65 protein-coding genes (1 of these 65 running past the window's edge) are annotated in these 57,671 nt (G+C 40.1%); 1 reads left to right on the plus strand and 64 read right to left on the minus strand.

Annotated features, from left to right (window positions below; translation table 11 throughout):
* Positions 1-397 precede the first annotated feature (397 nt).
* The 52 genes from rseP to ylqF all read right to left on the minus strand — a co-directional run bounded on the left by rseP (position 398) and on the right by ylqF (position 47,892).
* Positions 398-1,672 (minus strand): RIP metalloprotease RseP, encoded by a 1,275-nt coding sequence (gene rseP, locus ACFQ19_RS16150; RefSeq protein WP_379593665.1) that lies wholly within the window; start codon positions 1,670-1,672, stop codon positions 398-400.
* Positions 1,673-1,936: 264 nt separating this feature from the next.
* Positions 1,937-2,725 (minus strand): phosphatidate cytidylyltransferase, encoded by a 789-nt coding sequence (locus tag ACFQ19_RS16155; RefSeq protein ID WP_379593666.1) that lies wholly within the window; start codon positions 2,723-2,725, stop codon positions 1,937-1,939.
* Between the two features lie 15 nt (positions 2,726-2,740).
* Complete coding sequence (locus ACFQ19_RS16160) at positions 2,741-3,499, minus strand: isoprenyl transferase (protein WP_379593667.1); 759 nt, start codon at positions 3,497-3,499, stop codon at positions 2,741-2,743.
* Between the two features lie 194 nt (positions 3,500-3,693).
* Complete coding sequence (locus ACFQ19_RS16165) at positions 3,694-3,888, minus strand: hypothetical protein (protein ID WP_379593668.1); 195 nt, start codon at positions 3,886-3,888, stop codon at positions 3,694-3,696.
* 123 nt (positions 3,889-4,011) lie between these two features.
* Positions 4,012-4,569, minus strand: a complete 558-nt coding sequence (gene frr / locus ACFQ19_RS16170; RefSeq protein ID WP_379593670.1) for a ribosome recycling factor — start codon at positions 4,567-4,569, stop codon at positions 4,012-4,014.
* Positions 4,570-4,571: 2 nt separating this feature from the next.
* A complete protein-coding gene (gene pyrH / locus ACFQ19_RS16175; RefSeq protein WP_379593671.1) occupies positions 4,572-5,294 on the minus strand; it encodes a UMP kinase in 723 nt (240 codons plus the stop codon).
* An 83-nt stretch (positions 5,295-5,377) separates the two neighbouring features.
* Complete coding sequence (gene tsf / locus ACFQ19_RS16180; RefSeq protein ID WP_379593672.1) at positions 5,378-6,262, minus strand: translation elongation factor Ts; 885 nt, start codon at positions 6,260-6,262, stop codon at positions 5,378-5,380.
* 120 nt (positions 6,263-6,382) lie between these two features.
* The gene (gene rpsB, locus ACFQ19_RS16185) at positions 6,383-7,141 is read right to left on the minus strand and encodes a 30S ribosomal protein S2 (RefSeq protein ID WP_379593673.1); all 759 of its coding nucleotides are present in this window, start codon (positions 7,139-7,141) and stop codon (positions 6,383-6,385) included.
* A 612-nt stretch (positions 7,142-7,753) separates the two neighbouring features.
* The gene (locus ACFQ19_RS16190; protein WP_379593674.1) at positions 7,754-8,218 is read right to left on the minus strand and encodes a DUF6115 domain-containing protein; all 465 of its coding nucleotides are present in this window, start codon (positions 8,216-8,218) and stop codon (positions 7,754-7,756) included.
* A 44-nt stretch (positions 8,219-8,262) separates the two neighbouring features.
* Positions 8,263-9,039: a FliA/WhiG family RNA polymerase sigma factor gene (locus tag ACFQ19_RS16195; RefSeq protein ID WP_379593675.1), complete on the minus strand. Its 777-nt coding sequence runs from the start codon at positions 9,037-9,039 to the stop codon at positions 8,263-8,265.
* A 26-nt stretch (positions 9,040-9,065) separates the two neighbouring features.
* Positions 9,066-9,557, minus strand: coding sequence for a chemotaxis protein CheD (locus ACFQ19_RS16200; protein WP_379593677.1), 492 nt, complete (start codon positions 9,555-9,557; stop codon positions 9,066-9,068).
* A gap of 1 nt (position 9,558) precedes the next feature.
* Entirely contained in the window at positions 9,559-10,194 is a 636-nt protein-coding gene (locus tag ACFQ19_RS16205; protein WP_379593678.1) for a chemotaxis protein CheC, read from the minus strand.
* Positions 10,194-10,673 carry a chemotaxis protein CheW gene (locus ACFQ19_RS16210; protein ID WP_379593679.1) on the minus strand — a complete coding sequence of 160 codons (480 nt, stop codon included), beginning with the start codon at positions 10,671-10,673 and terminating at the stop codon, positions 10,194-10,196. Before ACFQ19_RS16210 ends, ACFQ19_RS16205 begins: the two co-directional genes overlap by 1 nt.
* 19 nt (positions 10,674-10,692) lie before the next feature.
* Positions 10,693-11,763: a protein-glutamate methylesterase/protein-glutamine glutaminase gene (locus ACFQ19_RS16215; protein WP_379593680.1), complete on the minus strand. Its 1,071-nt coding sequence runs from the start codon at positions 11,761-11,763 to the stop codon at positions 10,693-10,695.
* Positions 11,764-11,767: 4 nt separating this feature from the next.
* A complete protein-coding gene (locus ACFQ19_RS16220) occupies positions 11,768-12,607 on the minus strand; it encodes a MinD/ParA family protein (RefSeq protein WP_379593681.1) in 840 nt (279 codons plus the stop codon).
* The gene (flhF, locus tag ACFQ19_RS16225; protein WP_379593682.1) at positions 12,604-13,722 is read right to left on the minus strand and encodes a flagellar biosynthesis protein FlhF; all 1,119 of its coding nucleotides are present in this window, start codon (positions 13,720-13,722) and stop codon (positions 12,604-12,606) included. Before flhF ends, ACFQ19_RS16220 begins: the two co-directional genes overlap by 4 nt.
* Positions 13,719-15,752, minus strand: a complete 2,034-nt coding sequence (flhA, locus tag ACFQ19_RS16230; RefSeq protein ID WP_379593683.1) for a flagellar biosynthesis protein FlhA — start codon at positions 15,750-15,752, stop codon at positions 13,719-13,721. Before flhA ends, flhF begins: the two co-directional genes overlap by 4 nt.
* Before the next feature lie 20 nt (positions 15,753-15,772).
* Positions 15,773-16,852 (minus strand): flagellar biosynthesis protein FlhB, encoded by a 1,080-nt coding sequence (gene flhB / locus ACFQ19_RS16235; protein ID WP_379593684.1) that lies wholly within the window; start codon positions 16,850-16,852, stop codon positions 15,773-15,775.
* A 1-nt stretch (position 16,853) separates the two neighbouring features.
* Positions 16,854-17,633: a flagellar biosynthetic protein FliR gene (fliR, locus tag ACFQ19_RS16240; RefSeq protein WP_379593686.1), complete on the minus strand. Its 780-nt coding sequence runs from the start codon at positions 17,631-17,633 to the stop codon at positions 16,854-16,856.
* 9 nt (positions 17,634-17,642) lie between these two features.
* Positions 17,643-17,912 carry a flagellar biosynthesis protein FliQ gene (gene fliQ / locus ACFQ19_RS16245; RefSeq protein WP_379593688.1) on the minus strand — a complete coding sequence of 90 codons (270 nt, stop codon included), beginning with the start codon at positions 17,910-17,912 and terminating at the stop codon, positions 17,643-17,645.
* Between the two features lie 51 nt (positions 17,913-17,963).
* Positions 17,964-18,629, minus strand: coding sequence for a flagellar type III secretion system pore protein FliP (fliP, locus tag ACFQ19_RS16250; protein ID WP_379593689.1), 666 nt, complete (start codon positions 18,627-18,629; stop codon positions 17,964-17,966).
* Entirely contained in the window at positions 18,622-19,296 is a 675-nt protein-coding gene (locus tag ACFQ19_RS16255; RefSeq protein ID WP_379593690.1) for a flagellar biosynthetic protein FliO, read from the minus strand. Before ACFQ19_RS16255 ends, fliP begins: the two co-directional genes overlap by 8 nt.
* Before the next feature lie 33 nt (positions 19,297-19,329).
* Entirely contained in the window at positions 19,330-19,692 is a 363-nt protein-coding gene (locus tag ACFQ19_RS16260; RefSeq protein WP_379593691.1) for a response regulator, read from the minus strand.
* Positions 19,693-19,719: 27 nt separating this feature from the next.
* Positions 19,720-20,997, minus strand: a complete 1,278-nt coding sequence (fliY, locus tag ACFQ19_RS16265; protein ID WP_379593692.1) for a flagellar motor switch phosphatase FliY — start codon at positions 20,995-20,997, stop codon at positions 19,720-19,722.
* Positions 20,987-21,979 carry a flagellar motor switch protein FliM gene (gene fliM, locus ACFQ19_RS16270; RefSeq protein ID WP_379593693.1) on the minus strand — a complete coding sequence of 331 codons (993 nt, stop codon included), beginning with the start codon at positions 21,977-21,979 and terminating at the stop codon, positions 20,987-20,989. The genes fliY and fliM overlap by 11 nt, the downstream gene beginning before the upstream one ends.
* Before the next feature lie 33 nt (positions 21,980-22,012).
* Positions 22,013-22,432, minus strand: a complete 420-nt coding sequence (locus ACFQ19_RS16275) for a flagellar basal body-associated FliL family protein (protein WP_379593694.1) — start codon at positions 22,430-22,432, stop codon at positions 22,013-22,015.
* The gene (locus ACFQ19_RS16280) at positions 22,425-22,646 is read right to left on the minus strand and encodes a flagellar FlbD family protein (RefSeq protein WP_379593695.1); all 222 of its coding nucleotides are present in this window, start codon (positions 22,644-22,646) and stop codon (positions 22,425-22,427) included. The genes ACFQ19_RS16275 and ACFQ19_RS16280 overlap by 8 nt, the downstream gene beginning before the upstream one ends.
* Before the next feature lie 58 nt (positions 22,647-22,704).
* Positions 22,705-23,562 carry a flagellar basal body rod protein FlgG gene (gene flgG, locus ACFQ19_RS16285; RefSeq protein ID WP_379593696.1) on the minus strand — a complete coding sequence of 286 codons (858 nt, stop codon included), beginning with the start codon at positions 23,560-23,562 and terminating at the stop codon, positions 22,705-22,707.
* Positions 23,563-23,647: 85 nt separating this feature from the next.
* Positions 23,648-24,013 (minus strand): TIGR02530 family flagellar biosynthesis protein, encoded by a 366-nt coding sequence (locus ACFQ19_RS16290; RefSeq protein WP_379593697.1) that lies wholly within the window; start codon positions 24,011-24,013, stop codon positions 23,648-23,650.
* On the minus strand, positions 24,013-24,513 hold the full coding sequence (flgD, locus tag ACFQ19_RS16295; protein ID WP_379593698.1) for a flagellar hook assembly protein FlgD: 501 nt from the start codon (positions 24,511-24,513) through the stop codon (positions 24,013-24,015). Before flgD ends, ACFQ19_RS16290 begins: the two co-directional genes overlap by 1 nt.
* Positions 24,514-24,561: 48 nt before the next feature.
* Positions 24,562-26,400 (minus strand): flagellar hook-length control protein FliK, encoded by a 1,839-nt coding sequence (locus ACFQ19_RS16300; protein ID WP_379593699.1) that lies wholly within the window; start codon positions 26,398-26,400, stop codon positions 24,562-24,564.
* 90 nt (positions 26,401-26,490) lie between these two features.
* A complete protein-coding gene (locus ACFQ19_RS16305; RefSeq protein ID WP_379593700.1) occupies positions 26,491-27,153 on the minus strand; it encodes a magnesium transporter MgtE N-terminal domain-containing protein in 663 nt (220 codons plus the stop codon).
* Positions 27,154-27,158: 5 nt separating this feature from the next.
* Positions 27,159-27,605: a flagellar export protein FliJ gene (gene fliJ / locus ACFQ19_RS16310; RefSeq protein WP_379593702.1), complete on the minus strand. Its 447-nt coding sequence runs from the start codon at positions 27,603-27,605 to the stop codon at positions 27,159-27,161.
* Positions 27,606-27,619: 14 nt separating this feature from the next.
* Positions 27,620-28,930, minus strand: coding sequence for a flagellar protein export ATPase FliI (gene fliI, locus ACFQ19_RS16315; protein ID WP_379593703.1), 1,311 nt, complete (start codon positions 28,928-28,930; stop codon positions 27,620-27,622).
* Positions 28,927-29,664 (minus strand): flagellar assembly protein FliH, encoded by a 738-nt coding sequence (fliH, locus tag ACFQ19_RS16320; RefSeq protein WP_379593704.1) that lies wholly within the window; start codon positions 29,662-29,664, stop codon positions 28,927-28,929. The genes fliI and fliH overlap by 4 nt, the downstream gene beginning before the upstream one ends.
* The gene (fliG, locus tag ACFQ19_RS16325) at positions 29,657-30,667 is read right to left on the minus strand and encodes a flagellar motor switch protein FliG (RefSeq protein ID WP_379593705.1); all 1,011 of its coding nucleotides are present in this window, start codon (positions 30,665-30,667) and stop codon (positions 29,657-29,659) included. Before fliG ends, fliH begins: the two co-directional genes overlap by 8 nt.
* A 12-nt stretch (positions 30,668-30,679) precedes the next feature.
* Positions 30,680-32,293 (minus strand): flagellar basal-body MS-ring/collar protein FliF, encoded by a 1,614-nt coding sequence (gene fliF / locus ACFQ19_RS16330; RefSeq protein WP_379593706.1) that lies wholly within the window; start codon positions 32,291-32,293, stop codon positions 30,680-30,682.
* Between the two features lie 174 nt (positions 32,294-32,467).
* Positions 32,468-32,770 carry a flagellar hook-basal body complex protein FliE gene (gene fliE / locus ACFQ19_RS16335; protein ID WP_379593707.1) on the minus strand — a complete coding sequence of 101 codons (303 nt, stop codon included), beginning with the start codon at positions 32,768-32,770 and terminating at the stop codon, positions 32,468-32,470.
* Positions 32,771-32,792: 22 nt separating this feature from the next.
* A complete protein-coding gene (flgC, locus tag ACFQ19_RS16340; protein WP_379593708.1) occupies positions 32,793-33,245 on the minus strand; it encodes a flagellar basal body rod protein FlgC in 453 nt (150 codons plus the stop codon).
* Positions 33,246-33,247: 2 nt separating this feature from the next.
* Positions 33,248-33,640, minus strand: coding sequence for a flagellar basal body rod protein FlgB (gene flgB / locus ACFQ19_RS16345; RefSeq protein ID WP_379593709.1), 393 nt, complete (start codon positions 33,638-33,640; stop codon positions 33,248-33,250).
* 994 nt (positions 33,641-34,634) lie between these two features.
* Positions 34,635-35,414 carry a GTP-sensing pleiotropic transcriptional regulator CodY gene (codY, locus tag ACFQ19_RS16350; RefSeq protein ID WP_379593710.1) on the minus strand — a complete coding sequence of 260 codons (780 nt, stop codon included), beginning with the start codon at positions 35,412-35,414 and terminating at the stop codon, positions 34,635-34,637.
* A 28-nt stretch (positions 35,415-35,442) separates the two neighbouring features.
* On the minus strand, positions 35,443-36,840 hold the full coding sequence (hslU, locus tag ACFQ19_RS16355) for an ATP-dependent protease ATPase subunit HslU (protein ID WP_379593711.1): 1,398 nt from the start codon (positions 36,838-36,840) through the stop codon (positions 35,443-35,445).
* Positions 36,841-36,891: 51 nt separating this feature from the next.
* The gene (hslV, locus tag ACFQ19_RS16360; RefSeq protein ID WP_379593713.1) at positions 36,892-37,440 is read right to left on the minus strand and encodes an ATP-dependent protease subunit HslV; all 549 of its coding nucleotides are present in this window, start codon (positions 37,438-37,440) and stop codon (positions 36,892-36,894) included.
* Between the two features lie 13 nt (positions 37,441-37,453).
* The gene (gene xerC / locus ACFQ19_RS16365; RefSeq protein ID WP_379593741.1) at positions 37,454-38,347 is read right to left on the minus strand and encodes a tyrosine recombinase XerC; all 894 of its coding nucleotides are present in this window, start codon (positions 38,345-38,347) and stop codon (positions 37,454-37,456) included.
* 376 nt (positions 38,348-38,723) lie between these two features.
* Positions 38,724-40,802, minus strand: a complete 2,079-nt coding sequence (gene topA, locus ACFQ19_RS16370; protein WP_379593714.1) for a type I DNA topoisomerase — start codon at positions 40,800-40,802, stop codon at positions 38,724-38,726.
* An 84-nt stretch (positions 40,803-40,886) separates the two neighbouring features.
* Entirely contained in the window at positions 40,887-41,786 is a 900-nt protein-coding gene (gene dprA / locus ACFQ19_RS16375; RefSeq protein ID WP_379593715.1) for a DNA-processing protein DprA, read from the minus strand.
* Between the two features lie 120 nt (positions 41,787-41,906).
* Positions 41,907-42,809, minus strand: a complete 903-nt coding sequence (gene sucD / locus ACFQ19_RS16380) for a succinate--CoA ligase subunit alpha (protein ID WP_379593716.1) — start codon at positions 42,807-42,809, stop codon at positions 41,907-41,909.
* Between the two features lie 52 nt (positions 42,810-42,861).
* Positions 42,862-44,022: an ADP-forming succinate--CoA ligase subunit beta gene (sucC, locus tag ACFQ19_RS16385; RefSeq protein WP_379593717.1), complete on the minus strand. Its 1,161-nt coding sequence runs from the start codon at positions 44,020-44,022 to the stop codon at positions 42,862-42,864.
* A gap of 96 nt (positions 44,023-44,118) precedes the next feature.
* Positions 44,119-44,382 (minus strand): EscU/YscU/HrcU family type III secretion system export apparatus switch protein, encoded by a 264-nt coding sequence (locus tag ACFQ19_RS16390; RefSeq protein ID WP_379593718.1) that lies wholly within the window; start codon positions 44,380-44,382, stop codon positions 44,119-44,121.
* Positions 44,379-46,109: a hypothetical protein gene (locus ACFQ19_RS16395; RefSeq protein WP_379593719.1), complete on the minus strand. Its 1,731-nt coding sequence runs from the start codon at positions 46,107-46,109 to the stop codon at positions 44,379-44,381. The genes ACFQ19_RS16390 and ACFQ19_RS16395 overlap by 4 nt, the downstream gene beginning before the upstream one ends.
* 18 nt (positions 46,110-46,127) lie before the next feature.
* Entirely contained in the window at positions 46,128-46,901 is a 774-nt protein-coding gene (locus ACFQ19_RS16400; protein WP_379593720.1) for a ribonuclease HII, read from the minus strand.
* 151 nt (positions 46,902-47,052) lie between these two features.
* Positions 47,053-47,892, minus strand: coding sequence for a ribosome biogenesis GTPase YlqF (ylqF, locus tag ACFQ19_RS16405; RefSeq protein ID WP_379593721.1), 840 nt, complete (start codon positions 47,890-47,892; stop codon positions 47,053-47,055).
* A gap of 1,081 nt (positions 47,893-48,973) precedes the next feature.
* Between ylqF and ACFQ19_RS16410 the strand changes: the two genes are divergently transcribed.
* Positions 48,974-49,273, plus strand: a complete 300-nt coding sequence (locus ACFQ19_RS16410) for a hypothetical protein (protein ID WP_379593722.1) — start codon at positions 48,974-48,976, stop codon at positions 49,271-49,273.
* 246 nt (positions 49,274-49,519) lie between these two features.
* On the opposite strand, the gene ACFQ19_RS16415 is transcribed toward ACFQ19_RS16410, so the two are convergent.
* The 12 genes from ACFQ19_RS16415 to ffh all read right to left on the minus strand — a co-directional run.
* A complete protein-coding gene (locus tag ACFQ19_RS16415) occupies positions 49,520-50,707 on the minus strand; it encodes a hypothetical protein (protein WP_379593723.1) in 1,188 nt (395 codons plus the stop codon).
* A gap of 307 nt (positions 50,708-51,014) precedes the next feature.
* Positions 51,015-51,425 (minus strand): hypothetical protein, encoded by a 411-nt coding sequence (locus ACFQ19_RS16420; RefSeq protein ID WP_379593724.1) that lies wholly within the window; start codon positions 51,423-51,425, stop codon positions 51,015-51,017.
* Positions 51,426-51,434: 9 nt separating this feature from the next.
* A complete protein-coding gene (locus tag ACFQ19_RS16425) occupies positions 51,435-52,022 on the minus strand; it encodes a hypothetical protein (protein ID WP_379593725.1) in 588 nt (195 codons plus the stop codon).
* Positions 52,023-52,170: 148 nt separating this feature from the next.
* Positions 52,171-52,560 carry a hypothetical protein gene (locus tag ACFQ19_RS16430; protein WP_379593726.1) on the minus strand — a complete coding sequence of 130 codons (390 nt, stop codon included), beginning with the start codon at positions 52,558-52,560 and terminating at the stop codon, positions 52,171-52,173.
* Between the two features lie 655 nt (positions 52,561-53,215).
* On the minus strand, positions 53,216-53,773 hold the full coding sequence (gene lepB / locus ACFQ19_RS16435; RefSeq protein WP_379593728.1) for a signal peptidase I: 558 nt from the start codon (positions 53,771-53,773) through the stop codon (positions 53,216-53,218).
* 216 nt (positions 53,774-53,989) lie between these two features.
* Entirely contained in the window at positions 53,990-54,334 is a 345-nt protein-coding gene (gene rplS, locus ACFQ19_RS16440; protein WP_080874776.1) for a 50S ribosomal protein L19, read from the minus strand.
* A gap of 120 nt (positions 54,335-54,454) precedes the next feature.
* The gene (gene trmD, locus ACFQ19_RS16445; protein ID WP_379593730.1) at positions 54,455-55,195 is read right to left on the minus strand and encodes a tRNA (guanosine(37)-N1)-methyltransferase TrmD; all 741 of its coding nucleotides are present in this window, start codon (positions 55,193-55,195) and stop codon (positions 54,455-54,457) included.
* Positions 55,196-55,708 carry a ribosome maturation factor RimM gene (gene rimM / locus ACFQ19_RS16450; RefSeq protein WP_379593731.1) on the minus strand — a complete coding sequence of 171 codons (513 nt, stop codon included), beginning with the start codon at positions 55,706-55,708 and terminating at the stop codon, positions 55,196-55,198.
* A gap of 26 nt (positions 55,709-55,734) precedes the next feature.
* Complete coding sequence (locus ACFQ19_RS16455) at positions 55,735-56,124, minus strand: YlqD family protein (protein WP_379593732.1); 390 nt, start codon at positions 56,122-56,124, stop codon at positions 55,735-55,737.
* Positions 56,125-56,255: 131 nt separating this feature from the next.
* Entirely contained in the window at positions 56,256-56,483 is a 228-nt protein-coding gene (locus ACFQ19_RS16460) for a KH domain-containing protein (RefSeq protein WP_080874780.1), read from the minus strand.
* Positions 56,484-56,496: 13 nt separating this feature from the next.
* Positions 56,497-56,769 (minus strand): 30S ribosomal protein S16, encoded by a 273-nt coding sequence (gene rpsP, locus ACFQ19_RS16465; RefSeq protein ID WP_379593734.1) that lies wholly within the window; start codon positions 56,767-56,769, stop codon positions 56,497-56,499.
* A gap of 317 nt (positions 56,770-57,086) precedes the next feature.
* Positions 57,087-57,671: the 3' portion of a signal recognition particle protein gene (gene ffh / locus ACFQ19_RS16470; protein WP_379593736.1), read on the minus strand. Its footprint extends 765 nt past the window's final position; only the last 585 of its 1,350 coding nucleotides appear in the window; its start codon lies off the right edge, out of view; it ends in the stop codon at positions 57,087-57,089.

The raw sequence follows: 57,671 nt of genomic DNA on the forward strand, positions 1-57,671 counted from the left end.
GCTACCCCTAAACATTTTTTCAAGTATTTTATGTTGTTTTTCACTTAGTTTTATCTCGACAGCTTGCTTAACCATTTCCATTCATCCCCTTGGTTATTTTTTACAAGTCAAGAATAACATGGAAGGGAGAGTGAATTCAGCCGTTCTGCACTAGTACGTCCTGGGACTGCGGTTACTCGCCCCATCAAAACCGTTGTGCGTCGGAAAGCAAAACGGTCCGCCGCAGCGGTCGCCTTACACCTCACCTTATCTTCTCATCTTCAGCTGTATGAAAGAAACGATCAAACCCTGTTCCTTTGGAAAAGAAGTTTAAAGTCCGAAAGTTGAGTTATTATTAAAACACGAAACCCTTGTCTATAAATCGACAAGGGTAACCTATTGGATTTACTATTATATTTTACAAGAATAATCGCTGAATGTCATTCCATGTGACAACAATCATTAATAACATCAGAAGGGCAAATCCGACAAAATGGAATACACCTTCTTTTTCCGGAGCAACCGGCTTTCCTCTGACTGCCTCGATTCCGACAAACATTAGTCTGCCACCGTCTAACGCCGGCAGAGGAACTAAATTAATAATTCCTAAATTAATGCTCAGCATGGCCGTCCACATTAAAAAGTTTGTAAAACCGGATTGTACCACTTGATCGGTTGCATCATAAATTCCTACCGGTCCGGATAATACTTCAATGGAAAGTTGTCCTGTTACTAACATCACTAAATTATTAATAATAAGCTTTGTTGTTTCATATGTTTGCTCAAAGCCAAAGGTTATAGTACCCAGAATATCTTTCTCATATGCTGCAGTTACACCAATTTGTCCGATATTCATTGGATCGCCTTGCTCATCAATAATCTCCACTTCTGCCGGGACAACGGTAAGTTCCTGTTCCGTACCACCCCTGGAGACAATCAAATCCAATTCCTGTTCTGGACTTTCCTGCACAATGCTTGTAAATTGATCCCAGGTTGAAATGGACTGGTCGCCGATTTGCGTGATAATATCATTTTCCTCGAATCCTGCTTCTTCTGCCGGACTATCAGGTTGAATTTCACCCATCTGCGCTTCCTCTACAGGAACACCTTGAATCAGCCCAATGAGCAGGAAGACAAAGATGGCAAGTACAAAGTTCATCATCGGTCCGGCAAATAGCTGCATCGCACGCTGTCCGACCGTTTTCGAAGCAAATTGTCTATCGAAAGGTGCAATTTGCGTTTCTCTTTCATCGACGATAAACAATGCTTTCGGATCGACATCAAAATGAAGTTTTGTTTCTTCATCATCCAATTCATAACCTTCGATATAAAGTTCATGATCCAGATCTACTTTTTCTACTTCAATCGTGCGGGCATTTGGATGTTTTGATTTGTTATTGACGATAATTTGAGATACTTTTCCATCTTTATTAAAATCCAGAGCAACATGATGTCCTGGTTTTAACTCAACGATCTCCGGATCATCTCCCGCAACACGGACATATCCGCCCGCCGGGATTAACCGAATGGTATAGAGTGTCTCATTTTTTGTGAATGTTAATATCTTTGGGCCAAATCCGATTGCAAATTCCCGGACAAGCATCCCGGCCCGTTTCGCAAAAATCAAGTGACCCCACTCATGAATAGAAACGAGTACACCAAACATTAATATAAATGCTATAACAGTTGTCATGACAGCACCTTCCTTCTGATAAAGGTAAAAGAGTATGTTAAACCCTATTTCTCCATAATAATATGACATAACCCGATTACGTAAACCAATGACGTAAAATGAATTTATTTTTGTGCTACCACTAAGCCTTTAACACAATACACGCCGGCTTGTCCTGCAATGTTAAAATAAACTTTGTTATGTACGAAGAAAAGAAAGCTCTTCACCTAGTATATGCAACATTTCAGCTTACTTTACTGATTCTACAACATTCGTTTCCATTTGTTAAAAAAAATGAATAAAATGCAGTAATGGAAAAACAAAAAGCATGCTGTCAAAGCGATCTAAAATACCACCGTGCCCAGGAAGAATTTTCCCTGAGTCTTTCACATTATATACACGTTTAAACGCGGATTCAACTAAATCACCAATTTGCCCGACACTAGAAGCAATCACCGTAACAATCATTACTGTCAGCCAGGAGTGATCAAATGGTACTACCAAATGAAAGATAACAGCAACAACTACTGCTACTAATATACCTCCGAGCGCTCCTTCTACTGTCTTCTTTGGGCTGATTGCAGGCAATAGTTTCCGTTTGCCGAACTTTCTTCCGAACAAGTAGGCACCTGTATCTGTTGCCCAAATGATAAAGCATGCAAATAAGATATTTCTCAGTGCATTAGCGCCGTCTCTTGTCTCTATCAAGTAGAAAAACCCTAATCCGACATAAAACGCTGCAAGAATAACAAATCCCACTTGGTCAAACGTGAACGCATTTTGAGCCAATACCGTATATGCTAATAAAACAAAAATCATAATTGAAATCAATTCATACTTCGTAAACCACGCTATATCCGTAAAAACGGCTTCAGGAAGTAAAATCACCCACGTTAATAAAGCAGATAAAACATATGGTACGAAACCCTTTTCCGGGTGGCGCATACGGATTAATTCAATTAATCCGATAGTGGCCAGCAGATAGATAAAAATAGTAAATGGCATGCCGCCCATAATAATAATTGGGACAAACACCAGCAGAGCCAATATTGCTGTTATCGTTCGTTGCTTCATTCCATTATCATCACCTTATATACCTCCATATCGTCTTTTCCGCTGCTGATATGCAAGTAATGCTTCACAAAATGTTTCTTCCGTAAATTCCGGCCAGAGCTTATCCGTAAACCAAAACTCCGTATATGCCATTTGCCAGAGCATAAAATTGCTTAAGCGGTATTCGCCGCCAGTGCGGATTAATAAATCCGGATCAGATACACCATCCGTATATAAATGTTTGGAAAAGGTATCTTCATCTAAATGATCGATATCCAAGTTTTCTTCTTTTAAATCCATTGCAATTTGCTTCACAGCTTTTAAAATTTCATAACGACTTCCATAATTCAGTGCGAAGTTTAAGATAAGGCCATCATTATTCTTTGTTTTTTCTTTTGCATAGTTTACAGCTTCCTGCGTATTATTTGGCAATGCATGAAAATCACCTATGGTCTCAATACGAACATTATTCTCCATCAAGCTCGGTAAGTATACATGCAAAAATTCTTTTGGAAGTTTTAAAATATAGTCCACTTCTTGTTTTGGGCGTTTCCAGTTTTCTGTGGAGAAAGCATACAGCGTTAAAACCTTCACATTCGCTCCTACAGCGGTTTTAACGATTTTATTCACCGTAGAAACACCTTCTTTATGACCTGCAAACCTGGGTAAGCCCCGCTTTTGCGCCCATCTGCCGTTTCCGTCCATGATGATGGCTACATGATCCGGAATATTATCTGCAGAAAGTGAATCCGTTTCTTTTGATTGTTTTGATAAAAAAGGAATTTTAATAGACATTTTCCGTCCCCCGAATGGTTGTTTGTTCATAACCCTCTTCATTTATAAAAAGAACAAGGGATGAAAGGCATGACCATGCCAATAATAATTAGTGTCTGTTCAAAAGTAGCCAATGATTTTCGATGGGACGAGTAATCGCAGCAATGTTGTCAGGTTAGTATGACCGCTACGGAAAAACACTACGCTGGTTAGCTTTATTGCTCTATGCTTATAGCAACTATTATTTTTTTTAAATTTATTAACCTGACAACATTAGTAATCGCAGTCCCAAAATTAGAGGCAAGAATATCAACTAAAGAGTTCGCGCTTATCATTTGGTTACTTTTTGAACGTCCTTTATTATGACTATATTTCATTAAACATGTATTTAGCGGAATTGCCGGTAACATGAATACAAAAACCCCCTTTAATAAGAGGGCTTAATGGCATCTTACTACGTTAGCAGAAAACTGTCACCTTTAAACAAAAATATATTTACTGTTAAAGCTGAAAGAAATAATCTCTATCTCTTATCATACTTCCATAATTTCATTTTCTTTTGTTTTTGCTAAGTCTTCAATTTGTTTAATAAAAGCATCTGTTGTTTCTTGCACATCATCTTGAAATGCTTTTAGGTCGTCTTCTGTAATGTCCCCGCTTTTTTCAGCTTTTTTCAATTGGTCATTCGCTTGACGACGTTGGTTTCTGATTTGTACGCGGGCTTCTTCCGCATATTTGCCGACTAATTTCACAAGTTCTTTTCTTCTTTCCTGTGTAAGTGCAGGAATATTAATCCGGATAATGTTTCCGTCATTGGATGGAGAAAGTCCCAGATCTGCTCTCTGGATAGCTTTATCAATGTCCCCGATTGCAGATTTATCATATGGTGTCACGGTCAGTAATCTTGCTTCTGGAGCACCAACTTGAGCCAGTTGGTTTAGAGGCGTATTTGCACCATAATAATCCACATAAACATTATCCAAAAGGCTTGGATTGGCACGACCGGCACGAACAGAGGCTAAATTTCTTGAAAAAGCCTGAACAGCCTGCTTCATTTTTTCCTTCATATCTTTTATCACTGAATCTGACATTTTTAGTTCCCCCTTATCGTTGTTCCAATATTTTCACCTTGTACGACTCGCTTAATGTTTCCTTTTTCCATAATAGAGAAGACAATTAATGATAAGTCATTATCCATACATAATGAAGAAGCGGTAGAATCCATCACGCCTAATCCGGCATTTAGCATTTCCAAGTACGTAAGTGTTTGATATTTTTTTGCTTCTTTGTTCATTTTAGGATCATCCGTATAAACACCGTCTACATTGTTTTTAGCCATTAAAATTACTTCTGCTTCAATTTCTGCAGCACGTAATGCTGCTGTTGTATCGGTAGAAAAGTAAGGATTCCCGGTTCCGGCAGCAAAAATAACAACACGTTTTTTCTCCAGATGGCGGATTGCTTTCCGCCTTATGTATGGCTCAGCAACTTGTCTCATTTCAATGGATGTCTGAACTCTGGTTTCTACTCCAATTGTTTCCAGACCATCCTGCAGGGCCAAGGAATTCATAATGGTTGCAAGCATGCCCATATAATCAGCTGAAGCTCTGTCCATCCCCATTTCGGATCCTACTTTACCGCGCCAGATGTTTCCTCCGCCTACAACTACAGCTACCTCGACGCCGAGGTCTGCAACTTCTTTCACTTGCTCTGAAATGGAATGAATAATTTCGGGTGAGATTCCATACCCTTCTTTTCCACTTAAAGCTTCTCCACTTAATTTTAACACAACTCTATTATAATGTGCTGTTGTCATAATAACCTCCAGAGAAAAAATATATTTTGCACTTATATAGTTACAAAGAAGGGAACAAATTAATGTCCCCTAATTTGTATCACTTATTTTTTAATTTGGCTCATTACTTCTTCCGCGAAGTTATCTTCACGTTTTTCCATTCCTTCGCCTACTGCATAGCGAACGAATGCTTTGACAGAAGCACCTTTATCCTCAACATATTTTTTCACTTTCTGGTCCGGATCTTTTACAAAGCTTTGCTCTAAAAGAACGATTTCTTCAAAGAATTTGCCTAAACGGCCTTCTACCATTTTTTCAACGATGTTTTCCGGCTTGCCTTCGTTTAATGCTTGTGTTTTAAGCATTTCACGCTCACTGTTTACTTCTTCTTCTGCAACTTCATCACGAGTTGTATAGCGCGGGTTGATAGCTGCTACGTGCATTGCAATGTCTTTAGCAAGTGTTTCATCCGTTGTTCCTTCCAATAGAGAAAGTACGCCGATAGTTCCGCCCATATGAAGATAAGCACCGAAAGCATCGTTATCCGTTTTTTCCAATACAGTGAAACGACGGAGAGAGATTTTTTCTCCAATTTGAGAAATAACTTTTGTAATCGCATCTCCAACTGTTTCTGAACCGTCTAAAAGATTTTGTTGTAACGCTTCTTCTACATCTGCTGGATTATTTGTCACAACATGTTTACCAAGGTCAGAAAGCAATTGTTTGAATTGGTCATTTTTAGTTACGAAGTCTGTTTCACAGTTTACTTCGATGATAGCAGCTCTATTTCCATCGATTTCGATGTGTGTTAAGCCTTCAGCAGCAACACGGTCTGCTTTTTTAGCAGCTTTTGCCATCCCTTTTTCACGAAGAAAATCAACTGCTTGTTCCATATCTCCGTTTGTTTCTGTTAATGCTTTTTTACAGTCCATCATTCCGGCACCTGTTTTTTCACGTAATTCTTTAACCATTTGAGCAGTTACTGCCATGTTAAATTCCTCCTTGAATTTTTCATTTATAGAGTTCGTGCATATAGCATATTCATTTCTTTCTTGAAAAAAGGGTGATAAAAGGCTTCTATCCTCTTATCACCCTCACCTTTTAAAAGATTACTCTTGGGAAGCAGTTTCTTCTTCTACTTCTGCTTCTAATTGGTCTTGTTCAGAAACAGGTTCTTCTGTTTCTTCACCTTGTTTCACTTCCAGAATAGCATCTGCCATTTTTGAAGTGAGAAGTTTTACTGCGCGGATGGCATCATCGTTTGCAGGAATGACATAATCAATCTCATCCGGGTCACAGTTTGTATCAACAATTCCGATGATTGGAATGTTTAATTTATGAGCTTCCGCAATAGCAATACGCTCTTTACGAGGATCAATAACAAACATGGCATCCGGAAGTTTGTTCATTTCTTTTACGCCGCCTAAGAATTTCACAAGACGTTCTTTTTCTTTCAGTAAATCAACAACTTCTTTTTTAGGCAGTACTTCAAATGTACCGTCTTCTTCCATTTTTTCAATGTCTTTCAAACGGTTAATACGTTTGCGGATTGTTTGGAAGTTTGTTAGCGTTCCGCCTAACCAGCGTTGGTTTACATAGAACATGCCTGAACGGATCGCTTCATCACGTACAGAGTCCTGTGCTTGTTTTTTCGTACCTACAAAAAGAACAGTACCGCCGTTTGCTGCGATTTCTTTCACATAATTGTAAGCTTCATCCACTTTTTTAACTGTTTTTTGTAAGTCGATGATATAAATGCCGTTACGCTCCGTGAAAATATATTTTTTCATTTTCGGGTTCCAACGACGTGTTTGGTGACCAAAGTGTACACCAGCTTCTAGCAATTGTTTCATTGAAATTGCTGCCATAATAAATTCCTCCTAATTGGTTTTATTCCTCCGCATTTTTCTTCTTTATAAGAATACTGACTGTCAGCACCAATCTTACAAATCCAAATGCGTGTGTTATTTTTATCTAACTATTGATAGAGAATGAACATATTCCCTCTGATAATTAGACTATTTACACCAAAAGTTAATATACCACAACATCCCCATGTAAGCAAGTAATTTTCATGACTTTTTTTGATGCACAATAAGTTTAATTTTTTATTAAATATACTCTTAGGCTTGGGTTATAGCTGTCTAGCTCCGAGCGCCAAACTTTAGAGATTTCGCGTCACGCCCTACGATAAAGAAGACTTAGTGATTGGCAAGCCGGCAGGCGCAGACAGAAGTAAAGTCGCACTTATGCCCCGCGGGTGAAAAGAAGACTTGCTGACTGGCAAGCCGACAGGCGCAGACAGAGCTATAGTCGCACTTTCATCGACTAGGAACGGTCACGTCCTGTGACCAACGTCGATACTAGGACGTCGTGTCCGTCGTGCCCCGCGGGTGAAAGTCATCATCGGTTCGTTACCTCACCGTGATTCCTTTATCTCAGTTGTAACGCGAGGGTCTCTACGTTTTTAAACGGGCGCTCTACGCTTTTCGTTTGTGCATTTTGATAATTATTTCAGCTTCCATTTTACCACAGTTTAACTGCTGAGCTATCTCATCTGATGTCATTCCATTGGTATGGAGCTGCAATACCTTTGCTTCCAGGGAAGTTTCTACTTCATCCTGATAAGGAGCAGTTGAAAACATTTCCGGGCTTTGGATTTCTCCTTCTTTTTTGACAGGCATTGCTTCTGCCTCTTCTGTAACGGGAAAAAGAGATTGTTGTTTTTCTTCCTTATCAGCGGTTTTTTTATCAGGCTGCTTATCTTCCTCTAAAAGATGTTGCAACGTTCTATTCTCTCTCCGTATTTCCGCCAGCGTCTCTTTTAATAATGCTTCTGTTTCCTTATTACCACCGGTATGCTGTCTGTCTTTTAGTAATAAATAGATAGCTAATATGGAGACACCATGTAATATAAAGCTGATCATCCATAGTAATGTTGACATATTTATCCCTTTCCATACATTCTTTTATATACTTATCTTTCTACCTAAGCCTGCGTCATTTTTTGTAACGTGGACCGTAATTTGACAATGCTCCGTTTATGGATCTGCGAAATCCGGGAAGTTGTCAACCCCAATACTTGGCCAATCTCGGTAAAGGTCAGTTCGTCTTGATAAAAAAGACTGATAACCAGCTGTTCTTTTTCATTTAATGATTGAATCCCTTTTATTAATTCATCTTTCCGTTCTTCCCGCAGCAGTCTGGATTCCGGACGCAGCTCCGGTTTGTCCGAAACACTATAGCCGATGCCTTCTTTCAAATCACTTTCATGGCTTTTCGGCTTTTCCTCAATGGACAGCATGTTGCTAACGACCATATCCCGCATGGTGGTCTCTACTTCTTGAAGGGGCATTCCGGTTATATCAGCAATGTCTTCCGGCTGTGCCTCACATTGATATTTTTGCTCAAAGGCTTCACTTGCCTGCTCCACCTTTTTCGTTTTCTCCCGAATAGATCGGGGCAGCCAGTCTTCTTTTCTCAAACCATCCATAATAGAACCTTTAATTCGAAATGAAGCATATGTATCGAACTTCAGATCACGTTTCACCTCAAATTTATGCAATGCATCATAAAGTCCCAACAAACCATAACTGCGTATTTCTTCCCGATCAACACGATTAGGCAGCTGACTAGCGATTCTTTCCGTGTGAAAGGAAACAAGATACATGTAGTTCTCTATGAGTATATTTGCTGCTTCATTATCTTGACTCGACGTCCAATTCTCCCATAAAATTCTTTCTTGCGAAGGCTCTAAAGAACTCAAAGAAATACACGCTCCTTTCCAATCGGTTAAATAGTAAAAACATCATGATTGCGTTTCCTCACAGAAAGTATGGAAGTGGTTGGATCAAATTCAATGGTTCTTCCCAGATTTCCTCCCACATCAGAGGAAACGATGCTAATATTTGATTTCCGGAGCGCTCCCTGAACTGCTTCCATGTTTTTATCGCCGATTCGCATAAAACTGGTGCCCTGACCAATTTGAAACATTTGCGCCCCTCCGGCTATTTTGGCTTTTATATTCTTGGCTCCAAGTTCCTGCAGCATTTCTAGCAGCTGCGGAATAGCCGTATCTGCATATTTCATCAGATTTATATTTCCTGCCTTTGCTTGACTGGAATCAGGTAATAGTACATGGGACAGCCCTGCTATTCCTTGTCTTTCATCATATAAAACCGTGCCGATACATGAACCGAGACCTAAAGTACGGATTGTATCTGGTGCTGTGACTGTTTTTGTATCCGCAATACCTACGTTGACAATGGTTTTCATCGTATGCATATTAATGCCATCCTAATGTGGCAAAAAGCTTCTGAAAAGATTCCGGGTCTGGAATAAATAAGAAATTCCCTCTAATCTGTTCATGTTCTTCTTCCTCTTGCCTGATTTCCGTATCAATAATAATGCAGTAGTCTGTGACTTGAGAAATTTCTAATAATCCCATCGTCATAATAGCTCCAGCCATGTCCATTCCCAGATGCGGAACGGAAGGCTGCAGATGCAACCCTGTAAAGTCAGAAAGCGCCGTGAGATAGGATCCAGTTAAGATATTTCCAATTTCACTCAAAGCAGACATAGCAATCTCTAATGCAGCACCGTTTGTTTGTTCAGATAATTGAAACGCCTGATTATGAGTCAATTTTTGCACCAGATATTCTGCTTCTTCGATATCCACCACAATTGCCATTACACCTGTTATCTCACCTTCTACTTGAAACATAATGCCGGCAATCGGCTGCTCCGGTCCGCCAACTAACGCAATCACCTCATTAAAATCCGCAACCTCCACATTAGGAACCGTCATATCAACCTTCTGTCCCAAAAGCCGGGACAAGGAAGTTGCAGCATTTCCAGCGCCAATGTTTCCTATCTCTTTTAAAATATCTTTTTGAAAACCGGTTAATTGAAAAACATCCATTAATGATCATCCATTTCTTGCGTCTTTATTTCTTCTAAATGTAATAATGCATATATATTTAATAGAATAATGAAGCGATCATCCAGATGTGCAATAGAATGGATGTATTCCTTTTTCACAGTACTAATTGTTTCCGGCGGATCTTCCAACAAATGAACAGGGATATCTAAAACATCCTCTGCGCTGTCTATAATTAATCCTACCTGTGTCTCTTCTATTCTGGTAATAATGATTTGATCTTCCTCATTACTGTGCTCCTGCTGCTCTTCCAGCCGGATTCGCAAATCGATGACAGGAATAATCTTGCCCCTCAGATTAATGACTCCTTTAATGTAGTTTTTCTCATGCGGCACCCGAGTGATTGGCAAGGCTGTCTCGATAGACTCTACAAAATTCACAGGCAGTCCGTATTCACTGCCGTTTAACTTAAAAATAATTGTTTTTTCCAATGCTTCTGGCATTGACTGTTCTTGCATCATGAAAATCACTCCCTTCAAATTATTTGTTGACAAGATTATTCAATTGACTGGCCATTTGATTTAAGGGTACTTGATAATCAGCCAGCCCTTCTTTCACAATAGCTTTAGGCATGCCGTAAACAATAGCTGTTTCCTCTGCTTCTGCCAGGGATAATACATGAGGGTTAGCTTTTTTCAGTTCTTTTAAGCCGATTGTTCCGTCGTTTCCCATCCCTGTTAAAACACAGGTGACTATCTGATAATTCCGGAGGGCACTTAACGAACGGAACAACGTATTAACAGATGGACGATGTCCGTTATCCGGAGATAACTGGTTTAATGAAACGATTACCGCCATCCCGCTATGTTTTACTTCCATATGATAACCGCCCGGTGCAATATAGACTGTCCCCTTTTTCATAACCTCGCCGTGCTCAGCTTCTTTCACGGCCACCTGGCTGATTTGGTTCAGTCTTTCCGCCAGTGATGCCGTAAATCCCGGGGGCATATGCTGTACAACGGCAATCGGAACACGGATATCTTTTGGTAAAGCGGTGATTACTTTCTGCAAAGCTCTCGGACCGCCGGTAGATGTTCCGATGGCAACCAGTTTTTTCGATGAAAGCGCAGGCGGTGCCGGCATCGTTAACGGCTGTTGAATCTCTTCAATCGGCTTATGCGCTTGTGCACGGCTTATTTTTTTATGTACTTTAACGGTTGCTGCTGTATATACTTTGTCGCAGATTTCTTTTTCTACCTTTTTTATATCTAAAGAAATGGATCCGGACGGCTTGGTAATAAAGTCCACAGCACCTGTCGAGATAGCTTGGATTGTATAGTCAGCGCCTTGTTTTGTTTCGCTGGACAGCATAATGACCGGTACAGGATTTTCATCCATAATCTGTTTTAAAGCCTCTAACCCATCCAGCTTTGGCATATGTACATCCATCGTCACCACATCCGGCTGCCATTTTTTCACTTTATTCACGCCGTCTATTCCGTGTACAGCAGTCCCGACAACATGAAACCGGCCGTCTTCTGTTAAGATTTCTGCAATCATCTTTCTCATAAATGCAGAATCATCTACGACAAGCACATTAATGAGAGCCATTCCTTCACCCCTTCACGAAATGTTTTATTCGTTCTATGAAACTGCCGGATTTACGTACCGAACTATCGGCTTGGTTTATATAGTTTTTCAGAATGTCATCTATCGCTTTTGATGCCTTCGTTTTTGGATACAACACGGTATACGGCTTTTGATGCATCACCGCTTTCATCACATTGCCGTCCTCGGGTATACAGCCCAGTCCCTGCGCTTTTCCATGTAAAAAGGAGTCGATTACCGTATGAAAGTTATCGAGAATAGCATTGTTACGCGAACGGTTTAAAATCGTATGAATTGGCATATCCGCCTGATTAGCCAGGATGTGCTTCACCATTCCATACGCATCTGTAATAGCGGTTGGTTCCGCTGTTGTTACCACAAAACATTCATCTGCAGCCAAAATAAAAAATAACGCTGTTTCAGTCATGCCCGCTCCCATATCAAACAGCACATAATCATATTCCCTTAACACGTTCTCCAGCCCTTGATAAAAGATAGCCGCTTTATGATTGTCCAGCTCCAAAAATTCAAGCAGACCGGAACCTCCAGGGATATAATCCAACCCATAAGGGCTTTTTACAATGGCTTCACGCATCGAAATACGGTTATTTAAAACATCTGCTATAGAATAGTCTGTTTGCATGCCGAGAAGTAAATCAATATTCCCCATGCCGACATCTAAATCAAATATCAGTACACGGTGGTTTTCCTGTGCCAGTTTCATAGAAAAGTTGAGCGTAAAATTTGATTTTCCTACTCCGCCTTTCCCGCTGCATACTGCAATGGTTTTTGCAAACCTGTCAGAAGAAAGTTTGCGCCGGAGTTTCTCTGCCTGATCATAACTCATTGCTTGCCACCTGTAATGAGTTGCCTTAATTGATCCAGGGTCGGATGCATCATATCTTCGGGAACATCTTGCCCGTTTGTCATATAACCGATCCGGATGTCTGGATAGTGCGACAGGACATTTAAAATGTTTCCATATTGCTCCGTTTCATCCAGCTTCGTTAATATCAAACCATCGACACCAATCGCAGCAAACTTCCCGTAAATGTCCAGAAAATCTTTCGGTTTGGAAGTCATCGATAACACCAGATAATTGGTCACCTCATCAGGATTGATCCAGTCAGCCAGATCTTTCACATACATTTCATCCCGATAATTCCGGCCTGCTGTATCCACTAAAATCACGTCATAATCCTGTAACTGTTCGATATATTCTCGGTATTCTTTCTTGGTATACGCCACTTCTACCGGTATATGGAGAATTTTTGCATAGGTTTTTAATTGTTCTACCGCCGCAATACGGTATGTGTCCAAGGTAATCAGGGCTACATTTTTCTTTTCTGTTAATTGCATTTGTGCAGCAATTTTTGCAATGGTTGTCGTTTTCCCTACCCCAGTCGGCCCGACAAACTGAATCACTTTTTGCTGATGAGTAAACCCGGTCTGCAGGCCCTCTAAATGTCTTTCTATTTGTTTATCAACATTGTACTGCAAGGTCATTATTAGGTCTCCTTCAGAGGAACCGGCATCTTTATTTCCTTCCGTAACGAGATGTAAAGCAATGTCAGGGAGAACTTCCTGACCGATTAAGTTGTCATAAATCCGTTGTTCTTCCGGTGTTAACTTAAATTTCAACTGTCTGTTCTGCGCTTCCAGCAGTTTATACACCTCTTCCATTTCTTTTGAACGGGAAATGGAAGTACTTCCTGTATCTTCCTGGTTTGACTCTTTTTTTAAAACAGTTTCTTCCTTTTTGACAGCTGTTTTATGAGCAGGTTTGACCGGATCAGGATCATATCCGGCAACCACTTCGATATAGTTCTTTTTAAAGAAACCTAACACACCGCCTGATTTTACTTGTCTGGACTGTAAAATCACAGCGTCGGTGCCAAAATCCTTCCTCACTTGTTTCATCACTTCCGGCATAGAAGGAGCTTTGTATTTTTTTATTTTCATGCGATATTCACCACCCCAACACTTTGTACCTCGACGGACGGCTCCAATTCATTGTAGGACAACACAACAACCTGAGGTAAGAACCTGTCCAACAATTGCTTCAAGTACATCCGTACTGCAGGAGAACAAATAATAATGATCGTTTCCTCCTGCAATGAAACTTTTTCCGCTTCCTTATGAATCGCCTGTACAATATCCTGCTGCTGCTCTGGTTCTAATGCCAAGTAATTGCCGTGTTCCGTCTGCTGAATATGATCAGCAATGGTTTTTTCAATCTTTCCGGAAATCGTGATCACTTTCAATGGATTATCATCTTTCACAAAACTTTTCGTGATTTGGGAGGCTAAACCTTGCCGGACGTACTCACCTAAAACATCGGTATCATTTGTGAACCTGGCAAAATCAGCTAACGTTTCAAAAATCACCGGCAGGTTCCGGATGGATACCCCTTCTCTTAACAGTTTTTCCAAGACTTTTTGAACATCCCCGACAGATAATGGTTCCGGCGTTACTTCCTCCACTAAGATTGGATTCGTTTCTTTTAAGTGGTCGATAAGCTGTTTCGTTTCTTCTCTTCCCAACAGTTCAAATGCATGTTTTTTAATCACTTCTGTCAGATGGGTCGATACCACGGAAGGAGGATCAACGACCGTATAACCCGATAACTCCGCTTCGTCTTTCACATTTTCACTTATCCATTTTGCCGGTAGCCCGAATGCAGGCTCGGTTGTATCAATTCCTTCTATATCATCTTCTAAAAAGTCCGGAGCCATAGCTAAATAATGATCCAGCATTAATTCACCGCTGGCAATCTTATCCCCTTTTACCTTCAATTGATATTCATTCGGCTGCAGCTGAATATTATCCCGGATTCTGACAACAGGAATGACCAGTCCCAGTTCAATCGCCAGCTGTCTCCGTATCATAATGACGCGGTCCAGGAGGTCGCCTCCTTGGGATGTATCCGCTAAAGGAATTAATCCGTAGCCAAATTCAAATTCGATCGGATCCATATTTAACAAATCAACGACATTTTCCTGCTGTTTAAGCGCTGTGGATTCGGATGCTTCTTCCTCTTCCTCGGTGACTTCTTCTGGTTCTGTATTCTTTCTTTCCATCCAATAACCGCTGAAAGCTAAAAAAGCAGCTAACAAAGTGGTCAGGAAAAAATTAATCGGTGTCAGTCCAAGGAGGAAAATAGCCCCTGCAGCAATATATAATAGCTTCGGAAACTGTAACAGCTGGCCTGTCACATCGAAACTTAAGTTGCTTCCGCGGGCAGATCTCGTCACAACAATGCCTGTTGCAGTAGAAATCAGCAACGCAGGAATTTGACTGACCAGACCATCCCCGACAGTCAACCTCATAAATAAATCAACCGCTTCTTGCATGGACATTCCCATCTGGACGACCCCAATAATCATTCCAAAGAGAATGTTAATCAGTACAATAACGATTCCTGCAATGGCATCTCCTTTAACGAATTTACTTGCCCCGTCCATGGAGCCATGAAAATCGGCTTCATTTTCAATTTTTTCACGACGCTCTTTTGCCTGACTTTCTGTAATCAAACCTGCATTGAGATCGGCATCAACGCTCATCTGCTTCCCGGGCATACCATCGAGGGAAAATCTGGCTGCCACTTCCGATACGCGTTCTGCACCTTTGGTAATAACAATAAAATTAATAATTACTAATATGACAAACACCACAAATCCGACTAAGGGATTGTTGCCTATAACAAAGGAGCCGAACGTTTCGACAACGCCTCCAGCATCACCTTCAGAGAGAATGGCCCGGGTTGTGGACACATTTAAAGCTAACCGAAATAATGTCAAAAGCAATATCAACGTCGGAAACACGGAAAATTGCAATGGTTCCGTTGTATTCATTGCTACTAAAATGACAACCAGTGCAAGTATAATATTCATTAATATGAAAAGACTTAAAAGTTCTCCAGGCAAAGGAATAACCAGCATGATAATGACTAGTATAACGCCTATGAGAACCGCAATATCCCGGAACTTCATTTCCATTCTCCCCTAACTTCTTACGCTTTTTTCTCCATTTGGTACACATAAGCAAGCACTTCTGCGACCGGTTGAAAGTATTCTTCTGGAATCCGTTCATCTATTTCCGTACTTGCATAAAGTGCCCTTGCCAGAGAACGATTTTCTATCATATGTACATGATGCTCTTTTGCAATTTCCTTCATGCGCTGCGCAATGTTGTCTGTCCCTTTCGCAACAACAAAGGGAGCATCCGCCTTTGTTTCATCATATTTAATTGCCACCGCGTAATGTGTCGGGTTGGTAATAATGACATCCGCTCCCGGAACTTCACTCATCATTCTTCTGGTTGCGATTTGCCTCTGTTTTTCTTTCATTTTTGATTTAATTAAAGGGTCTCCTTCGACATTTTTATACTCGTCTTTAATATCTTGTTTTGACATGCGGATGTTTTTCTCAAAATCATATTTTTGATACAAATAATCCAGCACCCCTAAAAAGATTAATAGAGCAATCGCAGCAAAAGCCATGATAGCCGTAACTTGTGCAAAAAATCCCAAAGCTCCTTCCGGCTCCAGCATGGCCGTCATCAGCATCTGGTCTTTATTTATCCAGATCACTGAAAATGTTACTGTACCGACTAAAGCAATTTTCATCATCGACTTCAGAAATTCTACCAATGCACGGATGGAAAAGATTCGTTTCGCACCTTTAATCGGATCAATTTTTTTCAAATCCGGTTTTAATGTCTCTGTCGAAAATAAAAAATTAACCTGAAGCAAATTGGCTGCGACCCCAAAAACAATCGCAATCAGCATAATCGGTGCCACCATGAGAGCTGCTTGAAGGGCTGCATCATTAAAGAGGGTCTGAATGGAATGATTCGTTATATCCCAATGAATATATTCCGTAAATGATTTCCGGTAAAAAGCCAACATGTAATTAAGAATATACCCGCCAAATACAAATAATCCGCTAAAACATCCCAGCAACAGAATAGCTGTATTGATATCTTGGCTTTTGGCAACACGACCTTTCTTACGTTCGTCTTGCCTTTTCTTTGGAGTGGCTTTTTCTGTTTTTTCGCCTGCAAAAAATTGCAAGTCTAATGTTAACCTCACATTAAACACCTCCAAATAAAGCCATCAACTGCTCCATCACCCGAAACATCGACTCAAAAACAAATTGCAGTAATCCGACATACAGAGCGAGAAATACGAGAATGGCTGCAAAACTCACTAAAATTTTCAATGGCAGCCCGACAACAAATACATTCATCTGCGGTACGGTACGTGCTACAATTCCCAATGCCACATCCACTAAAAACAGACAACCGACAATGGGAATAGCAATTTGAAAAGCGATGAGAAACATCGTATTAAAAGTGGTTAACACCAATTCTATGATGCTTTCCTCGCCAAAAGGGATAAATTGATCTAATGGAATGTAGGAAAAACTGTTCATCATGCCATTGATAATCATATGATGCCCATCTACGGATAACAGAAATAACAATGCAATAATATAAAAATATTGGCCTGTCAAAGGACTCTGCGCGCCTGTTTGCGGATCTACCACATTTGCAATGGCAAATCCCATTTGAAAATCAATAAATCCGCCGGCAATCTGGATAGCCGACACTAGAATAAATGCTATCAGTCCAATACAAATACCGACCAGCGCTTCTTTCACCAGCAAGAAGACATATAAATCATTCAGCGCCACATGATCGATATCTACTGTGGAAATGAAAATGATTGTCAGAAAAAAACTGATTCCTATTTTAAATTGAACTGGAACAGACCGATAAGAGAATAGAGGCATAATGACAAAGAACGTCAAAAGCCGTACAAAAATTAACATAAATGCAGGAACAAGGTTCCAATTAATCATCTCAATCATCACGCAAAACTACCCTATGTATTCATTTAAATTCACATACAGATTCGAAGTAAATTCCACCATGGTTGTCAGCATCCAAGGTCCAAAAAATACCAGACCAATTAATACCGCTAAAATTTTAGGAATAAATGCTAATGTCTGCTCTTGAATTTGCGTTGTCGCTTGAAAAATACTTACCAGTAAACCTACTGCCAAAGCCAACAGCAACAACGGGACTGTTATTAATAAAATGGTGAAAATCCCCCGTTCAGCCAGGGTCAATACCAACTCACTACTCATTGATTCTGCTCCTTCCGGTACGTCCTGCATCCCCTATAATTCCAATACATGTTAAAAACCGCCGAGCAGGGACTGCGTAATCAAATACCAGCCGTCCACTAACACAAATAATAATATTTTAAATGGCAATGAGATCATTACCGGCGGCAGCATCATCATCCCCATAGACATCAATATACTTGCAACAGCCATGTCTATAATTAAAAAGGGAATAAAAATCATAAAGCCCATTTGAAATGCCGTTTTTAACTCACTGATTGCAAATGCAGGTACCAGGGTGGTTAACGGTATATCCTGTACAGTTTCTGGCGGCTCTGCCTCTGTATAGCTCAGAAATAATTGCAAATCCTTCTGTCTCGTATGCTGTGCCATAAATTCTTTTAACGGAACACTTGCATTTTCATAAGCTTCATCCAGAGTGATTTCCTCTTCAAAAAGCGGTGATAAACCTTCTTCATAGACTTCCGAAAAGGTAGGAGCCATGACAAAAAACGTGATGAACAGCGCAATACCGATTAACACCTGATTGGGAGGCATCTGCTGCGTAGCCAATGATGTACGTACAAATGACAAAACAATAATAATCCGTGTAAAGCTCGTCATTAAAATCAAAATCCCCGGAGCTAAAGAGAATATGGTTAATAACAATAATAGCCTTACCGACATCGCTACATTGGATGGATCAGAACTTGAAAAGATATCTATAAATTCATTCATTGCGATCTTCCTTATGTTTCTGAATCAAATCCTGGCGATTTTTACGAATCGATTTCAATTCCTTGTTCAATAATTGATTAAAAGACGCTCCGGATGATTTATCAGCTTCTGCATTTTTTCCTTTTGAAAAGAAAGATAAAGCATCTGTCTTTTTTTCCACCGGTTGGTTCAGCAATTGTTCCAGAGTTTCAGAGTCATTGATTTCTTCTAACAGCTCCACATTATCCCCGACTCCGATAAGGTAATATTTATTTCCCGCCTGGATAATCTGCACGGATTTATTCGACCCGACGGACACGCCGCTTACATTACGCAGAATCCCCGGCTGCTGATTAAATCCGTTCTTTTTTCCTAAAAACTTTAATACGATGTAAACCAAGCCTAATACAAGCGCCAAACCAATAACTAATCGGACAATCTGCCAGCCCATAGAGGCACCGGAATTGTCATCTTCTACTAAAAATGCATTGTCATTGTTGTCCATCATCGTATCTTCGTCATTTTCTTGCGGTTGTTCCTGATTTGTATTTACTTCTTCTTCGTTACACCCCTCGTCATTTTCAAGGCAGTCTAACACATTTGCTTCTGCACCTGCGCTGATGGGAAGCAGCAGAAAAAATAATATTCCCGCCCCCAGCGCATAGAAGTACCATAATTGCTTCTTCAATCTCGTCAACTCACTTTTTAAATTGAAGTTTTCTTAGCCGAGTGCTTTTTGAATTGCTTCAATAACACGATCTGCTTGGAATGGTTTAACAATAAAATCTTTTGCTCCCACCTGAATGGCATCAATAACCATTGCTTGCTGCCCCATGGCGGAACACATAATTACTTTTGCATCCGGATTGATCTGAAGAATTTCTTTCAAGGCTTGTAAGCCGTCTTTTTCCGGCATGGTTATATCCATTGTGACCAAGTCAGGCTGTTGTTCTTTATATTTTTCTACTGCTTCATTACCGTCTTGGGCTTCCCCAACTACTTCAAAATCATTTTTTGTTAAAATATCTTTAATCATCATTCTCATGAAAGCTGCATCATCAACAATCAATATCTTTTTACTCATTTGTCTCGCTCCTTCAGTTTGATAAATCTATTTCTTTAAATGTTGAATTCGATCGGTCTGACTGACAATGTCTGTCACACGAACACCAAAATTCTCATCGATAACAACGACTTCTCCTTCAGCTACCAACTTTTCATTTACAAGAATATCTACAGGTTCTCCTGCCAATTTGTCTAATTCAATAATCGATCCTGCACCCATTTCCAGGATCTCCTGAATAGATTGCTTGGTTCTGCCTAATTCCACTGTTACTCTTAAAGGAATATCCATTAACATATCCAGATTACGCTGGCCTTGATAATTTATCGGAGCCTGCTCGAAATTTGAAAATGCAGCTTCCTGAATATCGGACTTTTGCATACTTGGTCTTCCTAAAATAGCATTGTTTCCTTGACCAGTTGCCCCGGCATGCGCTGCTTCCCCGCTGACAGGCTGCTCTATCCGGTTATTGTCTGCAGCTGGTTCTGAATCAGCCATTGAACTGGCGCTCGAACTGGCGCTCGAACTGGCGCTCGAACTGGCTGCAACCTGGCTTTTCGAAACTTGTTCTGATGTTTGTTCCGGCGCCTGTCCAGATACTGGTTCCGATTCCTTTGGAGGAGAAGATTCCTCTTCTGCAGAATACTCTGGATTCATTAATTGCTGTACCAATTCTTTCGCAAAATCCAGCGGGACCAGCTGTACCATATTCGAATCGATTAAATCTCCTACCATTAATTTGAAAAATACTTTGACATACACTTTTTCTCCAAATAATAGATCTTTTTTCTGCTGATCCAGTCCATGAATAATTTCAGGAGGAGAAATATCTATTTTTTTATTAAATACGGTGGACATGCTCGTAGCAGCTGCTCCCATCATTTGATTCATCGCTTCCTGAACGGCACTAAGGTGCATTTCATTGAGTTCTCCGTCCGGATTGGTTCCATCGCCGCCAAGCATAATATCCGCAATGACCGCAGCATCTTCTGATTTAATAAAAAATACATTGTTGCCTGTAAAACCTTTTATGTAATTCACTTGAACACTGACAGGTTTAAACGTTACTTCGCTCTCTAATTCTTCTTTATCAACGGTCGTGACAGCCGGTGTTGTAATATCTACCTTTTGATTGAGAAGGGTAGATAATGTGGTGGCAGAGCTTCCGAAAGAAATATTACCAATTTCTCCTAAAGCATCTTTTTCTACGTCCGTTAAAAACATTTTTTCTTCTGTCTGCTCCTGCTCGCTGTCCTCCCCATCCTCTTCCGGGACTCTAAGCAGGGCATCTATTTCTTCTTGCGACAGTTTGCCGTCATTCATCATTTTCCATCACCCCATTCAGTTCCTCTAATACTTGAACAGACATCTTATGTCGGTACTTACCTGGTTGGACAAGGAACTTAAATTCATCGTTCACAGCCATTTTCAACGGTGTATCAATTGCCTGATTCAGTGCAATCACATCGCCAGCAGAGAATCTCAGAAATTCATCAATATTGATATCTGCCTCACCCAAAATAGTTTTTACATCAACATCTGTGTTTTTAAGATACTGCGACATTCTTTGCAGGCTTTTTTCATCTTTATTATTATTCGTCTGCATCCAATAAGAAGCAGAGAGCTTGGGTATGATTGGCTCTAAAATGACATGAGGAATGCAGATGTTAATCATCCCGGAAACCTCACCAATCACTGCTGATAAAGATACAACGACGACGGTTTCTGTCGGTGCAACAATCTGCAGGAATTGTGGATTCTCTTCAAATTCCTCTAAGACAGGTTCAATGTCCGTGACAGAAGACCAAGCTTCTTTTAAATTCCCTTCTGCCTTCTCAAACAATTGAGTAAGTAATATCTTTTCAATTTCCGTCAAGCTGCTAGATTTCGAATCAGCAGAACCTTTCCCGCCAAGCAGCCGCTCTAATAATGCAAAAGCTACATTAGGATTGACTTCCATGATTAAATTGCCATCTAATGGCTCCAAGCTGTAAATGTTTAACACTGTCGGCTTCGGTACGGATCGTATAAATTCCTCATAGGGTACTTGGTCAACAGAAGTAACCGTAATATTCACATATGTCCTGAGCTGTGTGGCAAAAAAGGTTGTCAGCAGCCTCGCATAATTCTCATGAAGCCGTGAAATGCTGCGTATCTGATCTTTTGAAAAACGTAATGCTCTCTTAAAATCATATACGCGAATTCTTTTTTCGTCTTCTTCTTTCTTCAATTCTTCCGCATCCATCTCCCCTGATGTTATCGCGGATAGCAAGGCATCAATTTCATTTTGTGATAATACCTCATCCATAAAATCTGGTCACCTCCTGACAGGAGTTATCATCTATTGAAGTATCTTCTTAACGGTATATACTTCGGTAACCGTTCCTTCTGTCATCATTTCATTTAATTCCGTCTTCACGATATCTTCCATATCATCCAGCCCTGTTTGAAAATCCTCTTCTTCCATAATGGCCAATTCTTTAATTAATAAATTGGTAATCTGAAAATTACGTTTCTCCAATTCTTCCACTGCATTATTATCATCTGTAATCACTTGAAACTGAACCTGTGCGTACCTGCCATCTTTGATATCCGTTGTTACTTCCGGCGTTTCATAAGATTGGCTGACCATATCATCGATAGATTGTTCTCCGGATGTTTCTTCAGGTTCATTCATATAGATAACAATGATTAATACAGCTACCATGCCGACGAGCAAAGTAATAATAGATGTTACGGCTATTTTTAACATTTTACTCATTCTTTGTTTCACCTGCCTTTAGCGGAAGTGCAGGAAAGCCGATCTGATGATAAAAATCTGTTACCTTTTGAATAATTTCTTCTTCACTTTCTTTAACAAATACTTTTTTTCCATTAATAAGAGAAATGCTCGTATCCGCATGTGCCTGTATTTGTTCAATCATAATGGCGTTCAGAACAAAAGGTTCATTATTTAATCGGGTTAATTTAATCATAAGTTACCGGGACAAACCTGATTATACTGGTTCAAGCTTGTCCCTTACCCTCCCCTGCTTATCGTTTTAGATTAACAAGCTCTTGTAAAATTTCATCCGATGTTGTAATAATTCTTGTATTTGCCTGGAAGGAACGCTGTGCTGTAATCATTTCTGTGAATTCTTCAGACAAGTCTACGTTGGACATTTCTAAAGCCCCTGTTCTCAAAGTTCCTGTTCCTTCTTCTTCCGGCGTATAAAATTCACCAGCAGGTTCTTCATCCATTATTCCTGAATTATCCGTTTCACGGTACAAATTCCCGCCTGCTTTCTCCAAACCGCCCGGGTTGGAAAAACGCGCGATACCTATATTTCCATTATCATTCTGCTCATTCCCTTGGGCATCGATGTAGCTGACTTCTCCATTTGTGGAAACACTAAAATCTTGTGAACCTGGAGGGACTTGAATAGCGTCTCCCTCACTGTTTAACAAATATAAACCTTCCGCGTTGACGACGTAGCCATTATCATCAAAACCAAAGTTGCCGGCCCGCGTGTAGTACCTGTCATTTTCATCAGGTACCACTTCTGCACCTTCTCCTTCACCATTAACTGTGCCGCCGCTTAAAACAAACATTCCATCTCCATCAATCATAAAATCCAATGGATTATTGGTAGTTTGCGGCGTTCCTGATGTATGGACATTACTGATAGCGCCCTGTTGCGAACCAAGTCCTACTTGCTGCGCGTTAGTGCCGCCTCGATTTCCGCCAGCTCCTTGTGCTGTGGATGTTGTCTGACTCATCATATCCTGAAAATTAATATTTGCTTTTTTATAGCCAGATGTATTGACATTTGCAATATTATTCCCGATAACATCCAATTTTGTTTGTGAATTTTTCATTCCTGAGATACCTGCGTACATTGAACGTAACATGATTATTTTCCCCTTTTTTTAAATGTAGCCGCTTCTGTCAATCTGCGGTTTTAGGCTTCCCATTAAGGGTCCAGCCTGTTTCAAATTACATCAAAATTGTTCCATCAATATTTGTAAATATTTTTTTATCTGCCTCCGATTGGTCCAGAGCAGTAACTATTGTATTATTTTTTACACTGACCACCATCGCGCTTCCATCAACAACAACCAGTGCATCTTTCACGCCTTTTTGCTTTGCTTCTTTTACTTTATCCTGTACATCCTGCCACTCCTGCTTGCTCAGCTGGATATTCCGTTCTTGCATCCGTTCTGCAGCATGTTTACTGACAGTCAATTCCTGCTGCTGTTGAAGAATATTTCCAAAGGACGTATTGCTTTTGGCTGGTTGTGTTTTGGGTATATGCTGTTCTTGCGATATCGGTGGTATGATTGGTTGAATAGGGCGGACCATTATTCTTCTCCTTCCTCCTCCCCGACAGGGTCTGTCGAATCATTTTCTGATTCACCAGCAGCTTCTTCTGCTGTTCCAACTTCCACTACGGAATCAGCATATATTTTCTTGCCGCTTTCTAAATGAAAGACGGCCCATCCTTCCTGTTCAGATACAGACATAATTTCATCTGATTCCATACCTGTTTCTTCTCCCGTATCCTCATCGAAAGTTCTGTAATTGACAGTCTCGCCAATCATATGACTATACTGGATTGCCGGTGATACAAGCTGGTTATTTACCAGAAGATCCATGGATTGGGACATGTTCATCATTTGCTCCAGCGAAGAGAAAGTTGCCATTTGCGCAATAAATTCCGATTCGTCCATGGAATTCATCGGGTCCTGATTTTGCATTTGTGTTACCAATAGTTCCAAAAATTCGTCTTTTCCTAATTCCGCAGAAGGTTTTCTTTCGTTTTGTTGATTACTTATATATAAAGATGAATCGATAGAAGGCATTATTTCCACCACCTTTCCCGCTTTTCGTGATTTCTGTACTTCCTATGTTTACATGTGTTCTTCTATATTTTGAGACAGTAATTTCTCCATAAATGACTCAAAAGATTCCGCTTCAGAGGACAGATTCTCTTCATTAACGTCAGAGGAAGTTTCCTGATTCTCCTCGCGCTGCTGCTCCTGCTGATTTTCTTTGGAGGTTTTCTGCGCTTCTGTTTGAGAAGCGGCCAGGTAATCCTGCTTTTCAACCGACACCTGATGCGGCGAAAATATATTTCTAAGCTGATGCAAATTTGATTCCAATACTTCCTTCACAGCCTTGGAGGATACAAGCATCTGCACCGTTAATTCACCATTTGACTGGGCAAAGCGAATGGCGATATCACCTAAATTCTCTGGTCTTAGCTGAATAGTTATCGGATTTTGACCTCGAGCAAAGTTCTGAAGACGCTGGCTTTGAACAATCGCTTCAATTTTCTCCAGCAATGCTTTTCCTGATAAGCTTGAAGAGCTGTCATTTTGTCCCATATGGACAATAAATTGCTCCATTTTGGAAAGAGGCAGATTATCTTGTTTCCATACTGCCGGCGAGGCATCTTGAACGGCTGTCTGCAGCCATGCTGCCAATTTAGTAGGGGCTATCCGCTGCACCGTGTCCGCTTCTATATTATCCGTTTGACGATGACTTGTTTCTTGCGGTGCTGAATCTGTTACAAGAACAGCATGCCGTTGTTTCATGACTCCTGGCGCTACTTCTTTAAAAACCGATTGCAGCCATCCTGCTATTCTTGCTTCGATACGCTGTATTCCTTCTGCGTCCAATTGAGCATTCGCTGTTTCTGCTGGTGGAACTGAATTTCCAGCTGACACATTCCATTCCTGCAATTGTTGCCTGAGCTGCTTTATTACTTGTTCTTCCACATTCGGCTCTGCCCGTTGCAGCTGCTGAATAATAACTTCAATGAATCGCTCTACTTTTTCTTGCTGTCCATTTCCAGCTGATGGAGCATCTATTTGGCCCGTACTGTTTAAAATAGCGTACAGCTGTTTGTCATCTGCTATTCCGAAGTCGCTTAATATATTAGCTAGCTGGCTCTTCATTTCACCATCCGCGCGGAAATCCGCGTTTTTCACTGTTTGCATGACATCTTGCAATACTTTGTCCGCATCCTGTGTTTGGAAATGTATCGTATCCTTATTTATTTCCGTTTCCGGCAAATCAGCAGCCAGTAAATCAAAAGCCATCTGGTAGGTAACTTGATTTACTTCAGAAGCGTCCGCTTTTTGCATATGCTGGTGGATATCTTGCAGTACTTTTGATTTATCTAATTCCGGATGTTCTTGAAAAAAATGTTCCCAATTCTGTACAGATTTTGTAAGTAATGCCGCTGTATCAGCGATATCTGCTTGTTTTTCTATACCTTGCAACAGATCAACGATTTCGTTATAAATAGCTTTCGCTGTTTGTTCATCTGCCTTCGATTCGTCCGTTATTTCTGCCTGATGCAGCGCGGAAACATGTTGGTTAAGCAGATTCTCTATACGAAATGTCTGCTGTACATCGTCTCCCTTTGAATCCTCTTTCTCTTGCAGAGCTAGCGGATTTTGCATGATTAACTCTACTATTTCTTCCTGCAAGGCTTCATTATCTTCCAATATAGTAAGTACTTCTTCTGGCAGCCATTCTTCCAGTTTTCCATTTGCAGACTTATCTGACGGGTGCTGCCTCTCCTTTTGCAGAGCGAATGCATCTATAGCTTTTTCAGTTGATGTCGATGCTGTTTGTCCGAATAATAACGCACTAAAATTGGAACGCTGCTTTGCTGCTGATTGTCCAACTACCTGATCCGAAGAAAGAACCCCTGCCAGATTTAACCTTTCCGTTTGCATTCTTTCACCTCCCTTCAAGATCCATAGGGATATGTTTCCCAGGTGATTACTGCTGCTTTTGAGGTTATTATTAACATCCTCGATAAGGCATCAGTCCATTAACATTTGCGAATAAGTGGTTGCTGCCTCCACATTCATTTCCTGTAAAATATCGCCGCGATCGCCTGTAGACAATTCTTCTAAAATAGTAATTGCTGCATCATTCTCCATATTCTCCAAAATAGCAGCGGCGTCTTTACTTTTCATACTTTCTATGGTTCTGGTCATTGAACTTTTTTCTGGCGGAGCATCGGTTCCTGCCTGTTGCTGCTCTCCACTCTGCTGTTCTTCACTATTTTCTTCTGTTTCCTCCGCAGCATCTTCTTCCGTCTCTTCCACCGCTTCTTCTAAATCCGTGATCTGTCCTTCTAAATCGGCATTCCTGTCTTCAAGCTCCTGGATTTGTTCATCTTTATTATCAATCATTTCGTCCCTGTTCTCTACTTGGTTCCGCAGTACATCCAGATCATTGGCAGAGCTAACTTCATCCCCAGTTCCGTTGGATTCATCTGTGAACATTTCCCCGACAACCGGAATCGATTGTCCCCGTTCCTTTATCCAATCCAATGTATTAAATCCGGCGATATGTAATACAAAAACAATAATGACAGCCAGGATGAAAAGAGGCATCGCTATTAAAAACAACTTCATAAAAATGCCGCCGGAGGACCTTTGAACTTTCGTTTCCATTTCACTTTGTTTTTTATTTTTCATCATTTTCACCTTTGATTTTGTCTCAGAAATTGCTGCATAGACATTTCATCCATAAAGTCAGCTTCTTGTTTTCTGATCTTTGCTTGTGTTTCTTCTTTTTTCAAATCAATGATCTTTTCATATTTCTTATATTCAATATAGGCCTCGGACAATTTCGTCTGCTTGGATTGCATATCATTTCTTGCTCTTTGTACCAGAACTTGCACAGTTTGAATTTGATTCGTCAGCTTTTCAATATAAGCAGACTGTTCTTTTATTTTTTCAATAGATGTCGATGCCTGAACAGCATGGTCAAAGGAACTTTCTGCCGTTTCTTTTTTCTTCAGCAGATTGTATAGCTCTTTTGCGATTTTTTCGAACGTTTCTTGCGACTCTGTATAAGCCTTTTGAGCAACTTGTCTCTCATTATCATGCATATCCCGAATTTTTGTGAGACTGGATATCTTAGCCATTTAACACTACTCCTTTAATCAACCAGGTTTTTCATCATCTGTATCGTTTCTGCAAGGCTCACGCGCTCATAGACCCCTTGTTTTAAAAAAGAAACAATAGTTGGATATGCCGCTATAGCTAAGTCAATTTCGGAATTTGTTCCTTTTTTATATGCACCGATAGAGATTAGTTCGTTATTTTCTTCATAGGTCGCAAGAAGCGATCTTAACTTTGCAGCGATTTGCTTATGTTCCTCCGTGGCAATAACGCTCATCACCCTGCTGATAGACTTCAGAACATTAATCGCAGGATACTGTCCGCGCTCGGCGATTTTCCGGTCCAGCACAATATGACCGTCTAATATCCCCCGTACGGCATCAGCTATTGGTTCATTCATATCGTCCCCGTCCACAAGCACGGTATAAAAACCTGTTATGGAACCATTCTCATCCGTACCCGCACGTTCTAAGAGTTTCGGTAATATAGAGAATACACTCGGGGTATATCCTTTGGTCGTCGGCGGTTCTCCGATGGCTAAACCAATTTCTCTTTGCGCCATAGCAACCCGCGTAACAGAATCCATCATTAAATTCACGTGTAAACCTTGCTCTCTGAAATATTCACTGATAGCAGTAGCAGTATAAGCACCGCGAATCCGCATCAGGGCAGGCTGATCAGACGTTGCTGCAACAATAATCGATTTTTGTAAGCCCTCTTCTCCTAGATCATGTTCAATAAATTCCCGGACTTCTCTGCCCCGTTCACCAATCAGCGCAATAACATTTATATCAGCACTGCTGTTTCTGGCAATCATTCCAAGAAGGGTGCTTTTGCCAACACCGCTTCCTGCAAACAAACCGACACGCTGGCCTACCCCCATGGATAATAATCCATCAATAGCACGGACACCAACCTGTATCGGCTCCCTGATAGTCGGACGCGATAGGGGATTAGGCGGTTTTCTTTCGGTATGGTACCCTGTCAGTCCTTTCGGCAGCGATACCCGATCTAAAAGCGGTTTTCCCAAAGGATCCAGCACATGGCCGATTAAACTCCGGCCGACTTTTACTTTTAATGGATGCCCCGTTGCTTCCACTAAACAGCCTGATCCGACTTCATTTACTTCCCGATAAGGCATCAAAATGATTTTTTCATTTTGAAATCCTACCACTTCTGCTAAAATCGGTTCACTGCTGCCTGCGCTCGTATGAATATAGCAAACCTCGCCAATGTTCGCAGCAGGACCTTCTGACTCAATCATTAAACCGACAACACGCATCACTTTTCCATATCGTTTATACGGAACCGTCTTTTCAATAACGGAAATCAATGCTTCTTTATTCATTGCACATCCTCCATGACATATTCCATTAAGGATTCACGAATACTCTTCAACTGCGTGTTTACACTTGTTTCTATCTGCCCATACGGATATTGAATAATGCAATCTGTCGGCTGCATATCCGTATCCGCATGAATGGAAAGTTTGGTTTCCTCTCCGACCAACCGCTGCAATTCTTCTTGATGCGAATGAACTTCTTCATAATACGCTGGATGCACGGCAATAACGACTATCGGTTGCGTTCTAACCTCATCAAGCCCTTCTTCTATTAATGCTTTGATGTAAGCCGGCTGTTCTTTCAATTCATTATGTAACACCTTATTAGCTGCTGCCATGGCTATTTCTACAATAGTTTCCGCTTGCTTTTCCAATGTCTGATGGTAATCTGCTTTGGCTATATCAATGATATGATTCGCTTCCTGCAGTTTGTCTTTAAATTGCTGGTGAGCTTCTTGCTTCCCGTCCTCATATCCCTGTTGAAACCCTTGTTGCTGTGCTTTTTCCATCAATTCTTGCTTTTCTGTTTCCCAATTGTTCCGTGCTTCTTCTATCTGCCTGTCCACTTCTTCTTTCTTTTTTTCCTGCGCTTGTTCAATGGAAGCCAATTCTTCTTTTTGAAACGAAATCATCTCAGATAATTGCCGGTGTACTTCTTTTTGATCTTCTGGCGGAGCAGCAGCCGGAGGAGCAATAGATTCAATTGGCTTGATTCCGATTTGTTTTTTGTTATCAGACAATGATATCGTCTCCTCCGCCCCGTGCTATGACAATTTCTCCTTTTTCTTCCAATCCGCGTATCACATTAACGATGCTTGTTTGGGATTCTTCCACATCTTTGAGACGTACCGGCCCCATATACTCCATCTCTTCTTTGAAAGTAACCACCATGCGTTCTGACATATTTTGAAAAACAATATTCTTCACTTCATCACTCGCTACTTTAAGCGCCAAACGTAAGTCATCATTATCCACTTCCCGGATAACACGCTGTATCGCACGATTATCCAACGTAACGATGTCTTCAAACACAAACATTCTTTTCTTAATCTCTTCTGCCAATTCCGGATCCTGCGATTCCAGTGTTTCTAAAATGGTTCTTTCTGTGGAACGGTCCACCCCATTCAATACTTCTACTACCGTTTGAATACCGCCCGTTTGCGTATAATCTTCTGTCATAGACGAAGATATATTTTTCTCCAGCACCTGCTCTATCTGACTGATAATTTCTGGAGACGTTGAATCCATGGTAGCAATCCGGCTAGCTACATCGGCCTGGACATTTTTCGGCAGTGCGGAAAGAATTTGACCGCTCTGTTCCGCATCCAAGTAAGAAAGAATGAGCGCAATGGTCTGCGGATGCTCTCCCTGAATATAATTCAATACCTGCTGGGGGTCTGCCTTTCTTGCAAAGTCAAACGGCCTTACCTGCAAAGAGGAAGTCAGCCGATTGATAATGCTGGATGCTTCCTGTTTTCCGAACGCTTTTTCTAAAACTGTTTTTGCATATCCTATTCCCCCTTGAGAGATATAGTCCTGTGCAACAGCAATCTGATGAAACTGGTCTAATATATCTTCTTTTAAATTGGAATCCACCTTTTTAACAGATGAGATATCCAAACTGAGCTTTTCTATTTCTTCTTCTGATAGATATTTATACACTTGTGCGGATACATCCGGACCTAATGAGATTAAAAGAATGGCTGCTTTCTGTCTTCCTGTTAATGTATTTTTTCTTGCCATCAATCGTACCTCCTAATCTTCATTCATCCAGCTGCGTAATAGTTTTGCAAATTCTTCCGGTTTTTCATTCGCAATTTTCTCTAGTTGCTTCCTTCTGATAACTTCTTCTGAGTCTTCTTCAGGAAGGTCCGGAATAACCGGTTCTTTTTCCTGGTTTGCTGCATCAACTTGTTCTTCCTGAATTTCTTCTTCTGCCCACATTTGCTCTGTCCGATTTCTTCTAAGCATAAACAGCAATACTATAATGGCAATAAGTAATATTCCCCCGACAATATAGAGCCATATTGGAATTCCTGATCCAGATGGTTCTTCTTGCTCTTCCCCGGAAGTACTGAATTCCTGAAAAACAATGGATGTGTTAGCCACATCATCTTCCTCCTGCAAATCTCCATCCACCGAAGTTTCGATCACGGAATTCAATATAGAATCAATACCATCCTGCACATCTGTCTGTTCCTGCTGATTCAAAAACTCCATTTCCCCGTCTTCGCCTTGTCTTGCACTGTTTACAGCTACCTGTACGCCAAGGTCTCTGACCTGATAAGGACTTTCCACTATTTCACTGCGGATACGGTTAAACTCATAATTAATCGTTTCACGGTCTAATTCATAATCACCGTCTTCCCCTTCCTCGTTCTCAGCAGGAAAGTTGGCAACATCTTCATCACCGGCTCCAGCAACGCCTTCCGGATTTCCTTGACCGCTATAAGACTCTTGAATTGTCTCCAAGCTGACCGGCAGACCTTCCATCGCTTCCAAATCAACTGGCTCTACTAATTCTTCGGTTCGATTCTCTTGGGAAAAGTCAATATCCGCCGTAACTGAAACAACAATATTTTCATTTCCCACCATTGTCCCGAGCATTTGCTGCAGTCTGCGTTGAATGTCCTTCTCAACATCTTTTTTGATCGATTGCTGATCCGAATAGGAATTCTGCCCTCCGGCTAATTGCGTTTCCTGATCATAATATTCAAAGTACTGGTTCATGATCATGATGTCTTCGGAATCCAAATTAGGGATTGCCTTTGAAACGAGGTGATATAGTCCCTCTACTTGGTTGCCTTCAAATTGATAACCCGGTTGTGTATGTAACATAATGGCAACACTTGTCTCGCCTGTTGATTCATCAGCGAAAACAGGTTGTTCGGGCATATTTATCATCACATTTGCATCCTGGACGCCCTCAATCCCAGAGATTAAATTGCCAAGTTCTGTCTGCATTGCATCTAATTTCATCACACTGAACTCGTTCTCTGTAACACCCCAAGAGGCATTTTCACTAAAAAAAGAATAATCAATACTCCCGCTGTTCGGAAGACCCATGGAAGCAAATTCCAATAGCAGCGAGTCATCCTGTCCTTCCGGCACCAGAATGGAGGTTCCGCCGTTCTCCACCTCGTACGGAACAGCTTTCGCATCTAGTTCACTTGTAATTTGGCCAGCCTCTTGCATGGATAAATCGTTATATAAAGGAACATAATTTGTGGTGGAACTAAAGAAAATCACAGAAGCGATAATCATCACGATTAAAATTGCTCCGCCAATCAGACCACCTTTTTGCCCTTTCGACCTGGACTTCCAAAAAGTGAAAGTGGAATCTCTCCATTTTTGTAATTTCGCTTTCATATGCACTACCCTCACTAAATTCAAAACTCTTAAACTATTCGATTTGCCCCAATTATCTAGTTCTTCTTATCTCATTTTATTCAAAAAGTTTCCAGTTAAAACAAAGCTATTAGCATTGTCATAAGATTGCAATGATTTACTCCATTAAAAAATGCGGGAAATTTTTTAAGATTTTTACACTTGCATACGCATAATTTCATTGTATGCATCAATTGCTTTACTTTGCATTTGCACTCCTGTTTCCAGGGCAACACTTGCTTTCTGAGCAGAAATCATTACATCGTGGAGGTTTTCTACGCTGCCATTAGCTAATCCTTCTGTTTTCTTATCCGATTCCAATTGCACGTGATTTAAATCCTCTACAGCGTTTTTTAACATCGAAGAAAAATTACTCTGTGCTTGACTGGGAGTTAACTGCGAAGATTGACCTTCTTCCATACGGTTTACTGGAGGGAGATTTGTTCCAATCGTGTTCATTCCATACAACCACCTTTACTTTTTATTGACCTAGTTCCAATGTTTTCGTCAGCATTCCTTTACTTGCATTAAAAGCTGTTACATTTGCTTCGTATGAACGGGAAGCGCCCATTAAATCCACCATCTCTTTTAATGGATCCACGTTAGGCATTTCTACATAGCCTTCCTCATTCGCATCAGGGTGTTCCGGGTTATACACCTGTTCAAACGGCTTCTGGTCCTCTGCAATACTTGTCGTTTGCACACCGCCTCCGGAAGCATTGTTCCCTTCTGCATATTTCAACATCTGCTTAAATGATGGCTGGTCTGTTCCGAATGTCGCCATTTTCCGGCGGTATGGTTCGAATTCTCCATCTGCATTTTGTGTTGCCCGGGTTGTCTGTGCATTCGCCAGATTGGAAGATACCAGATTCATGCGTAATCTTTGCGATGTCAAACCGCTTGCGCTGGAATTCATTGATTGAAAGATAGACATGTTTAATTACCTCCCCGGATAACAGATTGTAAACTGCTGAATTTGCCGTTCATGCGATCAATTAAACTATTATAATAGATTTGGTTTTTAGCCAGTTCGGACATTTCTTTATCCATATCGACATTGTTACCATTATGATTATATGTAGTTGATGTGTCTTTTGAAATACGATACGGTTTATTCTCTTCCCCGCCAACATTCAAATGACGTTCATTGGTTGCTTTTGTCTGAATGCCGGCCATCTCATTATCTAAAGCAGATTTAAATGTGACTTGATCTGCTTTATAATTTGGGGTATCTGCATTTGAAATGTTATTGGAAATCGCATTGTTTTTCGCAGAAGCATACTGTATAGAATTTTCTAATTGACCAATTGTTCCACTAAACAGGTTCATTTAATCGCTACACCACTTTTTCATCTGTTAATTTCTAGAATCCACTTAAGAACCCCCATAAATTTTGTTTCGGACACGAACTAATTTTAAATTAAGTATTAGACAAAGTCTATGCAATTTCTACATTAAAATTGACAAATTAAAAAACCATTCATTATAACCAGGTCAAATTTCCCACCTATTTGATTTTTATTAGCATTGCCAAAAACTACTAAAAGAAGCCAATCTAATTATGCGCACTTTCCTTAAAAACAAGGTAAATAACCCATTTTTTATCTTTTTATTTTCAAAAACAGGCATTTAGACTTGCTTTCATTTTACCTTTTCTATGTAACAAATTCAATATGCTCATGAAAAAATTAACATAAGAATAATGTCCTTGTAGAAATTTCTGTTTTTTGCGTTCATTTTCTGAACCAACTCAACTTTCGCACTTTAAAAAGTAATTTCCATTCCAGAGGAACAGGGAATGATCGTTTCTTCCGAGAGAGGAGAAAGGGAAGCGTAAGATAACCGCTGCGGCGGGCCGTTTTGCTTTCCGACGTACAACGGTTTTTGATGGGGCGAGTAACCGCAGTCCCAGTGGGAAGACCCCGCAGAAAAAAAGCGAACTTCTTTTTTACCCGCGGGGCACGACGGACACGACGTCCTAGTATCGACGTTGGTCACAGGACGTGACCGTTCTTAGTCGATGAAAGAGCGGCTTCAGCTCTGTCTACGCCTGACAGCTTGCCAGTCGCTAAGTCTCCTTTATCGAGGAGGCTGAGCTCAGGACCCATGGAAAGCGGAGGGCTTGGCCACAGCGGAAGCTACACACCATACCCTGTTCCAAAAATAGAAGAACGCTTTAACGAAAAGTAAGCATGAAAATAGAATTCATGTTCATCCTGGTACAGCAAGAGTTATATGCTTATTCTTAGGTGCGAAAGTCGAGTCACTAATAAAAAAGCTGCGAAGGAAAAAATCCTTTTCGCAGCTTTTTTACTTATGAAGTTTACCGTGTACGAATTTTTTCTAATTCCACGAGGAACTTGTCGTTTAATACTTTGATATACGTTCCTTTCATACCTAGAGAACGGGATTCGATTACTCCTGCACTTTCCAGTTTACGCAGTGCGTTCACAATAACAGAACGGGTAATTCCTACGCGGTCAGCAATTTTACTTGCTACCAGCAGACCTTCTTTACCATTCAGCTCTTCAAAAATATGGTCAATTGCTTCCAGCTCACTATAAGAAAGAGAACTGATTGCCATTTGTACTACAGCTTTACTACGGGCTTCCATTTCAATTTCTTCTGTTTTTTCATGAAGAATTTCCATGCCTACAACCGTTGCACCGTATTCAGCTAATAATAAATCATCGTCGTTAAATGTTTCATTTACACGGCCGATAATTAATGTTCCTAAACGCTCACCGCCGCCGATAATCGGGACAATTGTCGTATAACCGTCTTTGAATAATTCCTTATTCTCCACCGGGAACACTGTGTGTTTATTATCGATATCCAAGTTTGGAGTTGTTTCACGGATTTCATGCAATCCTTCTGTATATTCTTCAGGGAACTGCTTTTCTTCAAGCATGGTTTTCATACGATCGTTTTCTACCTCTTGGTTCACGCCGACACCTAATAGTTTCCCGCGACGGCTGACGATATACACGTTACCGCGAATCACATCACGTAATGATGCTGACATTTCATTAAAGTTTACTGATTTTCCTGTTGCTGTTTGTAACATAGCGTTGATTTTTCTTGCTCTTGTTAGTAAATCCATTGGATAGTCCTCCATTCAAAATTTTAAATTATAATATAAATTGGCTGAGATCTTTGTTCTGAGCAATCGTTGAAAGCTTATCATCAACATACTTCCCTGTGATTTCAACTTCCGTCATGGAAATATCAGGAGCTTCATAGGATAGGTCTTCTAATAATTTTTCCAAGATGGTATGCAACCTTCTCGCCCCGATATTGTCTGTGTTCTGGTTTACATCATAAGCAGTTTGTGCGAGTCTTTCTATAGCTTCGTCCGTAAATGTTAGTTTTATACCTTCTGTTTCCAGCATTTGCTTATATTGTTTTAATAAAGCATTGGAAGGTTCTATTAAAATTTGTTTAAATTCATTGATTGTCAGTTTTTCCAACTCTACACGAATCGGAAACCTGCCCTGCAGTTCAGGAATTAAGTCAGAAGGTTTCGACATATGAAAAGCTCCTGCTGCAATAAACAGGATATGATCGGTTTTTAATGCTCCGTGTTTCGTAGTAACAGTGGAACCTTCTACAATCGGCAAGATATCTCTTTGCACACCTTCTCTGGAAACATTCGCAGAATTCTCCTGTTTGCCGGCTACTTTATCAATTTCATCAATGAAAATGATCCCAGTCCGCTCAGAACGTTTGATTGCTTCCTGGGCGACCTCATCCATATCGACAAGCTTTTGCGCTTCCTGTCTGGTTAACACTTTTCTTGCCTCTGAAACTGTTAATTTACGTTTCTTTGTCTTCTTGGGCATGAACTGGCCAAAAGCATCTTGCATATTCATCCCCATTTGTTCCATTCCCGAACCTTGCATCATGTCAAACATAGAAGGCGGAACTTCTTCTATTTCAATAGAAACATAATGATCTTCCAACTCGCCTAAAGCCAGTTGCTGTGCAGTTCGCTGCCTTTTCGATTTCATTTCTGTCTCTTCATCAGAAACATCTTCTTCTTGGTCTTCACTTGAATCCGTAGCTTGGAATAGCATTTCGAAGGGGTTTTTCATAGAACTTTTCGATTTTGTTTGCGGAACGAGTAATTTCACAAGTTTCTGATTAGCTTCTTGTTCTGCTGAGTCCATGACATCTTCCATTTTCTCCTCTTTCACCATTCGGACAGCCTTTTCGACTAAATCGCGCACCATGGATTCAACATCTCTGCCGACGTAACCGACTTCCGTGAACTTTGTAGCCTCTACTTTAACAAATGGCGCACCAACCAGTATCGCCAGACGTCTGGCAATTTCTGTTTTCCCCACCCCTGTCGGACCCATCATTAAAATGTTTTTAGGAACGACCTCATCTTGGAAATCTTCGTCCAGCTTCATTCGTCTATAGCGGTTCCTTAAAGCAACAGCCACCGATTTTTTCGCTTGCTGTTGTCCGATTATATAACGATTTAACTTATTCACAATTTGTTTTGGCGTTAAGTCTGCCGTCATCAAGAGCGTCCTCCTTTATCAAGATTTCATTAAAAGCGGAAACGCAAAACTCTATTCCAATACTTCTAATGTAATCTGATCATTTGTAAACACACAAATATCTCCCGCTACTTCCAGTGCAGTTTGCGCAATTTCCGCAGCAGACAACCCGGGTGCTTTTTGAAGCAGTGCTCTGCCGGCACTTAACGCATAATTGCCTCCAGAACCGATAGCCAAAATACCATCATCCGGTTCAATGACTTCGCCTGTACCCGATACAAGATACATACTTTCTTTATTCATCACAATCAGCATTGCTTCCAGCCTTCTGAGAACTTTATCAGAACGCCATTCTTGTGCTAATTCCACAGAAGCTCTTGTCAAATTACCATGAAACGCCTGTAATTTTCCTTCAAACTTCTCAAATAACGTGAAAGCATCTGCCACGGAACCGGCAAAACCAGCCAAAACCTTTCCATTGTATAAAGTTCTCACTTTTTTTGCGCTGTGTTTCATAATGACAGAATTGCCCAGTGTTACTTGCCCATCACCACTCATAGCACATTTTCCATCATGCTGCACTGCAAATATCGTAGTGGCATGCATTTGATGCGGGTCCATAAATCCACCTCACCTAATTTTTATCATTTGCGCGCGGATGGCTTTTCATATAAGCCTTTTTCAGATGTTCCTTAGAAACATGCGTGTATATTTGTGTAGAGGATAAACTTTCATGTCCTAACAGTTCCTGTACAGACCGTAAGTCAGCCCCTTCATTTAACATATGCGTTGCAAAGGTATGCCTGAGCTTATGGGGATGTACTTGAATATTTATAGAAGCTCTTTCTACTATTTTATTTAATACAGTCCGAATGCCTCTGGTGGTTATCGGCTTTCCTCTTGCATTTAGAAATACATTCTCCGTTATGCTATTTGATTTATTCAGTAAATTTTTCCGTCCGTGAAACAGATACTTTTGTAAAGCTGCTTCAGCGAAACTGCCAAAAGGAACATAACGCTCTTTTCGTCCTTTTCCTTTTACAAAAATAGTTCCAATGGAAAAATCAATATCTTGGATCTGCAATTGTTGACACTCACTGACACGAATCCCCGTTCCATACAGAACTTCCAGCAATGCTTGGTCCCGCTGCCCTAAGTCCGTCTGCACATCACTCACACAAAAAAGCTTCTCCAGCTCCTCTTCATACAAAAATCCCGGAACAGGTTTTTCTGATTTAGGGAGTGAAAGCTGAGAAAATGGATTGGCAGTAACATGATTATCCCGTTCCAAAAACCGGTAAAAACTTCTTAATGAAGATATTTTTCTGGAAACAGATCTTCTGCTTAAACCATCCTGATATAATTCTGTAAGAAATACACGGACTTCCCGATAACTGACATCTTTCAAATCATTTACTTCTTCTCGTTGCATAAAAGCTCCGAATGTTTCTAAATCCGTCCGATAATATTGAACAGTATACGGTGAGGCATTTTTTTCAATTTGTAAATACGCTATAAATTTATCCATATATGTTGTTAAATTCACAAACAATTCACCTCATCATCGTATAACGGATAAAGCATAGCACACTCTATATCATAATGCAATAAATTTAACTAAATTGTAATAAAATTCAGAAAGGTACTTACAACCATGAAAATTTAGTGAAGTAAAAAAGGTCAACATGATATACTCTCTTGCAACGAATATACCATTTTACTTGCATCTCCTGTAAAGGAAAATGCCTTACCATGTAGAGATTATAATCACCGTTACCATTTTAGTCAACTTTAAGATGCTTTATACTGTAGTTTCAAAGAGTGTTTCGCTTATTTCGGATCCAGTCCGCTGTTTTGTTTTTTCTTGTATAACGCAGAACAGAAGTAACCAATCGGATGATCAGTTACTTCTGTGCCACTTCTTTATAATCACAGTTCGAGCATTGAACCTGTGTTTCTTTTTTCGTTTTCTTTTCCACAAGCATAGCGTCACATTTTGGACAAGGTCTGGCAATCGGCTTATCCCATGAAACAAAATCACATTCTGGATAGCGATCACATCCGTAAAATGTTCGCTTTTTCTTTGATTTTCTTTCTACCACATCGCCTTTTTGGCATTTCGGGCAAGTGACACCTATTTTCTTCAGAATCGGCTTGGTATTTCGGCACTCAGGGAAATTGGAGCAAGCCAAAAACTTCCCGTAACGGCCCATTTTATATACCATTTCATGACCGCATTCTTCACAGGTAATTCCTGCAGGTTCATCACGAATTTCTACTTTTTCCATTTCAGCCTCTGCTTTTTCAAGCTGTTTACTGAAATCCTGGTAAAAATCGTCAATAACCTGAATCCAGGCGGTATTCCCTTCTTCTATGGAGTCTAAGCCTGTTTCCATTTTTGCGGTAAATTCCGCATCCACGATTTCCGGGAAAAATTCTTTCACTAATTCACAGACAATTGTGCCCAATTCTGTCGGTACAAATCGTTTGTTGTCCATTGTTACATATCCCCGGCGCTGAATCGTGTCCAGTGTCGGCGCATAGGTGGATGGACGTCCGATACCCATTTCCTCCATGGTTTTCACGAGTCTTGCGTCTGTATAACGCGGAGGAGGCTGTGTGAAATGCTGATTCGGTTTGACTTCTTTCGATTCAACTTTCATGCCTTCTTCCAGGTCCGGCAATATTTTATCTTCCGTCTTTTTATTATCATCATTGCCTTCCACATAAACTTTCATAAAACCTTTAAACTTAATTTTTGAACCGGTTGCACGGAATTCCACGCCGTTATTTAACAGATGAACGGTCATTGTGTCCATTACGGCAGGCGCCATTTGACTTGCAACAAAACGTTCCCAGATAAGTTTATAGAGGCGTAATTGATCTCTAGACAATTTTTCCTTTAATACTTTTGGATCACGAAGCGTGGAAGTTGGACGAATGGCTTCATGGGCATCTTGTGCTCCATTTTTATTTTTAGCTGCACCTTGTTTTCCAAGGTACTTTTCGCCATAATTCTCTTCTATATAACCTTTCGCTTCTTCTTTAGCGCTGTCAGAGATTCTTGTGGAATCTGTACGCATATATGTGATCAGACCTGTTATTCCGCCGGAAGAACGGCCCAAATCAATTCCTTCATATAATTGCTGGGCAATCATCATTGTTTTCTTAGCCCGGAAGTTCAGTTTTCTTGCTGCTTCCTGTTGGAGGGATGATGTTGTAAATGGAAGTGCGGGATTTCGTTTTCTTTCCCGTTTTTTCACACTGTCAATGGTGAATTCTTTTCCATCCAGTCTCTTTTTAACCTCTTCCACATCATCTTTTGTTTGAAGTTTTTTCTTCTTGCCATCTACACCGTAAAAGGCGCCTTCAAATGTGTCGTTGCCTTTGGCGAACAGGCCGTCAATAGACCAATATTCTTCGGGTTTAAAATTCTCAATTTCTTTTTCCCTGTCAATAATCATTTTTAAAGCAACAGACTGCACCCGTCCTGCACTCAATCCTTTTTTCACTTTCTTCCATAATAAAGGACTGATATTATAACCTACTAAACGGTCCAGGATACGGCGGGCCTGCTGTGCGTCTACCAAATTCAAATCTATTGCACGGGGATGTTTAAATGAATCTTTAATAGCGTCTTTCGTAATTTCATTAAAAACAACACGGCATTTTGAATTTTCATCTACGTTTAAAGCATAGGCTAAATGCCATGCTATTGCTTCTCCTTCCCTGTCCGGGTCGGCTGCAAGATAGATTTTTTTCGCTTTTTTAGCTGATTTTCTTAAGTCTTTGAGTATATCTCCTTTTCCGCGGATGGTGATATACTTTGGTTCATAATTATCTTCAACATTTACTCCCGTTTGACTTTTGGGCAAATCACGGACATGCCCCATGGAAGCTTTAACTGTATATTTTTTTCCTAAATATCGTTCAATCGTTTTTGCTTTTGCTGGCGATTCAACGATAACGAGATAATCTGACATGTACGTTCCTCCCATAATGAGGTTGACAATTTACAAATAGAAATCTTTCCTAATACTATAGATAGAATACCATTTTGTCAAACACTATTTATTGAACTTTTTAAAATAATAATTCCATTCTGTGTAAATATCTTCCGCAGATTGAATTAATTTAGCACCGTTTTGAATGATTTCATTACACCCTGTGCACTGTTTTATAAGCGGGTTGCCCGGTACTGCGAAAACGTCCCTTCCCTGATCAAGAGCCTGATCTACTGTAATCATCGTGCCGCTCTTTTTCATCGCTTCGATCACCAGCGTTCCCATCGATAAACCGCTGATAATCCGGTTTCTTTCCGGAAAATGATACTTTTGAGGCGGCGTATCAGGCGGGTATTCGGATAGAACAAGTCCATTCCTTACCAACTCTTGATATAATCTCAAGTGCTCTCTTGGATAGATAGCATGAAAACCGCTGCCCAGTACGGCAATCGTGTTTCCCTGGCGTTTTAATGTCAGCCGGTGCGCCATACTGTCAACGCCCCTGGCCATCCCGCTAACAATAACCCATTTCGAATCAACCAGAGGCGTTATTGCCATAGCTAGTTTTTCAAACGCCTCATTCGATGGATTTCTAGTGCCGATTACGCTAAGAGACGGCTGTTTTGTTAACAGATGCAGGTTTCCCAATCCATATAAAACGAGCGGTGCGTCTTTCATTGTATTTAACATAGCGGGGTAATATTCGTCAACTATTGTGATAATATGGAACGTCCTTGACTCTTCCATTACCTTTTGTTTGCGTTGGGGGTTATGCAAATCTTTCAAGAGGAGTTGTGCTTTTTTCTGAGGAATTCGAATAATTTGTGACAATTCTTGTGAAGAGACTTGGTGAATCTTTTTCAGGTCCGGATCTACGCGCAGCCATTTGCGGATAAAAGGTCGTGTTGCATAACGGCAGCGACAGAGATGAATAAAGTCTAACCGATTAAAGTGATAGTTCAACGCTGACCATTCTCCTTCCTATTAAAAGGAGAAGCCTGGACATCCTGCTGCTTCTATCCATTATCAGATAGAAGCAGCATTCCATGCCCGGCTTCTTCTTTTTAAATGATCTTTACAGTTTTAGTGTGTTTTACATTTTTCCTGCAAGCCTTTTTCTGTCAATGCTTCGATCATTGTTTCTCCCATCACAGCAGGCGTAGAAGCTACTTTAATACCGCAAGATTCCATAATACGGATTTTTTCTTCTGCTGTACCTTTTCCTCCGGAGATAATCGCACCTGCGTGCCCCATACGTTTTCCTGGAGGTGCCGTTGCTCCGCCGATAAATCCGACAACAGGTTTTGTCATGTTGGCTTTCACCCACTCAGCAGCTTCTTCTTCCGCAGTACCGCCGATTTCACCAATCATGATTACCGCTTCTGTTTCCGGATCATTGTTAAATGCTTCCAGTACATCAATAAAGTTTGTTCCATTAACAGGGTCGCCGCCAATACCAACAGCTGTCGTCTGTCCATAGCCGGCTTCTGATAATTGGTGAACTGCTTCATAAGTTAACGTACCAGAACGGGAAACAACACCGATATGTCCTTTTTTATGGATATATCCAGGCATAATGCCAATTTTTGTTTCATCTGCTGTAATGACACCCGGGCAGTTCGGGCCGACAAGACGAGTTTTCTTGCCTTCCATATACCGTTTTACTTTCACCATATCCATAACCGGAATATGTTCTGTAATACAAATGACTAAATCAAGCTCAGCATCTGTTGCTTCTAAAATTGCATCAGCAGCAAAAGGAGCTGGTACATAAATAACCGATGCCGTTGCTCCAGTAGCTTTCACAGCGTCTTCCACTGTGTTAAATACAGGAACACCTTCTACTTCAGTTCCCGCTTTTTTCGGTGTCACACCACCAACGATTTGCGTACCATAGTCCAGCATTTGTCTTGTATGGAAACGTGCTGTTCCACCTGTTATTCCTTGGACTATTACTTTTGTATCTTTATTTACATAAACACTCATTCTAAGTCCGTCCTTTCCTATTTGTAAGTCAATACACGGTAACTACTATACTTTATTTTACGGCAGCAACAATTTTTTCTGCTCCATCTGCCATAGAGGATGCAGAAGTAATGTTCAGACCGGATTCATCTAAAATTTCTTTTCCTCGCTCTACATTTGTGCCTTCTAAGCGCACAACAAGCGGAATCGTCAGTCCCATTTGATGTGTTGCTTCCACAACACCTTCAGCAATGACATCACACTTCATAATTCCGCCGAAAATGTTTACAAAAATACCTTTTACATGTTCATCGGAAAGAATAATTTTAAATGCTTCTGTTACTTTCTCGGTTGTAGCACCGCCTCCTACGTCAAGGAAGTTAGCCGGATCGCCGCCGTAATGTTTTATAATGTCCATGGTAGACATCGCCAGGCCGGCGCCATTCACCATACATCCGATATTTCCATCTAAGGAAACATAGCTTAAATCATATTTAGAAGCTTGAATTTCTTTGTCATCTTCTTCGCCCAAATCACGCAGATCAGCGATATCCGTTTGACGATATAAGGCATTATCATCAAAGTTTAATTTTGCGTCCAGTGCCAGCACTTGATTATCACCAGTTGTTACAAGCGGGTTGATCTCTGCAATAGAGCAATCTTTCGCAACAAAAGCGTCATAAAGTGCTGTCATAAATTTAACTGCTTTCCCAAGCAATTCATCCGGAATATTAATATTAAAAGCAAGTCTTCTAGCTTGATAAGGTGATAGACCGACAACCGGGTCAATCACTTCTTTAAAGATTTTTTCAGGTGTTGCTTCAGCCACTTCTTCGATTTCTGTGCCGCCTTCTTCAGACGCCATCATTACTACTTTTGATGTAGCGCGGTCCAGAACTACCCCTACGTAATATTCGCTCTGAATATCACAGCCTTCTTCAATAAGTAAACGTTTTACTTCTGTGCCGTCAGGACCATTTTGATGTGTTACAAGGGTCTTTCCTAAAATTTCATCCGCGTATGTACGAACTTCCTCCAGGCTCTTTGCAACCTTTACACCACCGGCTTTTCCGCGCCCGCCTGCATGAATTTGCGCTTTGACAACGGTTACAGACGACCCGAGCTTCTCTGCTGCTTCTACAGCTTCGTCAACGGAATAAGCTACATGGCCTTCGGGAACGTTTACACCAAATTCTCGTAGAACTTGTTTACCTTGGTACTCATGAATGTTCATCTTCCATCCTCCTATCAAAATCAATGCAATACTATTGTATTAAAAATAGAGAAAATAAACAAGAAATAGGAAACATAAATTCAATATTATTTCCTTTTAAGTTTGTTTATCTGCTTGATAGATGAAAGCAAATACTTCGGAAACAACTTGAAAGAGTTCTTCCGGAATCTGTTCATTGATGTTTAATTGTGCCAGTACTTCTACTAAGGACGGGTCGTCTACTATCGGTATATGATGCTCTTCCGCCCGTTCGATGATTTCTTCAGCTAAAAAGCCTTTTCCCGAAGCAGCCACTCTCGGTGCTTCATCCATACGCTGCTCATAACTTAAGGCCACTGCTTTTCTTCTTTTCTCATTCATATGCGAAAGTCCACCTTCCTCTGGACAGCTTGTCCGTCATCAATGTTTCCTGCCTGATGCTGCTTTTCCCCTTCTGTATAAGGCTTGCAAATAACTGATGTTACCTGATAATTCATTTTGTCCAATGCTTCTTGTAAATCAGGACGAAGTTTATCTACTAAAATCGGTGTCGTATCCTGATCATTATAAATCGTGATAGCGAGCGCATTCTTGTGAACATGCAAATCTACAATAGTCTCTTTCATTTTGTGCAGCTCTAAATCAAAAATAATACGGCAATACTCCGGATCAATATTTCCATCCGCCGTCTTCTTTCCTTCAAAATGCAAATCGATATCCTTGGACAACCCAAACTTTTGACTAGGTATCTGTATATTAGCCTGCATAACATAACTGTTGTCATGCAGGTTATTTATTTGCATGCCATTCAACAAATGTACGAGCTGTTGTGCGTTTTCTCTGCCTGGTCCGCCTCCATTATTCTGAAGCATTTCCAATAATAAGTGTTTGAATTGTGTTGTATGAGGGGCATCCGATTTTAAAGCGTTTTCCGCATTTAAACCTGCATCACGAAGGGTCCACAGCATTCGCTGTAAAAATTGTTCCTTGGGATGATGGATACTGCTCTCATTGGAAGCCGTCCAAATATGCATCAATCGCTCCAACGCCTGATAATTTTTCGGTTCTATTAAAGCTTCCAGCAAAGGACGGACAACGGCTTCCATTTCAGGAGTTACCGGTGCTTGTTTGGCAAAATACCGTGGAAACACCATGGTTAAATTCTCCTTAGACTGGGCTGCTGTGTTATTTCCTTGAATCAATGCTTCCTGTAATACTTTAGCTTCTGTTATCAATTGTTTTTGATTCCCCAGAATAGACTGGAGTTGTTCCTTAGCTCCTTCAAAACTGGAAGTAAAAGGGAGCGCGAACGCTGTTTGACTGGATAAATCCTGTGAGGCAGATGGACTCCATTGCTGTAACATATTCAACCAGCCCTGTTTATTCAATACTTTTGAAACGAGACCAAGCTCTTGAAGAAATGGAAATAAAACAGGTTTAGCTGCTTGAGCATCTGCAGTGAAGACAGCGCGAACCGCACTTTGTTCAGATGGAAATCCTCTTAGAACATGTTCTAATTCAGCTTGAAGCATCGGATATTGCCCAGAGGGAAGGGACCGCTCCAATGACGCTAAACTGTCACTGATACTGTCATTTTGTATCGCTTGCACTGCTTGAAACGAAGCGTGTGTTACAGGAATACGCATTTTCATCAGCTGCATAAGGGCAGGCTGGGCTTGTTGCGGGGAAATTTTATTTTCCTGGATATATTGAAGTGCCTGCAGCAACTCATTTTTCTGTATGGGGACCTGCTCTCTGACAAGCGCCTTAATCAGACGGACAGATAATTTACTTTCTTTTATTCCAAGCTGCTGCAAAAGCTGACGCGTTATTTGCTGTCCACTCTGCTGTTCTTCAGTTATTACTTTCAACTCCGGCGTATTTCCTTCTATGGAATCCACCTGAAAAAAGTATTTGCCGCCAACGGAAAGAGAGGCTTCCAGTTGGGCAACCAGCTGCTGACCTTGCATTTGAATAGCTGCCCGATGGTTTGGAAAAAGCTGCTTGACCGTTCCTTGTAAAACATCACCTGTTTTCAAGTTTTGCAGCAAACCGGCTTTGGATGATCGGGATAATGTCCCCGTTGTTACGTTACCTTGAATCCTCATAGTTTCCCCTCTTTTTCATTATCCTCTTAATAGTGTTTTTATTGGAGCAAAGGTCGTTCGATGGTAAGGCGTCACTCCGAATTGATGCAGACCGTCCACATGCGCTTTCGTTCCATATCCCATATTTTTATCAAATTGGTAAACCGGATAGGTTTGATGCAATTCTTTCATAAACTGGTCACGAGCTACTTTTGCTAAAACACTGGCGGCTGCAATACTGACGCTGGATGCATCTCCTTTGATAATTGCTTCTTGGGAACTTTTTATTCCCGGTAGATGAACGGCATCTACTAATACATGATCCGGAGAAGGGTGTAATCCGGCTAACGCTTCATACATTGCCTTTTTAGTTGCTTCATAGATATTCATGGCATCAATAGACTGGTTATCTATAAAAGATATGTGGTAGCTGAGCGCATGCTCCATGATATATGTACTATATTCTTCTCTTACGTTTTCTTTCAGTTTTTTAGAATCATTTAAACCGATTAAGCGAAAGTCTTCCGGCAGGATTACAGCTGCTGCAACAACCGGTCCTGCAAGCGGTCCTCTCCCTACTTCGTCCACACCGGCAATCCATTCTGCGCCGCCCGCATATGCTTTTTTCTCATACTGCTGCATACTTTCAAATTGCTGGATTAATTGGTTTTCACGCTCTTGCTTACGATGATAGGATTGGATCAGAGTCTGTACCCCTTTCCTTTCATCTTGGATGAGCACCTCCCATTCTTCCTCTGTCAGATTGTTTTCATTTAATAATTGCTTAATTTCTGCGATGGATTGTTTTTTCATGATTCATCCTGCTTTCTTATATTATCGTCATTTCTCTTGATATGTTAAATAATCTTTTTTCATATGAAAATAGCCCACAAAGAAGTATCCCTTGCAGACTAATCATACATGTTATCGCAGGATAACGAACCCCGCGATGCAATGTTTTCCTTTACGGTTGTTCCAATGTGAATTTGCCTAACTTTCCGGTACGTAAATCCTGAAGAACAATATCGGAGACTTTGTCAAAATTCACATGGCCGCCGCTTTCTAATGCGCCTCTTTTTCGCCCTATACCCTCAAAAAGTTCTACCATATCCGAACTATCTTCTATATGATAACGTTCCGGTAAACGATCCGGGTATTCTTCAAATAAAAAGCGGATAACAAAGGCAGTGATATCTTGAAGGGGAAGAATTTGGTCTTTTATTGTTCCAATTGCAGCCAGCCGATATCCTACAATCTCTTCTTCAAATTTCGGCCATAAAATACCCGGGGTATCCAGCAATTCAAAATCTTTCTTTACCTTAATCCATAGTTGCTGTTTGGTAATTCCGGGGCGGTCGCCCGTTTTCGCAACTTTCTTGCTGGCAAGCCGGTTAATTAGTGTTGACTTGCCTACATTTGGAATACCAACAATCATTGCTCGTGCAGGTCTAGGGTTAATTCCCTTTTTTTGGAGTTTATCCATTTTTTCTTGTCCCATCGCCTTCGCAAGCTGGACAATTTGCTGTATATCACTTTTTTGATTCACATCCACCGCAGCTGCCTGTACACCTTTTTTCCGGTAGTCTTCTATCCATGCAGCTGTGTATGCAGGATCAGCCAAATCTTTTTTCATCATCAGCACAAGCTTCGGCTTTTGCTCCAAAACTTCCTGCAGCATCGGATTTTGGGAAGAGTAAGGCACTCTTGCATCAACTAATTCAATCACAAAATCAACAAGCTTTAATTGCTCCTGCACCTCTCTCTTGGCCTTAGCCATGTGACCAGGAAACCACTGAATTGTCATAGCTTCATTTCACTCCCTTCATACCAAGGGTTTCAGACCCTGAATTTCATATTTTATCGTTTATCTTATAAAAAGTAACTTTATAAGTTGAAGTAAAGGTTTTGCCTTCTGGCATTCGCTCCGGAAAAACTACGCTTTCCGCGGGCCCCGAGCTCATCTCCTCGATAAAGGAGACTTAGCAATTGACAAGCCAAAAAGCGCAGACAGAGCTAAAGTTGGGCCTAGGACTGCAATTACTCGCCCCATCGAAAACCATTGCGCTTACTCGTCCCATCAAAACCGCCGCTCTTATGCCCTGCGTGTAAAAAAGAAATTCATTTTTTCTGTTTATAGTTCAACATAATAATCAGCTAAACCATTTTTTACTTTGGGAAGGGTATTTGAAGAAAAGCCTTTAAGAGGATGTTCAAAAAGTCCAATAAAAATGACACGGCGAATTTCTGCGTTGACGAGATTTTTTCGATACTCACGTATTATAAAACATACGCTCCGTTCGAAAAAATCTCCTCGCCTTGAACTTCTGAGTCCGATTTATCGGGCTTTTTGAACACGCACTTTAAGTGTATAAGTTTCTTTAAGCACTAAGCTGTCTCTAAAATCATTCAATGAAAACTTTACTCTTTTTCATCTTATTCCCTTTTCACCTAGGGTAAAGAGAAGACATGAAAGGCAATAGGGTAAATCCTATTTTATCATATTTTCTCTTTTATTTCATATTTAATTTTGCTGCTTCCAAATCACACATTCTTTCCATTCTTCTAAATTTTGTTCAGGTATATTTCAATGTTCCTTATTTCGAGTCAAACCTGTCATATCAATAAAATTCTCCTGAAAAACAGGTCGGGGGGCAAAATGTTTATCACACACGATCACTTCCCTGTCATTTCACTTATTATCGTTTATCAGTTGGGTGAAAATACTTATAAAAGCTAGAATAAGGGAATACAAACGATGTCGATTGGTTTGGAACAAATAACAAAGGTAAAGAATTAATTATCAAAGGTTCTTAATTGTAAATTACTATGATGCACAACGTTGGTCAAATCCTGCTGGCGGTAAGCCTAACGGATTTAAGCGGAAGATGGATAATCTTTATGAGGTCAATGGTAGCCCGCAATACCTTGTGCAAGATGATAATGGTAATATATTCTACACAACTGAGCGAAGTGATTTAGTCAAAGTTGGCGGAACATATAACGGTTCTGGCGTTTCATACAGTGGCGCAAATCTAAAAGTAGATGGCAAAGCTGGGGAATCAACTATTGAAGCATTACAGCGTGCTTTAGGAACTCCCCTAGATGGCGTCATTAGTGGACAGTATAGTAATGCCGTTACTCAGGCTTTCTATGGAGGAATTTCCTATGGAACAGTGGTTCCTTAGTTGTCAAAGCTCTACAAAAGAAAGTTGGCTCTTCTGTTGACGGATTATTGGGGGCTGGCACAATCAAGAGTCTCCAGCGTTATCTTGGTACTCCTGTAGATGGAGTTGTATCCAGACCATCCTCTATGGTAATTGAAAAATTACAGGAAAAATCGAACGCTGGCACATTCTAAATAAACATAAAAATAGCCCTTCACTGTTTCTATGTGAGGGGCTATAATTTTTTGTACAATTAGAAAAGTCGGATTAATATGAAATTATTCCTATAATAGATATAGCGTCTGAAACTGTAGCTTCCGCTGCTTGTATGTTTTGTGTAGACATTGGGTCATCTATGACTAAATCTTCGCTAGCGATTACTTCTTCTAGGCTTGAAATAATCTTTTCGATATTCTCCATGCCGTCTTCCCCTAAATGATTATTTGCCTCTGGATTATCTATTATAGAACTCAGACTTTCCGTCTCCTCTGACAATAATCGTATTGTTTCATCAGCATCCTCCTCGCTAATCTCTAACGCAAGAGCATCACTATTAATCGACTGGACTTCATATAATAAGTCCGAAATGGATTGCAAGGTAGATTCCAAACCTTCTACTTTATTATATTCGGGTTCTGTTATCTCTTCCTCTACTTCTGAATCATCCTGAGATCCATAGATATCATCAATTTGCTGTTGTTTTTCTTCATTTTCCATTTCTCTCTGATGTCTTTCTTCTAGTTCAACTTCTTCTTGAATATCTGCTTCTAACTCTTCTTCTTGCTGCTTTTCAGCTTCTTGTAATTCTCTTTGCCCTTCTTCACTGGCATAATATTCATCAATATCTATACATTCTTCTACTGTATAAGCTTGACTATTTATACAATTATCCCATTCGGTTGGATTAAAAAACTCTGGTTCATAATCCGGGTTAAGTTCTTCGTTTGCTTCTGAAGTGTCATTATTATCGGCAAAATCATTGTCTCCATTTACCATTTCAGCAGTTATGGAGTTTTTATCCAGTTCAAGTGTGTCGATTATATTTTCCTCTAAGATAATCGCATATTCAGAAGGTTCGTCGTATTTTGTGTCATTAATAAACATATAGGCCGTATCTTCGTTTTCTTTGAGGGCATACAATGTAGTAAAATTATCAAGCAACTCGTCTTCCGTTGTAGTAAGTATTGCATCTTCTCCGTTATCTACCTTCTTCCTACTTTCCCATGCTATGTCATATAAATCAGTGGCAAGACCTCTTTCGCTATCACTACTGAGATACTCCCCGTCAGATTCTCTTACTCTTTCTTCATATGTTTCATATTCTTCTACAAACTTCTCATAATTTTCTTCCGAAATATCCGAAGGGACATCGTTACCACTATATTCTTCATTTGAACTACAGCCAACCAAAAGTATAAAAACAATAAATAACGCAAAACAAACTTTTAATTTCACTGTTTCACTCCCGTTCTTTTGTAAATATGTATAGGATAATTATACCATGTTTCACCAATAAAAACACTATTTCATTGAGTTAAAAATATTAGAGTTGAATAAAAATTAGATACTTTTAAATATTATCTAATGGTAATAAAAAACAATGGAGATAAGAAGTACCAGTTCTATCTCCATTGTCAATCTATTTATAATTGTTTTCGATACTTTAACATAATATTTTAAGAATCTACAGAGCATTTTATTGACCGCGGTGTTAATTTTGCGCATTAAAAATTAGATAATGTAAACAGTTTATTTTAGACTCTCATATAATAATTCCTAAGTCTACCAAATAATAAGTTGGATTATCTTTATCTTCCTGAAAATCAATAATCACATTTGTTGAACCCGCTGATCCAGTGACAGCAGCAGAAAACTCAAGATGAAGAACAGTGTAATCTCCATTAAAGTACACAATGTTTGCTGATTCTATTCCAACTGAATCAATATCTAATTCATCAGCTATTTCATCATAATGTAGTTCAAATTCGGACTCGTATTGCTCATTCCCTTCAAGGTAATCTTCCGTTCTTTGAATATGATGTACGCCTTCTTCAAGCGGACTACTTTTGCCTTGAAGAAATACATATTTACCATCTTGACTAGGAAAAATAGCTTCATCATCTAACCTGTGTATATTTTTACTTTCTTTGTCAAATACATGAATTGTATCCATTAATAAAGCTTATCGATTGTTAAGTTCTGTTTCAAATACCAATTCTTTAAAATCGTCTAACTCTCCATTCTCGATGCTTTTACTAAAATGGTTGGTATCTCCACTCACCGCTGTAAAATTGGAGAGATCTTGATTCATATATACATATATAAATTCGTTAGCTCCTTCTGCCTGACTATTCCTAATTTCGAGGAAAAATGACTGTTTATTTACAGAAGGAATAGAAATCTCCAGCTCATCACTTGGCTGTAAATTGAATGATGCTAATTCTTCAACCAAATCAATTGTTTTTTCTCCTTCATTCGTGCGAACCGTAATAACATTATTGTCTTCCAAAGTAACTTCAGGGTGTGACTGCAGTAGTGTATCTTCTTCCTTTTCAAACATTTCTGCTTCAAAACCCTCTGTTAAATCTTTAAAAGCACTTTGAGTATTTTCTGAATCAGACAGGGGAGAAAAGTATTCTTTTATCTCCTTCTCTGTATTTATATAATTAACAATTTCTTCGGGATTATTTTCAACATCAAACTGAGAAAAAATATACTGATTTTCATCTTTAAAATAAACTGTGTACATTGGTGTAGAATAAAAAAGCAAGAACTCCATAAGAGATGAGGAAATTTCTTATGGAAACCCTAGTTTATAATTTATATTTTTTTCACTTTGATCTGTATTATTCCCACAAGCTGCTAGAAATAATATACAAATTAATATTAGTATTATTTTTTTCACAACTAGCCCACCTCTACTCTTTGTTGTTAGTATTTACTTGTTGTATTAATTGAATATAATCTTCATTTTTAATTTCAAAAGAATGTGCTGGCTTAGCTATACCTTCCCCTTTAACATCATAAGAAATTCGATCATCGATTACCGCTTCTAATGATTCTCCATGTTGACTCTCTACAGAAACTACTCCATCACTCGTATCGTGAATTTTGTATGTTTCATCATCCACCCCGTACCTTTTAACAGTACCGGTTGTATAATCACGCCCAGCTACCGCAGTGATTTCCATATCCAGTAATTTCTCATGAGATTCGGGATTAGCTAACGTTAAATTCTCTACATCTTCCACCATGGCTTCACTATTCATATCTGTATAAGCGTTGCTGTGTTCAGTATGGTCGTCCACCCTTTGATTTTCTATATCAAAATCTATGTAACCCTTGGTGGTCTATGCCAATAAATTGGACAATTGAAATGGTGAATTTATTAATTTCCTACCGTGCTCCGCTTGCTTCCTTCTGTGTTAAAGGAAGGGGAAATCCACCCCTTCCTTTAACACATAGGCTGATCACATTCTTCTATGAAGCTATCTTACGCAGATATATTTTTTCATAAAAAAACACCTCCTACTCATTTAATCGTTTCTCGATTAGAGATAGAGGCATTTTACATAAAAACACGGTAATATTTCTTTTATTCGGGTAACTAATTATAACCTGAAATTCTAATACTCATCTTGCTGAGTCTTTACTTTAATCTACTTCCTATTCCCCAATTTTTTCTATAGGAATTGGCCATAATAATCTTTCTGCATCTTCGTAATATCATTCGACAATCCCATCTTTCTTTCCGTATATATCCATAACAACTTTAGCTAAACATTTATTATTACGAATTCCTATGGAGCAAGGGAGTTCAAATTGCTCCATTAATCCCCATTCTAGCTGGAACTACAACGATTTGCGAATCATTCGGTATATCGTAATAACGATTTACATTACTTCACCCATATCATCTCTTTCGTTCAGATGATGATGTAAGTACAATACTTCCTGATCTCCTTATTCGCTAAAATGGATACGATTCAACGGCCAGTAGACGAGACTTGCTTCTCCGACCACTTCATCCATCGGCACTACGCCGATAATCCGACTGTCTGTTGAATTACTCCGGTTGTCACCTAATACAAATACAGAATCCTCGGGAACAACCTCATGTCCTTCTTCCAAATCTTCTAATTCAAAATCGTTTGTAAAGACCTGGTCACTCAGAAAAGGCTGCTCTACTGGTTCGCCATCTATATATAATACATCATCTCTTACTGCTACATGTTCTCCCGGCAGCCCGACAACCCGCTTGATAAAGTCATTTTGCTCCGGAGCATGAAACACAACGATATCAAAACGATCCGGTTCTCCGATAGTATAATTAATCTTATTCACGATCATTTGATCACGATCATGCAAGGTCGGCAACATGGAGGGTCCTTCTACAACGATAGGCGCAAATAAAAACATCCGTACCAGAAACACGAAGCCAAAAGCAAGCAACAGTGCTTTGATCCAGTCCAGCCATTCATTTTTTTTCTTTTTTTGTTCATTCTGTTCTTTCTCTGACATCTGACTTCCTCCGATAACTTCAGTCTACCTATTATTGTAGCTAGGAAACTTTAGATAAACAACTTCTAAGTATTATTTTTTTATATACAACTTCTTCAATAAAAATTTAAAGTGCGGCATACTCGAAAACGGAAATTTCTCAGAAGCAATGAAAAAGAGCTACTGCCATCATTGACGTAGCCCTTTTGTATTCGTTTCAAATTCTCTGTCGGTCGATTAGCGACGCTCTTTAATACGAGCTGCTTTACCGCGCAGGTTACGAAGATAGTAAAGCTTCGCACGACGTACGATACCGCGACGAGAAACTTCGATTTTATCAACTCTTGGTGAATGTAATGGGAAAGTACGCTCCACACCGATACCGTAAGAAATTTTTCTTACTGTAAATGTTTCACTGATACCGCCGTTTTGACGTTTGATTACAACACCTTCAAATACCTGGATACGTTCACGACTACCCTCTACAACCTTAACGTGAACTTTTAATGTATCACCAGGTCGAAAATCAGGATGATCTGTACGCAATTGATCTTTGGTTACGTCAGCAATAATTTGTTGCATGATTTTCACTCCTTCCAAACTAATGCTCATGCCCTCATTCGAACAGCGGAACATCGTTTTACATACTTATACGCACATAAGCACAATTAATAATATAGCATATTCTTCCGTGAAGCACAACTACTTTTCGTTATTTTTTATTTCCTGAAGTATTTTTTTATCTGCCTCATGGAACTCTTGATTTTCTAACAGATCAGGGCGTCTTTGAGCGGTTCTTTTTAAAGATTCCTTTCTTCGCCAAGCTTCAATATTCGCATGATTTCCTGATAACAAAACATCCGGAACTGGAAGTCCCCGAAAATCAGCAGGACGCGTATAATGCGGATGTTCTAGTAAGCCGGTAGAGAAAGAATCTTCTTTTGCTGATGCTTCATTTCCCAAAGCTTCCGGCAATAACCGGACCACACTGTCTGCAACTACCATTGCACCCAGTTCTCCCCCTGTTAAAACATAATCGCCTATCGATATCTCGTCCGTTACTAAATATTCACGAATACGTTCATCATAGCCTTCATAATGTCCGCAGATAAAAATTAGATGTTCTTCTTCTGCCAGTTCTTCCGCCTTTTTTTGTGTGTATGGCTCGCCTTGAGGACACATTAACACAATACGGGGGCAAGAGGAGACATGCTCTTTTTTCACAGCCTCGACAGCATCAAATACCGGCTGCGGCGTCAATACCATTCCCGCTCCTCCACCATACGGATAATCATCCACCTTGTGATGCTTATTCGCCGAATAGTCGCGAAAATCAACGAGCTGATAGGTAAACCTCTTCTTATCTGCCGCTTTTTTTAAAATAGAATTTTCCAAAACACCATGAAACATGTCCGGGAACAATGTCAAAATATCAATATGCATCTAATCTAACAACCCTTCCATCAGTTCCACGGAAATAACGCCGGATGTCACATCCACTTTTTTTACGACATCTTCAATATATGGGAGCAATAAATCTTTCTGCCCCGGTCTTTGTACAACCCACACATCATTGGCACCGGGAGACAGGATTTCCTTCACGCTGCCTAACGTTTCTCCCTCCGTTGTTTCCACCTTGCAGCCGATAATTTCATGGTAATAATAGGCATGTTCTTCCAATTCTGCTGCCTGTTTTTTATCAATATACAAATGCAGACCCTTCCACTTTTCCACTTCATTCAAATTTGTATATCCTTCAAATGTAAGCAAGTCAAAACCTTTATGAATGCGGTGTGACGCAATGGTTAATGGAATATCTCCATCATCTGACACGATAATTACTTCGTTGCCGGGAATGAATCGCTCTTCAAAATCGGTAATACGCAAAAGTTTCACTTCACCGCGAACGCCATGTGTATTAACAATTTTTCCGATTTTTAATTTCTCTGTATCCATGTTTTCGTTTTCCCACCTATTCTATATCATTCGTCAATTCGAATAACTTTATCATCTTTAATTACGATAGCCTGCTCCTTCATAATATGGTCCCAATCCGAGCCGACTTCGACTTCAACAAGAGCTTCAACCTCTTTTTCCACGATTTCACTTCCCATTTCCAATTCATCCAGCTGTTCGATTTTAAAATCCAGCAGCTTTATTTTTTCCTGGCGATTTTTAATTTCCTGGTTAAACCGCGATTCCATATCCGAACGAGTATTGGCGTTTTTGTTCTTTAATTTTCTTATTTCAAATTGGAGTTGTTGACACTCTTGTTCAAGACGTAATTTATGATTGATGAAATTTTGGCGGATCTTTTCTTTGCTTTCTTCCGTTACGACCAGCTTAATGGGAACTTTTTTGATTAATTGCAATGAAATTCAGCTCCTGCCCGATAGATTCGAAAATGTGTAAAAAGGGAAAGTTGAACCCTAAAAAAACAGGATCAGCTTTCCCTTTACCAAGTTATCCAAACAGCATGCATGATGCTGCTCGGATAAGAATCTTACATAATATCTAAAAAAATGCGTTTATTACCACCAGTATTGGCTGCATAGACAACTGTACGGATTGCTTTTGCAACTCGTCCATTTTTGCCGATTACTTTTCCGACATCATCCGGATGAACGGTTAAATGATAGGTAACCTTCGAATCTTCTTCGGTTTCCTTAATAACAATATCGTCCGGATAATCTACTAATGAGGTAACAATCGATTTAATCAGGGCTTTCATGATATCACACTACTTATTTTGAATTTTTTTGTTCGTGGAAATTCTTCATGATGCCTTGTTTAGAAAACAGGTTACGTACTGTGTCACTTGGCTTTGCGCCTTTTGTCATCCAATCAAGTGCTTTTTCTTCATCTATTTTAAATTCAACCGGATTCGCTACAGGATTGTACGTTCCGATCTGTTCGATAAAGCGACCATCACGTGGAGAACGAGAGTCAGCTACTACAATACGATAAAATGGATTTCTTTTTGCACCCATACGTTTTAAACGAATTTTTACTGCCATGTTTTGCACCTCCAATAAATATCTTATCACAAGAATTGATTCTAACAGATAGTTTTTAGTCTGTAAAGTATTTTTCCATTACAAGTATATTTTATTATAAAAAGACGTGAAAATCAACACGAAGATACGTGTTCAAAGCGAAATAAGTTCTTTACCGCCATTCACATTATTTTAACGGACTTTTTGAACCAATGTTGTCAGATTAAGCCGAACGCTACGGAAAAACATTTCGCGAGATAGTTTCATGACTATCTACCTGTATCAAATATAATTTTTATAAAATATATTAAACTGACAACATTGCTTTTTAAACTTCCTTACATGAAAGGAAATTTCATGCCGCCGCCTTTTCCTTTCTTGCCTTTTTGCGTGTTGGTCATCTGCTTCATCATTTTTTTCATCTCGGAGAACTGTTTTAACAAGCGGTTTACTGCTGCAACAGAAGTTCCGGATCCTTTTGCAATACGTTTTCTTCTGCTTCCGTTGATGACGCTCGGTTCCTGGCGTTCTTCTTTTGTCATCGATTGAATAATCGCTTCTACTTCTGTCAATTGACTTTCATCTAACTGCGCATTTTTCAAGCCTTTCATCTTGTTAGCCCCCGGAATCATGGACATTAAATCATCTAAAGGCCCCATTTGACGCACCTGTCCCATTTGTTCCAGAAAATCATCAAATGTAAAGGATGCCGAACGCATTTTATCCTCTAATTCTTTTGCCTGTTTTTCATCCACATTGGTCTGCGCTTTTTCAATAAGGGAAAGCACATCCCCCATGCCAAGAATTCTGGAAGCCATGCGTTCCGGATGGAAAGCCTCCAGCTGATCCAGTTTTTCGCCCATTCCGGCAAATTTAATCGGCTTATCTGTTACTGCTTTGATTGAAAGCGCCGCACCGCCGCG

The sequence above is a fragment of the Oceanobacillus locisalsi genome (assembly GCF_042675985.1).
Lineage (GTDB): Bacteria > Bacillota > Bacilli > Bacillales > Amphibacillaceae > Oceanobacillus > Oceanobacillus locisalsi.

Excerpts from the sequence above, each read along its gene's own strand:
- ACFQ19_RS16205 (WP_379593678.1), bottom strand. The coding sequence starts at position 10,194 with ATGGATGTTTTTCAATTAACCGGTTTTCAAAAAGATATTTTAAAAGAG.
- ACFQ19_RS16160 (WP_379593667.1), bottom strand. The coding sequence starts at position 3,499 with ATGTCTATTAAAATTCCTTTTTTATCAAAACAATCAAAAGAAACGGAT.
- flgB (WP_379593709.1), bottom strand. The coding sequence starts at position 33,640 with ATGAACCTGTTTAGTGGAACAATTGGTCAATTAGAAAATTCTATACAG.
- ACFQ19_RS16155 (WP_379593666.1), bottom strand. The coding sequence starts at position 2,725 with ATGAAGCAACGAACGATAACAGCAATATTGGCTCTGCTGGTGTTTGTC.
- ACFQ19_RS16190 (WP_379593674.1), bottom strand. The coding sequence starts at position 8,218 with ATGTCAACATTACTATGGATGATCAGCTTTATATTACATGGTGTCTCC.
- sucD (WP_379593716.1), bottom strand. The coding sequence starts at position 42,809 with ATGAGTGTTTATGTAAATAAAGATACAAAAGTAATAGTCCAAGGAATA.
- fliY (WP_379593692.1), bottom strand. The coding sequence starts at position 20,997 with ATGATGAATGACGGCAAACTGTCGCAAGAAGAAATAGATGCCCTGCTT.
- hslV (WP_379593713.1), bottom strand. The coding sequence starts at position 37,440 with ATGGACCCGCATCAAATGCATGCCACTACGATATTTGCAGTGCAGCAT.
- lepB (WP_379593728.1), bottom strand. The coding sequence starts at position 53,773 with ATGTCAGAGAAAGAACAGAATGAACAAAAAAAGAAAAAAAATGAATGG.
- ACFQ19_RS16220 (WP_379593681.1), bottom strand. The coding sequence starts at position 12,607 with ATGAGTTATGATCAGGCAGAGAAACTCCGGCGCAAACTTTCTTCTGAC.
- rseP (WP_379593665.1), bottom strand. The coding sequence starts at position 1,672 with ATGACAACTGTTATAGCATTTATATTAATGTTTGGTGTACTCGTTTCT.
- ACFQ19_RS16460 (WP_080874780.1), bottom strand. The coding sequence starts at position 56,483 with ATGAAAGCCCTGATTAAATCGATTGTTACCTCATTAGTAGATTATCCG.
- sucC (WP_379593717.1), bottom strand. The coding sequence starts at position 44,022 with ATGAACATTCATGAGTACCAAGGTAAACAAGTTCTACGAGAATTTGGT.
- fliG (WP_379593705.1), bottom strand. The coding sequence starts at position 30,667 with ATGGCAAGAAAAAATACATTAACAGGAAGACAGAAAGCAGCCATTCTT.
- ACFQ19_RS16390 (WP_379593718.1), bottom strand. The coding sequence starts at position 44,382 with ATGAATGAGAAAAGAAGAAAAGCAGTGGCCTTAAGTTATGAGCAGCGT.
- ACFQ19_RS16395 (WP_379593719.1), bottom strand. The coding sequence starts at position 46,109 with ATGAGGATTCAAGGTAACGTAACAACGGGGACATTATCCCGATCATCC.
- fliR (WP_379593686.1), bottom strand. The coding sequence starts at position 17,633 with ATGATTGAGATGATTAATTGGAACCTTGTTCCTGCATTTATGTTAATT.
- fliQ (WP_379593688.1), bottom strand. The coding sequence starts at position 17,912 with ATGAGTAGTGAGTTGGTATTGACCCTGGCTGAACGGGGGATTTTCACC.
- fliM (WP_379593693.1), bottom strand. The coding sequence starts at position 21,979 with ATGGATGAGGTATTATCACAAAATGAAATTGATGCCTTGCTATCCGCG.
- ylqF (WP_379593721.1), bottom strand. The coding sequence starts at position 47,892 with ATGACAATTCAGTGGTTTCCTGGTCACATGGCTAAGGCCAAGAGAGAG.
- trmD (WP_379593730.1), bottom strand. The coding sequence starts at position 55,195 with ATGCATATTGATATTTTGACATTGTTCCCGGACATGTTTCATGGTGTT.
- ACFQ19_RS16275 (WP_379593694.1), bottom strand. The coding sequence starts at position 22,432 with ATGAGTAAAATGTTAAAAATAGCCGTAACATCTATTATTACTTTGCTC.
- ACFQ19_RS16410 (WP_379593722.1), top strand. The coding sequence starts at position 48,974 with ATGGATAATCTTTATGAGGTCAATGGTAGCCCGCAATACCTTGTGCAA.
- fliP (WP_379593689.1), bottom strand. The coding sequence starts at position 18,629 with ATGAATGAATTTATAGATATCTTTTCAAGTTCTGATCCATCCAATGTA.
- fliI (WP_379593703.1), bottom strand. The coding sequence starts at position 28,930 with ATGAATAAAGAAGCATTGATTTCCGTTATTGAAAAGACGGTTCCGTAT.
- rplS (WP_080874776.1), bottom strand. The coding sequence starts at position 54,334 with ATGCAACAAATTATTGCTGACGTAACCAAAGATCAATTGCGTACAGAT.
- topA (WP_379593714.1), bottom strand. The coding sequence starts at position 40,802 with ATGTCAGATTATCTCGTTATCGTTGAATCGCCAGCAAAAGCAAAAACG.
- fliF (WP_379593706.1), bottom strand. The coding sequence starts at position 32,293 with ATGAAAGCGAAATTACAAAAATGGAGAGATTCCACTTTCACTTTTTGG.
- ACFQ19_RS16165 (WP_379593668.1), bottom strand. The coding sequence starts at position 3,888 with ATGTTACCGGCAATTCCGCTAAATACATGTTTAATGAAATATAGTCAT.
- fliJ (WP_379593702.1), bottom strand. The coding sequence starts at position 27,605 with ATGGCTAAGATATCCAGTCTCACAAAAATTCGGGATATGCATGATAAT.
- frr (WP_379593670.1), bottom strand. The coding sequence starts at position 4,569 with ATGTCAGATTCAGTGATAAAAGATATGAAGGAAAAAATGAAGCAGGCT.
- codY (WP_379593710.1), bottom strand. The coding sequence starts at position 35,414 with ATGGATTTACTAACAAGAGCAAGAAAAATCAACGCTATGTTACAAACA.
- ACFQ19_RS16260 (WP_379593691.1), bottom strand. The coding sequence starts at position 19,692 with ATGAGTAAAAAGATATTGATTGTTGATGATGCAGCTTTCATGAGAATG.
- flgD (WP_379593698.1), bottom strand. The coding sequence starts at position 24,513 with ATGCCTTCTATCGATTCATCTTTATATATAAGTAATCAACAAAACGAA.
- ACFQ19_RS16305 (WP_379593700.1), bottom strand. The coding sequence starts at position 27,153 with ATGAAAAATAAAAAACAAAGTGAAATGGAAACGAAAGTTCAAAGGTCC.
- pyrH (WP_379593671.1), bottom strand. The coding sequence starts at position 5,294 with ATGACAACAGCACATTATAATAGAGTTGTGTTAAAATTAAGTGGAGAA.
- ACFQ19_RS16200 (WP_379593677.1), bottom strand. The coding sequence starts at position 9,557 with ATGCATACGATGAAAACCATTGTCAACGTAGGTATTGCGGATACAAAA.
- ACFQ19_RS16215 (WP_379593680.1), bottom strand. The coding sequence starts at position 11,763 with ATGGCTCTCATTAATGTGCTTGTCGTAGATGATTCTGCATTTATGAGA.
- tsf (WP_379593672.1), bottom strand. The coding sequence starts at position 6,262 with ATGGCAGTAACTGCTCAAATGGTTAAAGAATTACGTGAAAAAACAGGT.
- ACFQ19_RS16400 (WP_379593720.1), bottom strand. The coding sequence starts at position 46,901 with ATGAAAAAACAATCCATCGCAGAAATTAAGCAATTATTAAATGAAAAC.
- fliE (WP_379593707.1), bottom strand. The coding sequence starts at position 32,770 with ATGAACACGATTGGAACAAATCTCCCTCCAGTAAACCGTATGGAAGAA.
- ACFQ19_RS16280 (WP_379593695.1), bottom strand. The coding sequence starts at position 22,646 with ATGATTAAATTAACCCGATTAAATAATGAACCTTTTGTTCTGAACGCC.
- ACFQ19_RS16420 (WP_379593724.1), bottom strand. The coding sequence starts at position 51,425 with ATGGATACAATTCATGTATTTGACAAAGAAAGTAAAAATATACACAGG.
- ACFQ19_RS16290 (WP_379593697.1), bottom strand. The coding sequence starts at position 24,013 with ATGGTCCGCCCTATTCAACCAATCATACCACCGATATCGCAAGAACAG.
- rpsP (WP_379593734.1), bottom strand. The coding sequence starts at position 56,769 with ATGGCAGTAAAAATTCGTTTAAAACGTATGGGTGCAAAAAGAAATCCA.
- flhF (WP_379593682.1), bottom strand. The coding sequence starts at position 13,722 with ATGAAAATAAAAAAATACAAAGCTCCTTCTATGCCGGAAGTGATGAAA.
- rimM (WP_379593731.1), bottom strand. The coding sequence starts at position 55,708 with ATGGATACAGAGAAATTAAAAATCGGAAAAATTGTTAATACACATGGC.
- hslU (WP_379593711.1), bottom strand. The coding sequence starts at position 36,840 with ATGACGGCAGACTTAACGCCAAAACAAATTGTGAATAAGTTAAATCGT.
- ACFQ19_RS16300 (WP_379593699.1), bottom strand. The coding sequence starts at position 26,400 with ATGCAAACGGAAAGGTTAAATCTGGCAGGGGTTCTTTCTTCGGATCAG.
- rpsB (WP_379593673.1), bottom strand. The coding sequence starts at position 7,141 with ATGGCAGCAATTTCAATGAAACAATTGCTAGAAGCTGGTGTACACTTT.
- flhA (WP_379593683.1), bottom strand. The coding sequence starts at position 15,752 with ATGAAGTTCCGGGATATTGCGGTTCTCATAGGCGTTATACTAGTCATT.
- flgG (WP_379593696.1), bottom strand. The coding sequence starts at position 23,562 with ATGTTACGTTCAATGTACGCAGGTATCTCAGGAATGAAAAATTCACAA.
- ACFQ19_RS16210 (WP_379593679.1), bottom strand. The coding sequence starts at position 10,673 with ATGATGCAAGAACAGTCAATGCCAGAAGCATTGGAAAAAACAATTATT.
- flgC (WP_379593708.1), bottom strand. The coding sequence starts at position 33,245 with ATGTCTATCTTTCAATCAATGAATTCCAGCGCAAGCGGTTTGACATCG.
- xerC (WP_379593741.1), bottom strand. The coding sequence starts at position 38,347 with ATGGATAAATTTATAGCGTATTTACAAATTGAAAAAAATGCCTCACCG.